The sequence below is a fragment of the Anaeromyxobacter soli genome, assembly GCF_022808855.1.
Lineage (GTDB): Bacteria > Myxococcota > Myxococcia > Myxococcales > Anaeromyxobacteraceae > Anaeromyxobacter > Anaeromyxobacter soli.
The window spans coordinates 1-54,922 of record NZ_JAKZLF010000012.1; the positions used below are offsets into that span (position 1 = coordinate 1).

The following is a 54,922-nucleotide window of genomic DNA, read 5'->3' on the forward strand; positions in this document are numbered from 1 at the left end:
TCCCGATTATGCCGACTCCGAACCGCACGAATCGCACGCCGACGCGGGGTTCCGGTGGGCGCTCCGCATAATGCGAAGGTCCGCATAACGCCGCTCGGGTGATTGTGCACGAACACGATCCCGTGAGCGCCCTCCCGCACCGCCGGCCGGAGCGCGTCGCGCGGGGACACCGGGCACTGCGCGAGCGAGCCCTCCGCGACCTGGACCGCGCGCAGGAGCCGGCCGCGCACGTCGAGCAGGACCACGTGGAACCCCTCCCGCTCGGCGTGCGCCGCGTGGCGAAGGAGCTCCGCGACGCGGCGGGGATCGAGGCAGCGCTCCCCGCGCCGGGGCGGCGCCCACGCGGCGCGTCGGCCGAGCTCGAACGCGGCGGCGAGGGCGGCGGCGCGGGCGAGGCCGACGCCCGGCGCGCTGGCGATCGCGTCCGGGGGCGCCCAGGCGAGCTCGGCGAGCGGCACCGCCTCTACGAGCGCGAGCGCCGCGGCGCGGGCGGAGTGCCGCGAGGTGCCGCCGCCGAGGAGGAGCGCGACGAGGTCGGCGTCGGAGAGCGCGCGCGGACCGTCGGCGAGTAGCCGGTCGCGAGGGCGATCTTGGCTCGGAACGAGCGCGTCGGAGGCGAGGGACGGCATGCGCGCGCCCGGAGCAACCGACGTGCCGGCAGGTATCGCGCTCTGGAGTGACCGGACGTTCAGGGGGAGGGGCGCGGCGCGGACGGAGCGTGCGGGAGGCGGCCTACCCTCCCGGACACGAGCGCTCGGGCTCGTGGACGCGAGGACCGGGGCGCCGTCACGTGCGGTCCGGAGGGGTGCCTCGCCCGTCGAGCCGCGTCCGGCGGCCGGCGGCGGGCAGCGCGATCAGTCCACCTTCGCCGGCGCAGGCTGCCGGGTCGCCTCCGCCGCCTTCGCGCCCTCCGCCGGCTGCTTCACCAGCTCCGCGTCGATCTCGATCCGGATCTCGTCGCCGACGACGGGCGTCGCCTCGACCATCTTGTTCCACTCGAGGCCGAAGGCCTTGCGGCTCAGCTTCGTCGTCGCGCGGACGCCCCGGCGGTCCATCCCCATGGGATCCTTCATCGCGGGCGTGAGGTCGCTCACCTCGAGCACCACCGGCCTCGTCACGCCGTGCATCGTGAGGTCGCCCGTGACCTCGTAGACCTTGCCGGCCTTCCGGACCTTCGTGGACCTGAAGGTGATGCTCGGGTACTTCGCGACGTCGAGGAAGTCCGGCGAGCGCAGGTGGGCGTCCCGCTTGTCCTCCCGGGTGTTGATGGTGTTCGCGTCGATGGTGGCCTCGACGGAGGACCTCGCCGGATCCTTCTCGTCGAGCTTCACGACGCCCGTCGTGCTCTGGAACTCGCCGCGCACGTTCGAGATCGCCAGGTGGCGCACGGTGAAGTTCGTCTGGGTGTGGGCGGGATCGACGTTCCAGGTCGTCGGCGCCGCGAAGGCGAGGGCCGGGACGAGCCCGAGGGCGAGGAGGACGTGCTTCATCGGCGCTGCTCCTTTGCGTTCATCGGCGAGATCGACCTCGCGTCGATGTAACGCCCCTCCCCTCCGGTTCAACCGCCATCGGCGGCCCGGTCGGGGACGACCGACTAGAGCTTCACGCCGAGGCCGCCGGAGAGGCGCAGGAGCTGGTCCTGCTCGAATGACAGCTCGCCCGCGAGGAACATGGGCCCGAGGTCGAGGCGCAGCCCGAGCGCCACCTGAAACCAGACGCGCCAGTCGGACGGCCGTCCCGCTCCGGCACCGAACGTGAACGCCGCCTCGAGCCCGCGCCGCGTCTGGAAGCGATTCGTGAACCGCAGGAGCGCGACGGGTGCCCAGTCCTGGCCGCCGTTCCGGATCTTGTAGGCGGAGCCCCACAGCCCGAGGTCGCCGAAGCCGAACGCGTAGGAGACCTCGCCGCCGAACGCCGAGCCGGAGTGCTTGTCGCCGCTGCCGAGATCGAACGCCTCGCCGCCCCAGGCGGTGAGGAACAGGCGCGGCCCGCCCTCGTCGTCCTCGGCCCCGCCTTCCCACCCGTACTCGTCCTGGGCGCTCGTCCGCGCGAGGCCGAGGCGGCCGGGGGAGAGCGCCGAGGCGGCGCGGGAGGAGAGCGAGGACACGGCCGGGGCGAACGCGATCCCGGTGGAGGCCGGAGCCGGCGCCGGAACGGCCCCTTCACTGGCGGCGTCGGCAGCGGCGAGCGCGAGCGCGAGGGTCAGGGGAGCGAGCACGCGAGGGCGATCATAGCCCCGCGCGGCGCCGGGGTTGCGTCCCGGGTGAGCCGTTCACCCTGCGGTGAGGAACCGCTCGTAGAGCTCGTACCCGCGCGCGAGGGCCTCGAGCTCCACCCACTCCCCGCGCTGGTGCGCCTGGCTCGTGGCCCCCGGCCCGAGGTTCGCCGCGGGGATGCCGTGGACCGCGAGGCGCGCCACGTCGGTCCAGGCCTGCTTGGGCTCCACGCCGATCCCGGTCCGCTCGAGGAGGCGACGCACGATCGGGTGCTCCGCGTAGGCGGGGCAGGCCGGCGACAGATCGGTCAGCTCGACCTCGGCGCCGTGGCGCCCGGCGAGCGCAGTGAGCTCTGCGGCGGCGGCGTCGAGCGTCTTGTCGGGGGCGAAGCGGAAGTTGAGGTTCAGCGTGCAGCGTTCGGGGACCACGTTGCGCGCGTGGCCGCCCTCGATGCGCGTCGCGGAGAGCACCTCCCGGAACACGAGGCCGCCGCTCGTGGCCTCGCGCGGCGCGCGCCCGTGGAGCTCGGCGAGGAGCGCCCCCGCGCGGTGGACGGCGTTCTCGCCGTGCCAGGGGCGGGCCGAGTGCGCGGCGCGGCCGCGGAACGTGACGGTCGCGTGGATGGAGCCGACGCAGCCGAGCTGGAGCACGTTGTCGGTCGGCTCGAGGCAGAGCGCGAGGTCCACCCCGCCGAGGAGGCCGGGCGCGCGCAGCACGTCCTCGAGCTCGTTCTCGAGGTACGGCCCCTCCTCGCGCGCGTAGAGCACGAGGACGAGGTCGCAGAAGCGCGCCAGGCGCGGGAGCCGCTCGGCGAGCTCCATCGTCACCGCGACGCCGCCCTTCATGTCGGAGGCGCCCGGCGCGACGAGGCGGCCGCCCTCCCGGCGCGGCGGGTGCCGGTCCTCGTCGTGCACCGGGACGGTGTCGAGGTGGCCGCAGAGCGCGACCGTGGGCCGCCCGGGGACGGCGTCGCCGTCCACCCGCACGACGAGCGAGTCCTTCACCCGCTCGACGCGCGGGAAGCGCACCCGCGCCCAGGCCTCGATCGCGTCGCAGAGGGCGCGCTCGTGGCCGATGGGCGAGAACATCCCGCACAGCGCGGCGGTGCGCTGGGCGAGCGACTCGACGGGAGCACCGCCGGGTGCGCCTTGGAGCGTCACACCTGGACCTCGAAGTCGCGGAGCGCCTGGTTGAGCGAGACCTTCCGATCGGTGGACGGGCTGCGCCGGCCCACGATGAGCGCGCAGGGGATCTGGTAGGTGCCGGCGGGGTACTGCTTCGGGCGCGTGCCCGGGATGACCACCGAGCGCGCCGGCACGCGGCCCTTGTAGACCACCTCCTGCGCGCCGGTCACGTCGATGATCGGCGTGGACGCGGTGATGACGACGTTCGCGCCGAGCACCGCCTCCTCCTCGACCAGCACGCCCTCCACGAGGATGCAGCGGCTGCCGATGAAGGCGTTGTCCTCGATGATGTTCGGCCGCGCTCCGGGCGGCTCGAGCACGCCGCCGATGCCGACGCCGCCGGCGAGGTGCACGTTCTGGCCGACCTGCGCGCACGAGCCGACGGTGGCCCAGGTGTCCACCATCGAGTTCGCGCCGACGCGCGCGCCGATGTTCACGAAGCCGGGCATGAGCACCGCGCCCGGCTCGAGGAACGAGCCGAAGCGCGCGACGCCGCCCGGCACGAGCCGGACGCCCGCCTCCTCCAGGCCGTGCTTCAGCGGGATCTTGTCGCGCGTCTGGAACGGCCCGAACTCCTGGGTCTCCATCCCGGTGATGCCGAAGTACAGGTTCACCGCCTGCATGAGCCAGGCGTTCACCTTCCACTCACCGTCCACCTTCTGGGCGACGCGCAGCTCGCCGCGATCCAGGCCCTGCAGCGCCGCGAGGACCGCCGCGCGGTGCTGCGGATCGGCGAGCTTCTGCCGATCGCCGAACGCGGCCGTGACGCGCCGCTCGATCTCGTTCCAGTCGTTCATGCCCTCACCTTCCGCCAGGCCAAGATGGCCTCCTCGCACTCCTCGAGCGTCGGCACCAGCGCCACCCGCACGTACCCTTCCCCCGCGCCGAACGCCGGCCCGGGCGCCACCACGATCCCCTCGTCCAGGAGCCGCAGCGCGTACGACGCGGCGGTCTCCGCGCCGGGCACGCGCACCCACAGGTAGAGCGTGGCCTCCGACGCGTCGGCCAGGAGGCCGTGCTCCGCGAAGAACGCCAGGAACCGGTCCCGCTTCCTGCGGAAGATCTCGCGCCGCTCCGCCGGGTGCGCGTCGTCGGACCACGCCGCCGTCGCCGCCGCGGCGACGAACTCGGGCGAGGCGACGCCAGGGTGGCTCCGGAGCGCGCGCAGCACCGCGATGAGGTCCGCGTCGCCCGCGAGGAAGCCGGAGCGGTAGCCGGTCATCCCGCTCCGCTTCGAGCAGGAGTGGATCGCGACCACGTTCTCCACCTGCTCCTCGAGCATCGAGGGCGGCGGCGCGCCGAAGTAGACGTCGGCGTAGCACTCGTCCGAGGCCACCACGAAGCCGAAACGGCGAGCGGCCTCCCCCACCCGGCGCAGGTAGTCGCGCGGGGCGACCGCGCCGGTGGGGTTGTGCGGGTAGGAGATCCAGAAGACGAGCGTCTCGCGCAGCACCGCCTCGCCGACGTCCTCGGGCTCGAGGAGGAAGCGGCGCGCCGCGGTGAGCGGGACCTTCACCGGATCGAGCCCGGCGAAGCGCGCCCCGACCTCGTAGGTGGGGTAGCCCGGGTCGGGCATCACCACCTTGCGGCGCGCCGGATCGCCGGCGAACGCGAGGGGCAGGTGGAAGATCGCCTCCTTCGCCCCGGCGCAGGCGAGCACCTGCGCCTCGGGGTCCACCGTGACGCCGAAGCGGCGGGCGAGGTACCCGGCCGCGGCGCGGCGGAGGGCGGGCGTGCCGAACGCGCTCGGGTACTGCGACACCAGGGGGACCGCGGCGCGGAGCGCCTCGCGCAGGAAGGGCGGGGTCGGCTCCTTCGGATCGCCGAGCCCGAAGTCGAACAGGCGCTTCCCGGCCCGGGTGAGGGCGCGTCGCCGCTCGTCCAGCTCGACCATCAGGTTCTTGCGGACGGCGCCGAGGGCGGGGTTCTTCGGGGCGTTCTGCACGGGAGCCGCTAACAATATCGAACTCCCGGGGAGGCTGCATTATAAGCGGGCCGCATGCTGCGCTACGACGTGGTGGTCATCGGCTCGGGTCCCGCAGGCGAGAACGGCGCCATCCAGGCCTCGTTCAGCGGCAAGAAGGTCGCCCTCATCGAGAAGGAGGCCGTCCCCGGCGGCGCCTCCGCCAACACCGGCACCATCCCCTCCAAGGCGCTGCGCGAGACGGCGCTCGCCATCCAGCAGGCGCGCAGCCGCGACGCCCACGGCATCGAGCTCCGCGTCTCGGGCACGGTCACCATCCCCGAGCTCATGGGCCGGCGCGGCCTCGTCACCGGCCGCGAGCACTCCCGCATCCGCAACGCCCTGAACCACGCGGGCGTGGAGCAGTTCCGCGGCGTGGCGAGCTTCGTCGACCCGCACACGATCCGGGTCTCGGTCCCGGACGGCGGCACGCAGGAGCTCCGGGCGGACGTCATCCTGCTCGCCCCCGGCACGCGCCCGTTCCACCCGCCGCAGTACCCGATCGACAACGCGCACGTCTACGACTCCGACTCGATCCTGCTCCTCGATCGCGTGCCGCGCTCCCTCGCGGTGCTGGGCGGCGGCGTCGCCGGCTGCGAGTACGCGTCGCTGTTCGCCGCGCTCGGCGTGAACGTGAAGCTCGTGGACTCGAAGGACCGGCTGCTCTCCTGGCTCGACGCGGAGATGTCGCACGCGCTCGAGGAGGTGTTCCGGTCGAGCGGCATCGACCTCCACCAGCAGACGCGGGCCGCGAAGATCGAGCCGGGCCAGAAGGACGTGCTCGTCACCCTCGAGGACGGGGGCCGCATCGTCGCGCAGAAGGTGCTCGTCGCCTCGGGCCGCGTCGGCAACGTCGAGGCGCTGAACCTCCCGGCGGCGGGGCTCCAGGCGACCGAGCGCGGGCTCCTCAAGGTGAACGCCCAGTTCCAGACCTCCGTGCCGCACATCTACGCGGCGGGCGACGTGATCGGGTTCCCCGGCCTCGCCTCGGTCTCGATGGAACAGGGGCGCGTCGCCATGAGCCACGCCTGCGGCGGCATCCTCAAGCAGCGCGTGTCCAACATCCTGCCGATGGGCATCTACACCATCCCCGAGCTCTCGTCGGTGGGCGAGACCGAGGAGACGCTGAAGGAGCAGGGGCGCGCCTACGTCGTCGGCCGCGCCAGCCTCGCCGAGAACGCGCGCGCGAACCTCGTGGGCGAGGCGGTCGGGTTCGTGAAGCTCATCGCCGACGCCGAGAACGGCCGCATCCTGGGCGTCCACTGCATCGGGCCGCACGCCTCCGAGCTCGTCCACACCGGCGCGGCGGTGATGTCCCACAAGGGCGACCTGCAGTACTTCATCGAGGCGGTGTTCAACTACCCGACGCTCGGCGAGGCCTACAAGTACGCCGCCTACGACGCGCTCGACCGGATGCGCGAGCGGCGCGAGGGGAACGTCTGGCCGTTCGAGCGGCCGACGTCGTCGCGGTCGCAGGTGCCGTAGCGGCTCGAGCCGGCGCGGCCCCTTCGCCGGGAGTCAGTCCTCGATCTGGTCGATCGGGATGTCGAGCAGCCTTCCGTTGGGGAGCATGTTCGGCGGCACGGGCTCACCGGCCGTCGAGCGGCGGAGCCGCTCGCAGCGCTTGAAGTCGCCGTCGCAGTAGTACGACTGCCAGACGCGGAGCGACGACTTCATCGCGAAGGCCTTGTAGAGCGGACATCCCGACACGCGAGCGCAGGCCATCTCTTCCTTCCCCCGGCCGCGGGCGGGCGCCGACGCTGCGCGCCCGTCCTCGATGCCGGGCGGATTCTAGCGCTCGATCGCGCCGGCGCCGCGACCCGCGAGGCGCGGCATGGCGTCGCGATCCGCGACGAAGTGGACGCACATATCGTGAAGCGAGCGCAGAGACTCCGCGCGGGATGCGGGTGGATCTCGGCGCGCGGGACACACGGGCGCCTGGGGGCCCACCTCACCGGAGGCGAAGGAGCTACCCGAGCCGCGCCCGCGCCTGCGCGAGCGCCGCGTGCACCTGCTCGAGCGCGCGCTTCGCTGCGGAGAGCTCGTCCCGCTCGCGGCGCAGCCGATCGAGCTCGCCGGCGAGCTGATCCCGCTCGCGCGCGAGCTCACCGACTGCGCTGCGGAGGCGCGCGCTCTCGGTGGAGCCGGCGCGGAGCTCCTCGGAGAGCCGCTCGACCTCCTCCTCGCGCTCGGCGCGGAGCCGGGCCTCCTCGTCCGCCTTGCGCGTGACCTCCTCGAGCAGACGCGCGCGCTCCTCGTCGAGGGCGGCCATCGCCTGCGCCCGGCGGAGGGCCTCGTCGCGCTCCTCCTCGAGCGCGGTCATCTCGCCGAGGAGGTCGGTGAGCACGCCGCGCTTCTCGGCGAGCTCCGCCTCCGCGGAGACGAGGCGCTCGGTGGAGACGCGGGCCTCGCCCGCCGCGCGGCCGAGCTCGGTGCGCGCCTCTCCGAGGTCCGCCCGCAGCGCGTCCTCGCGCTCCCGGGCCCGCACGAGCTCGACCTCGAGGTCGCGGACGAGCGCGAGCACGCTCTCGGCGGCGCGGGCCGGATCGGCCGGGACGGGATCGACGCGGGGCGTGGGCCGGGCGGCCTCGGCGACGCGGCGCTTGATCTTCTCGAGGCGGTCGCGGCGGGAGAGGACGTCGTTCGCGGGATCGGGCGACGCGGGGCTCGCGACGGCTCCCTCCCGTGCTTCGACGGCGGAAGCGCCACGCTCCGGAGGAGCGACCGCGGGCGCCGGCACCGGCGCCGGAGTGGGGGCCGGCGCGGACCGGGTCGCGGCTCGCGCCGGGATCGCGGCGGGCAGCTCCGCCTGGACCGACTCCTCCATCGTCATCGCGGGGCTCGCGGTCTCCTCGGCGGTCTCCTCCGCCACGGTCGCCGCCATCGACGCGCTCACCTGCGCGGCCTCCTCGGCCGCCGCGGCGATGCCGGCGTTCGCGTCGGGCGCGACGGCGGAGACGGCGCCGTTCTTGAGGCGGGGCCGCAGCTTCGGGACGTTGGCGTCGAAGGCCTTGCGCATGGCTACGCTCCTGCCGCGCCCGCCTCGGCGAGGCCCGCGCGGATGCGCCCGAGGATCTCGTTCTGGACCGCCTCGATGTCGGTCGCGCCCTTCGAGTCCGGGTCGTACCCGAAGATCGGGCAGCCCTCGGAGGACGCCTGGGCGAACTTGGTGCACTGGCGGACGACGGAGTCGAGCAGGTAGTCCGAGTAGTGCTGGCGGAGGGCGCCGAGCGCCTCGCGCGCGATCTTGAACGTCTGGTTGTAGGCGTTCACGACGATGAAGATGTTCTCGAGCTGGTGCGAGAGGTCCTGCTCGAGCCCCTGGATGGTCTCGAACAGGAGCCGGAGCCCGTCGTAGGAGAGGAAGTCGGCGAGGACCGGGATGACGAGGTCCGAGGCCGCCATGAGCGCGTTCAGGTTGAGGAGCCCGAAGGACGGCGGCGCGTCGAGCACCACGAAGTCGTACTTGCCCGCGACGCCCTGCAGCGCGTTCCGCAGCCGGAACTCGCGGCCGGCGAGCGGCATGAGCGCGAGGTCGATGGTGCTCATGGTGAGGTTCGCCGGGACGAGCGAGAGGTTCGGCATCCCCGTCGAGACGGTGACCTCGTCGAGCGGCCGCCTGCGGATGATCACGTCCTGCAGCGTGTGGGCGAAGCTCCCGCCCTCCTTGCCGAGGCACTTCGTCGCGTGCCCCTGACTGTCGAGGTCGATCATGAGCACGCGGTAGCCGCGCTCCGCGAGCCGGTAGGCGTAAGACGACGAGAGGCTGGTCTTGCCCGTCCCGCCCTTGAAGTTGAGGAAGAGCTGGATGCGCGGCGGGAACGGCTCGGCCGGGCGGCGCAGCTTCTCGCGCAGCACGGGGAGGTCATCGGGGGCGAACCCGTCCCTCTTCCCGAGCGCGCCTTCGACCTGCTTCGCGGTCACGCCGACGATCTCGGCGAGGCGCTTCGCGGTGTAGCGGACGTTCTCCATTCCGTTCCCCTAGCACATGAACCAGCGCGCACCGCGCTGGACGAGGGTTCCGCGAGCCGCGAGGGCGGCGAGGGCGGTGTCGATGCGGGCCGGCTCGGCCTCGAGCACGCGCGCCAGATCGGCGGCGGTGCAGCCGCGGAGCGAGGCGCGGACCTCCGAGACGATCGCGGCGCCGAGGTCGCCGCTCGCCGCGGGCGCGGCCTCGCCGTCCTCGAGGGTGGCGACGGCGACTGCGGCGCGCGCGAGGAGCGCCGCCGGCGAGGCCACCTGCACCGCGGCCGCAGGGCGAGCGGGGCCCATGATGGAGGGCCGGGCGGTCGGGGTGCCCGGCCGGGTCGCGGTCTGGGCCGTGGGCCGAGCTGCGGTCGCGGTCGCGGTTGGGGCCGCGGGCCGGGTCGCGGTCGGGCTCACTGCTCGTGCCGGGGTCGTGAGCCGGGACTCGGTCACGACGCTCGGCGCCGTGGAGGGCAGCGACGCGAGGACGGCCGCGCGGAGCTCCTCCCCTCCCATCGCCGCGAGCTTCTCCGCGATCCTGCGCGAGGTGGCGCGCCGCGCCGAGGCGGGCGCATCGGCATCCACCTTCTCCCCGGCGAGCCGGCCGAGCGCGGTCGCGGCGGCGCGGCGCACGGACGCGTCGGGGTGCTCGAGCCCCCGCGCGAGCGCGCCCTGCGCGCGGGCGGTGGGGCGGCCGGAGAGCGCTGCCGCAGCGGCGCGCGCGACGCCGCGATCCGGGTCGGAGAGCGCGGCGGCGAGGGCCTCCTCGGCGCGGCCGCCCGGGGCGAACCCGAGGAGGATCGCCGCGCGGCGGCGCACGATGGGGCTCGGATCGCCGAGCGCCGCGGAGAGCCGCTCCTCGGCGCCGTCCGCCGCGACGGCCGCGAGGGCCTCGAGCGCCGCGACGCGCACCGCCGGACGCGCGTCCTCGAGCGCGCGCGCCGCGAGGTCGGCCGCGAAGGGCTCCTTGAAGCGTGCGAGCGCGGCGAGCAGCGCGGCCTTCACCTCGGCCTCCGGCTCGCGCCCGAGCGCGGCGGCGAGCAGCGGCGCGGCCGCCTTCGAGCCGAGCGCCTCCAGCGCGCGGACGGCGCGCAGGCGGCGGCCCGCCTCGGGGGCGGAGAGATCGTCCAGGGAGCGCTCGTAGAGCGCGCGATCGGCGCGCGTGCCGAGGAGCGCCTTCATCTGGTCGCTGTCGCGCGCGGTGAGGCCCATGCGGCCGCCGGAGGCGAAGCGGTCGGCGACCATGGAGACGGACTCCGGCCCCGTCCGGCCGTCGAGGGCCTGCCGCGGCGAGGCCCTGCGCTCGGGCACGGCCTCGTGCGCCGCCGGGGCGGAGAGGTCGACTCCGGCCGTGCGGCCGAGACCGGCCACCTCGGCGGCCGCCTTCCAGGCGCGGAGCGTCTCGATCTCGGCGCGCAGCTCGGCGATGAAGCCGGCGAGGTCCGCGCCGCCCTCCTCGGGGCCGGGCGCGCCGTCGGCGCCGGTGGCCCCGGTCAGGCGCGCGCGCTCGACGAGCCCGCCGAGGAGCCGTTCGCGCTCCTCCTGGAGCAGCCGCACGCGCTCCTCGAGCTCGTCCACCCGGGCCTGCGCGTCGCCGCGCTGGCCGCGCTCGGCCGCGAGGGCCTGCTCGAGATCGACCTCGCGCCGCCGCGCCTGGGCGGCGTCGCCGCGCGCGCGCTCCGCGGTGGTGCGCGCCGCGGCGAGCTCGCTCTCGAGCTGGGAGACGCGGCACTCGAAGAACACGATCTTCTCGAGCGCGCTGCGGAGGAACTCCTCCGGCTCGACGATGGTCTTCGCCCCTTCCACCCCGTCCATTCGCCCGCCCTGCCCCATCGCCGTCGAAGATCCCGTCCTGATCCCAGGATCTTGCGGAGATATCGCAGCTTACGAGATCGGGATCCGGGTGGCAAATTGTTGACGGCCGCGCGTTCCCGGTGATCTGGGTCGGTTCACGCTGCGTGGCCGCCGGCCGCCGTCTCGAGGCCGTGCGCGCTCGGTCCCCGCTCCTCGCGCCAGAGGAGGAACGAGAAGACGAAGCCGGCGGTGGCGAGCGCGGCGAGCATCCACATCGCCGGGAGCCAGCCCGCGGGGTGCTGCGGGGACGCGCCCGCGGCGTCGTTCGCGGCGCCGATGCCCCAGCTCATCCCTGCCCAGCCGATCTGCTGGCAGAACGTCATGAGCGCGTACGCCGAGCCGAGCCGCGCGTCGGGCACGAGGTAGGTGACCGCCGGCCACAGCACCGCCGGCACGAGCGCGAAGGAGAGGCCGAGCATCCCCATCGAGAGCTCGAGCGGCGCCCGCGTGTACGCCATGAGCAGGAACGGCGGAACGAGCAGCGCCGAGCCGATGGTCATGAGCAGCGCGCGCTTGCCGATGCGATCCGCGAGGAGCCCGAAGAGCGGCATGCCGACCATCGACACCGCGGGCAGCCAGCTCTTGAGCGTGCCGGCCTGGTCGGGCGCGACGCCGTGCGCCTGGATGAAGAACAGGTTCGCGAAGGTGCGGAACGGGAAGATGGTCGCGTAGAACGCGACGCAGAGCCCGACCACCCACCAGTAGCCGCGGCTGAAGCGGACGAGGTCCTTCCAGACGAGCTTGTCGGTGTGGCCCGCGGTCGCGACGCCGTAGCGGCGCGCCGCGCTCGTCTCGAGCGTGGCGTACACGATCGCGAAGACGAACCAGAGGAGGCCGAGCGCGGCGGCGAGGAGGAGCGGCGGCTGCCAGTCGTGGAAGAGCCCCTTCGCGAAGCTCGGTGACTTGTCGGCGGTCCACGAGCCGAGCCGGGCGATGAGGAGCTGCACCGCGAGCGCGAAGGAGATCTCCTTCCCCTTGAACCAGCGCCCGACCACGGTCGTCGCCGCGACGATGAAGAGCTCCGAGCCGACGCCGAGCACGAAGCGGCCCGCCGCCATGGCGATGGCCGGCGAGCCGGGCACGAGCGCGGGCAGGAAGGCGATGAGCGCGCTCCCCGCCGCGCCGACGGCGCCGAAGAGCACCGCGGAGCGCGCGGTGCCGAGCCGGTCGATGAGCATCCCGCCGCCGATGAGCGTGAGCAGCGCCGCGACGTTGTAGGCGGTGTCGAGGAGCCCGATCTGCTGGTCGGTGAAGTGGAGCTGCTCCTGCAGGAAGGGGGTGACCGGGTACAGCGCGTCGAAGACGTAGTAGTTCCCGAACATCGCGACGCTGCACGCGAGGAGCACGAGCCAGCGGAACGCCCCGGACGGCTTCACCGGGGCGAGGGTCTTGGCGTCGGTCATGGGCGCGCAAGATAGCGCGGACACCGGCTGCGGACCACGCCGGCGGCGAGGCCCGAGATCGGTCAGACCGTCACGTCACGGTTGGACCGGCGGAGCGGCGTCGCTCCCCTGGCCCCGGCGCTCGGCGTAGCGCCGCTCCTCGCCCGCGCCGAGCTCGCCGTCCTCCGCGCGCCAGAGGGTCGACTCGACGGGAGCCGCGGTGGATGGGGCGGGCTCGAGCGGCTGCGCGCGCGCGGCCGTCCCCGCCGCCCGCGCCGCCGCGAGCCCGGCGAAGACCGCGTGCGCCTCCGGCGGCGTCGCCACCCCCGGGAAGCCGGGCGGCGCCGGGATGCGCCAGGACGCTGGCATCTCGCCCTCCGCCAGCTCGATGAGGTCGCGATCCGTGCGCGCGATCACGAGCGCGCCGTCCCGCATGCCGCGCACCTCGTCGTAGCGGAACACGTAGTCGCTGCGGAAGAGGATCGGGAACCCCTTCGACGCGTCGAAGCCCCAGTCGTACACGTGCTTCACCCGCCCGAGGGATTTCCCCTCGAGGTCCCGCACGCGCTGCCCGACGCGGACGCCGTTCCGTTCCTTCATGAGTCACGAGGTAGGGACGGCGCACACGCCCGGCCACTCGCACGCGGGTCGCGTCGCGACGGGCGTCTCGCCGCCGCAGCGTGGATCGAGCGCCGGGCAGCCCGCCCGCTCACGCGCGCTTGATGCGCGCCGCGCGGATCTTCGTCACCTTGCGGGGGTCGCCCTCCGCGACGGTGAAGACCCAGCCTCGCCAGAAGAACCGGTCGCCCTTCGCGGGGATGGCGCCCGCGAGCGAGTTGAGGAAGCCGGCGACGGTCTCGAAGCCCTGGTCCTCCGGGACGGCGGCGGCGGCGGCGGCGTTGAACTCGGAGATGGGCGTCGCACCGAGCACCGTGAACGTGCCGTCGCCGTGCACCTCGACGCTCCGCCCCTCCTCCTGCTCGAACTCGTCGCCGATCTCGCCGACGATCTGCTCGAGCACGTCCTCGAGCGTGCAGACGCCCATGATGCCGCCGTACTCGTCCACCACGAGCGCCATGTGGAGCCGGCGGCGCTGCATCTCGCGGAGGAGCTGATCCACCGGCTTCGACCAGGGGACGAAGTGGGCCGGGCGGAGGATGTCGCGGAGCACGATGAGCTCCGGGTGGGCGAGCATCGGGACGAGGTCGCGGGCGTGGAGGACGCCGAGCACGTGATCGAGGGTCCCGCGGTAGATCGGCATCCGCGAGTGCCCCTCCTCCGCCATCATGCGGAGGATCTCGGAGACCGGCGTGTCCACGTCGAGCGCGACCAGGTCGGTGCGCGGCACCATCACGTCGCGCGCGATCTTGTCGCGGAACTCGAACACCGCGTGGATGAGCTCCGTCGTCGTCGCCGCTCCGCCGCCCGCGCCGTGGGCGCGTGCGTACTCGGAGAGCGCGCGCTCCATCTCGTCGAGCGGCGGCGGCGGGTTCGAGAAGCGGGCGTTCTTGCCGGCGGCGAGGCCTACGAGCACCGCCGCCGGTCGGGCCAGGGCGCGCAGGAGGACGAACGGCGGCGCGAACGCGAGCGCGAGGATCTCGCCGTGCGCCGCGCCGAGGCCGCGCGCGCCGGCGGCGAGCGGGAGGGAGAGGAGCACCACCCCGCCGGCCACCGCCGCGGCGGCGAGCCAGGGCGCGCCCGGCGCGAGGGCGGCGCCCGCCGCCGCGGCGAGCACGCCCGCGAAGACGGTCGCGAGGGTCACCAGCGCACGCAAGGTGAACGCGGTCGTCTCCGGCTCGGCGAGCAGCGCGGCGAGCGCTCGCGCGCGCCGGCCGGCCGAGGGGGCGTCGGCGAGCTCCCGGGCGCGCGGCGTGCCGACCGCGACGAGCGCCGCCTCGAGCGCCGCCACCACGGCGCGAACCGCGAGGAGCGCGGCGGCCGCGGCGGCGAGGAGGAGGAACTGGCGGAGGTCGGGGGCGGGGGGCATTTGGCCCCGGAACCCTAGCAAAAGGGCGGGAACGCGGCGGGGGTGGATCTGTTATAAAGCCGCGCATGGCGAAGAAGGCGCGGGTGTACGTCACGCTCAAGCGGGGAGTGCTCGACCCCCAGGGCTCGGCGGTGAACCGGGCGCTCCACGCGATGGGCTACGGCGAGGTCTCCGACGTCCGCCTCGGGAAGTACATCGAGGTGACGATCGACGAGAAGGCGCCGGAGGCGGAGGAGCGCAGGCGGCTCGAGGAGATGTGCAAGAAGCTCCTCGCGAACACGGTCATCGAGGACTTCCGGATCGAGCTGTGAGGCCGACGCTCGTGCCTCGTCAGTCCCAGCACGAGCGGCCCACGGCGCTCGACCCGAGCGAGAGACCATGAAGATCGGGATCGTCACCTTCCCCGGCTCGAACTGCGACCACGACGTCTACCACGTGGTGAAGCACGCCTGCGGCGCGCCGGCCGAGTACGTCTGGCACAAGGACCGGCTCCCCGCCGGGCTCGACGCCGTGATCCTCCCCGGCGGCTTCAGCTACGGCGACTACCTCCGCTGCGGGGCGCTCGCGCGCTTCTCGCCGGTGATGGAGGACGTGGTCGAGTTCGCGAAGCAGGGCCGGCCGGTCCTCGGCATCTGCAACGGCTTCCAGATCCTCTGCGAGTCGGGGCTCCTGCCCGGCGTGCTCATGCGGAACGCCTCGCTCAAGTTCATCTGCCGCGACGTCACGCTCCGCGTCGAGGGCGGCGAGACGCCGCTCACCCGCGGCCTCGCCGGCCAGACGCTCACGATGCCGGTCGCGCACGCGGAGGGGAACTACTTCGCCGACGCGGAGACGCTCGACCGCCTCGAGGGCGAGGGCAGCGTCTTGTTCCGCTACGTGGGCGGCGCGCCGAACGGCGCGGCGCGCGACATCGCCGGCATCTGCGGGGGGCCGCGCCGAAACGTCGTCGGCCTCATGCCGCACCCGGAGCGCGCGGCCGAGGCGATCCTCGGACGCGACGACGGGCGGCGGCTGTTCGAGTCGCTGCTCTCCTGATCGACGGCGGGCCGGCGCTCGGGCCGGCCTCGCGCCGCGCTCCTCGGAGGCGCCTCCAGTGCAGGTGGACATCCCAGGACCCGCCGGCCGGCTGGAGGCGCTCGTCGAGGAGCCCCTCGGCCTCCCCGCGGGCGGCGCGCCGCGCTTCGCGGCGATGGTGTGCCACCCTCACCCGCGCTTCGGCGGCACGCTGCACACGCACGCCGCCCACCGGCTCGCGAAGGCGGTCCGCGCCGCGGGCGGCGTCGCGCTCCGCTTCAACTTCCGCGGCGTGGGCCGCAGCGCCGGCGCCTACGACCGCGGTCGGGGCGAGGCCGACGACGCGCGCGCGGCCCTCGCCTGGCTCGCGCGCGAGCGGCCGGAGCTCCCCCGCCTCGCGGGCGGCTTCTCGTTCGGCGCGTGGATGGCGGTGCTCGCGGGCGGCGCCGACGCGAGCGTGCGCGGCCTGCTCCTCGCCGGGCTCGCCCTGCGCTCCGCCGATGTCGACCTCGTCCGCGACACGGCGCTCGTGACCTCGGTGGAGAAGCCGGTCGCGATCGTGCAGGCGTCGAACGACGAGTTCGGCACGCCGGACGAGGTGCGGCTCGCGCTCGCGGGATCGCGCGGGCCGCGCCGGATCGCGGCGGTCCCGAACGCCACTCACCTCTTCACGGAGGATCTGGCCGCGCTGCAGCGCGAGGCCGAGGCGGCGATCGCCTGGTTGATGGAGGACGCGCGGCGCTGAGGGCGCGGCTACATCGGCGCGTGGGGCGAGTCGATCCGCCCGCCGCTGCCGCCCGCGTGACCGTCGGCGTACTCGCGGACCGCGTCGAGCAGCTCGTCGAGATCGAACGGCTTCTGGATGAAGCCCGCCGCGTCCATGCCGGCCACGCGGCCGAGCGCGGAGAGCACGACCACCGGGATGTCCGACAGCTCCGGATCGCCCTTCTGCGCGGCGCGGAACTCCCAGCCGTTCATGCCGGGCATCATGAGATCGAGCAGGACGATGTTCGGATGGACGGCGCGCGCCTTGCGAAGCGCCTCGGCGCCGTCCCCGGCGCCGTGGACCACGTAGCCCTCGTCCGCCAGGACCTCCGCCACGGCTTCGCGGATGTCGCTCTCATCGTCCACCACAAGTACGGAGACCATTCTGGATAAGAATTACGGATGGTTGGACCGGGAGGCAAATCGGCGCCGCGCGGAGGCGCGGGTATGCCCCAAACGGCTCATGGAAGTCCGGCGCCTGTCCTCGACAGGGACCGATCGAGCGCGCGCCTTGCGCGGGCTCCCCTGCGGCACGTCCGGCCGAACGCGAGGCGAGGACGTGCACGCGCCGCCGGCGGGCCAGTCCCTTGACTCCGGGTCCGGGCGAGCGACCTCGGACTCCCCGTCCGTGTTCACGTACCGGCGAACTGAACCGCTTCGAAGACGAGCGTCGGCGTCCGCATCGCCGAGTAGGGGTACGGGTCGTCACCCACCGCGGCGAGCCGCTTCCACAGCTCGAGGTGGTTGCCCGAGACGTTCATCTCACCCACGGGCTCCGCGAGCCGGCCACCGCGCACGCGGAAACCGCGCACGCCCAGCGAGAAGTCCCCGGTCGTTCCGTTCGAGTTGCCGCCCAGGAAGCCGGTGACGAGCACGCCCTCGCCGAGGTCGGTGAGAAGCTGTGCCTGCGACCTTCCGCCCAGCGCCCACGCGAGGTTCGAGCTGCGCGAGGTGGTGGGCGGGAGGCCGAGCTTCCGCCCGTAATACGTGTCGACGTAGTAGCTGCGCAGCACGCCTTCCTCGAACACCGGGAACGGCCGCGCTGCGATCCCTTCCCCGTCGTAGAGGCGCGAGCCGAGGCCGCGCGGCACGAGCGGATCGTCCTTCACGGTGAGCAGCGGGCTGCCGAGCTGCACGCCGATCTTGCCCTCGAGGAACGAGCGCTTCTGCTGGATGGCCGCTGCGGCGAGCGGGCCGAACAGCATGCCGACCATCCTGCCGGACGCGCGGTTGTCGAGCGCCATGGTGAGCACCGCCGACTCGCCCTTGCGGGTTCCGATGCGGGCGATGGCCCGCTCGGCGGCCCGGCGGCCGATCGCCTCGGGCGCCTCCATCGCGCTCCGGAACCGTCCACCCGAGGCCGCGTACTCCTCCGGCCGGCGACCGTCGGGATCCAGAACCGTCACCTCGGCGCCGATCCAGAAGTCGGTCCCCCGCCGCTCGCCCTCGAAGCCGTTCGTCTGCACGAGGGCGCTCTCGGAGCGCGTGTCGGAGACGCTCGTGGTGACGGAGAGGATCGCGCTCGCGCCGGGCACGCCGCGGGCGGCGGCCTCGATCGCCTCCGCCTCGGCGCGCCGCCGCGTGGCGTCGACCTTCCCGTAGTCGGGATCCTCGAGCTGGAGGTCGACGTTCGCCTGGCCGCGGTAGAGCTCCGGCTCGGGCAGCCGCCGGTGCGGATCCGGCGCGAGCGTGCGGGCGAGCGCGACGGCGTCCTCCACGAACCGGTCGAGCGCGTCGGGGCGCAGGTCGCTCGTCGAGACGGCGGCGTAGCGGCCGTCGACGTAGAGGTCGAGGCCCAGGCCGCGGGTCGTGGCCTCGGAGACCTTCTCCACCTTCCCGTCGCGCCAGGCGACCTCGACGTGGCGGGCGCGGTAGGAGCCTGCGGACGCGTCGGTCGCGCCCTTCTCGCGCGCGAGCGCGGCGGCGCGGCGGGTGATGTCGAGGAGGTCGGACATGGAGGACCGTTCTTCCGTTCTTCCGCTCGCCCTTGGGAAGGTTCAGGGCGAGCGGAGCAGAGGAGTCGCGTGGGTCCGCTCGTGGCGAGCAGGTCGAGCCACGGGCGTGAAGAGGATCACGTGCCGCGGCCGCCGACCGTCATCGACGAGACGCGCACGGTGGGGAGGCCCTGCGAGACGGGCACGCTCTGCCCGTCCTTGCCGCAGGTCCAGCCTCCCTCGTCGATGGCCAGGTCGTCCGAGACCATGTCCACGCGCTCGAGCGCCTGCGGGCCATTGCCGATGATGTTCACGTCCTTCACCGGCCGCGTGAGCTTGCCGTCCTCGATGAGGTAGCCGTTCTTCACGTAGAACGTGAAGTCGCCCGCGCCGATGTTCACCTGGCCGTTCGAGAAGTTCATGCAGTAGATGCCCTTCTTCACCGAGCGGATGATCTCCTCGGTGCGGTGCGGCCCGGGCAGCATGTAGGTGGAGCGCATGCGCGGCAGCGGCGCGTGGCGGTAGCTCTCGCGCCGGCCGTTGCCGGTGGGCCGCACGCCGAAGTGGCGCGCCGAGATGGCGTCGTGCAGGTAGGTCGTGAGCACGCCGTCCTGCACGAGGTGCGTCGTGCCGGCGTCGTTGCCCTCGTCGTCAACGTTGATCGCGCCGCGCGCGCCCGCGTTGGCGGCGTCGTCCACGATCTGCACGAAGGGCTGGGCGATCCGCTTGCCGATCTTGTCGGCGTAGATCGAGACGCCCTTGCGGTTGAAGTCCGCCTCCATGCCGTGGCCGATCGCCTCGTGGAGCAGGATGCCGGAGGAGCCGGCGGCGAGGACCACCGGCATCTCGCCGGCGGGCGGCGTCACCGCGTCGAACAGGATGGTGGTGCGGGCGACCGCCTCGCGCACCACGCGGTCGAGCCTCTCCGGCGAGTAGAAGTCGAAGCCTGCGCGGCCGGCGACGTTGTAGCCGTTCTGCTCGCGGCGGCCGTTCGCCTCGGCGAGCACCGACAGGTAGAGGAGCGTCATCGGCTGACGGTCCTCGACGATGCGGCCGGAGGAGTCGGCGATGAGGATCGCGCCCGACTCGTCGCGCAGGAAGAGGTTCACCTTCTTGATGCGCTCGTCCGCGGCGAACGCGCGCTCGTTGAGGCCCGCGAGGAGCGGCAGCTTCTCCTGCGGCCGGATCTCCTCCCACGGGCGGATGAGGGGGTACCGATCGGGCAAGCCGGCCCGGACGTGGAGCCGCTCCGGGATGGGCCGCGAGGCGCCATCCGCGATCGCCGCCGCGGTGCGGGCGCACTCGAGGAGCGCCGGCAGGGAGAGGTCCTCCGTGTAGCCGTAGCCCGTCTGGTCGCCCTTCACGACCCGCACGCCGACGCCCAGCTCCACCGTCGCGTAGGCGCGGTTCACCGCGCCGTCCTCGAGGCCGAGGTCGGACCCGACGCGGTGCTGGAAGAAGACGTCCGCGTGCTCGCCGCCCCGCGCGAGCGCGGTCGCGAGCGTCTGCGCGATCATCCGCTCGGTAACGCCGAAGCGCGCGAAGTAGCCGATGCCCTCGCTCGTCCCCGCCTGGGTGGCCGGACGAGCAGCCGTATCCTGGTTCACCATCCCGTTCCTTGCTCCGTCGCCGGTCGCGACGGCGGCCTCATTCATAACCGCCCCGGACGAACTTGGCCGCTCGGTATCGCCGGCGAGGGCTGGCGCCCCCTGCCCGCCCGGGCCGAGCCTGCCGAAGCCCGAGGTAGGGGCCAAGGCGGCCCGGCCCCGCAGGGACGTCCGGCAACCGGGCCGAAAAGGGATAAACGTTGAGTCATGCCCATCGCAAACGTGAACGGCACGGAGCTCAACTACCGCGACGCGGGGACCGGCAACAAGGACGTGCTACTCCTCCTGCACGCCTTCCCGCTCAACTCCGGCATGTGGCAGCGCCAGATCGCGGCGCTCGAGGGGCGCTGGCGGATCGTCGCGCCGGACTACCGCGGGCTCGGCCAGTCCACTCCGCGCGGCGAGGCGTCCACGATGCAGGTGCTCGCCGAGGACGTGCGGGCGCTGCTCGCGCACCTTCGCGTGGAGCGCGCGGCCGTCGCAGGGCTCTCGATGGGCGGCTACCTTTCGTTCGAGCTGTACCGGCAGATCCCGGGGTTCTTCCGCGGGCTCGCGCTCTGCGACACGAAGGCGGCGGCTGACACGGACGAGGGGAAGGCCGGGCGCGAGAAGTTCGCGAAGACCGCGCTCGAGAAGGGGCTCGGGTGGGTGGCAGACGAGATGGTCCCGAAGCTCCTCCGGCCCGACCCCGATCCGGCGGTCGTAAAGGAGGTGCGGGATCTCATCCGCCGCGGCACGCCCGCCGGCGTGGCCGCGGCGCAGCGCGGGATGGCGCAGCGCCCCGACTCGACGCCCACGCTCGCGAAGATCACCTGCCCGACCCTCGTCATCGTGGGCGAGGAGGATTCCCTCACGCCGCCGGCCGAGTCCGAGAAGATGGCGAAGGCGGTGAAGGGCGCGAAGCTCGTGAAGCTGAAGAAGGCGGGGCACCTCGCGAACCTGGAGGCGACGGAGGGGTTCAACGCGGCGCTGCAGAAGTTCCTGGAGGCGGTGCCGACGTAGGACGCGCGCCCTCACCTCGTGCGCGCCAGCTCGGTGCGCCGGTAGAGCGCTCCCGCTGCGGAGGTCGCCGTGGCGGTCCAGCGACCGTCGCGCTCGAGGTAGCCTTGGAGGCGTGAGCCGTTCTGAACGAGCGCGAGGCTCACGCCGGAGCGGGCCACCCACTCGTCGAGCCACGCGGCGTCCGCGCGGACGTAGCCGAGCATGAACTCGTCTCCGTAGAGCTCCCAGCGGTCGTCCACGAAGACCCGGAGCCCGGGCGCCTCGTACGCGATGAACGCGCCGAACGGCATGTCGTTCAGGATGGGCGCGCCGGCCGGCGCTTCCCGCTCCGCCTCGACGAGCGCCGGGACGAGCTCGACTGGCCAGCGCCCCGGGTCGAGGCGGGCGAGGACCGGCGAGCGACCCGCCGCGGTCCCGGTGATCGCGACCGCCGCGACCGCCGCCGCGATGGCGCCCACGCTGCCGAATGCCAACCGCGTCCCCGGCGGTGCACGCGGAGCGCTGCGCACCCGGAAGCCGCGGCGCGCGAGCGCCTCCACCCATCGGGCGTTCGGGAGGAGCTCGGCGAGCGCGATGGCCGCTGCGATCGCGAAGAAGGGCGCGTGGCGGATGCGATCGAACGCGAGCACGAGCCAGGCGAGCGGCACGAGCGTCGAGGCCCGCAGCGTGGTCCGGGACGCGCCCGCGAGCGCCGCAGCGTACAGGGCCACGAGCGCGAGCACCTGCCACGATCCCGTCCGCGCGAGCGACGCGTGCTCCACGATGAAGCGGGGCAGCCCGGGCGAGGCGAGGATCGCGAACCAGGCGCGCGCCGTGTCGAGGCCGTAGGGAGTGACGGGGATCGTGGCGACGCTCGCCACGGCGAGCGCGCAGACCCCGACCGCCTCGCGCCGGCTCCGGATCGGAGACCGCGCTCCCGCCGCCCACGTGCCGAGCCACGCCAGCGCGAACAGCGCGAGCGTCGCGAGCCCACCCACGACCGCGCCGTGCGCGTTCACCCACGCGAGGAACACGATCGGAACGGGCCAGAGCGAGCCGAGCCCTCGGCGTCCGGCGTCCACGTCGGCGAGCCGCGCGTACAGCCACGCGAACGCGAACATCGACAGCATGTGCGGCCGGACGTGGAAGTGGTGCGCGCTCGCCACCACCGTGAGCGCCACGACGAGCAGCGCCCAGAGGGCGCTGACGCCGGACGCGACGAGCCGGGCGAAAAGCGCGGCGAGGAGCAGCGCGATCCCGCCCGCGGTGGCGACGACGAGCGCGTCGAGCCCGCCGAGCCGGTGGAGCGCGGCCATCAGACATTCCCCGAGCCACTGGTGCGCGATCCAGGGCCGACCGCCGAACGTGAAGCTGAGCCAGTCCTCCCGCGGAAAGCCGTGCGCGAAGATCCGCTCTCCCGCGAGAGTGTGCCAGAGCGTCCCCGGGTCCTGCAGGAGCCTCCCGCCGCCGGCGAGAGTGACGGCCGCGAAGGTCAGAGCGAACACGAGGACGACGCTCGCCGCCCGCCGCTCCGGCTCCCGCCGCTCGGTTCTCCCGCCTGCGACTCCCAGCAACAGCGCGCCTCTCGACTCGCAGGCGAGGGCGGCCACGCGGGATCGGATGCGGCGGAGGTTCGGTCGCAGAGTCGCCAGGCTCGTCACGGCGGCCACTTCGCGACGACGTTCGCGAACAGGCCGTTCACCGCCTCACCGAAAGACGCGACGGTCGCGAAGATCGCCACGGCGATACCCGCGAGCATGATCGCGTACTCGGCCGCCGTGGGGGCCGTCTCGTCGTTCCACAGCGCACGCAAGGAACAGCGGCAATCTGCGGGGATCATCGAGCGCCTCCTGGTCACTTGACCAGCTTCGGCGGCGGGAGCAGCCCGAAGAACTCGCAGCCCGCCGTCGCCTTCGTCGGCACGTCACAGTGCAGCGTGAGCACGAGCACCTTCGAGTTCTTACCCCAGCACTCGGAGCCCGGCGGCAGGGGCTTGTCCGTGGGGAAGTCCTTCACGAGGCCCGCGTAGGCGACCGTGACGCTCGCGAACCCGACGAGCGGCGCCGCCTTCACGAACTTCGAGTCCGTGCCGCCCGTCGTCGAGCACGTGCCCGTGGGGGGCGGTGCGTCGCACGGGAGATCCATGATCGGGACCGGGTAAGGCCCCCTCCCCATGAGGAATGCGAAGTCGTCGATGGTCGGGTTCAGGTTCGAGCCGTTCGCCACCTCGACGAGGACGCTGGGGTCCGCGAACACCGGCGACCCGCACGTCGGCGGATCGGTCTTGAAGCCATCCAGCATCATCCGGATGTAGCTCGTGCTGACGTCCGGATACTGGTTCATCACCGTGAACCCGATGTTGTCGGCCGAGTCGCTGTGGAAATAGAGCGGTAGACCTTCCTCGCAGGTCTTGAGGCCGCCGGTCTGGTTCAGGATCTGGCATTTCGCGAACGCGAGCGGGAGGCCGCACTTCTCGACGCACGGGCCTCCGCGCACGGCGATCGCGTCCGCCCCCACGTCCGCCGTGTTTTTGTCGCCGAGGAACACGGGGAAGAACACGGGAGCCGGGTTGTTCCCGGCTCGCGTCGCCGTGACGTGTACGGCGTTCGTCGCGTTGAGGAGCTCCGGCGTCGAGGTCGGATCGGAGATCGGGAAGAACTTCTTGGAGTTCACGCTCCAGTAGCCGAACTCGACGATCGTGTCCGAGTTCTTCAACGGCTCGAAATCGGTCGCGTGCCTCGCCGCGTAGTCGAGCGCAGCGACGCGCGCCTTCGCGATGCCGTCGGCGGTGCCGTCCAGGTCCCACGCGCCCGCGAGCGCGCCGGAGTCGCTCGCGTTCTGCAGCTCGCCTCGAACCGACATCAGGTGCCCGACGTTGAGCGACAGCGCCATGAACCCGCCGAGCACGAGCAGCATGATCGCGACGATGACCGCGACCGCCCCTCGCTCACGTCTCCCGCCGTGCGCGCGCATACCGTCCTCCTACCTCGCGGGCGGCACCGACGGCGCAAGTGGCCGCTGGCGATCCCGGTTCGCCTGCGGCGAGAGGAGCAGGACCGGCGGCTCCTCGACCCGCTCGCCCTTCGGAGCGAGGCTCTTCCGGTACGTCTCGGCGATGATGGTCGCCTCCTGGGAGTCGAGCCCGTCGAGCGCGGCAGGTGCGGGCCCGCGCGGGGCGGCGGGGTTCGCGCGCTGCGCCGTCATGATCTCGCGCATGGCGCGGCCATGCGTTTCGGTCAGGTGTTCTCTCGCGCATCCGGCGGCGAGCGCGACGAGCGTCCCCACGACGACGGTCTTCATTGCAGCCTCCCCGAGGGCACCTTCTCAGGCCGCGCCGGCTCCGACGGAACCGCGCGGTTGAGCTTGCGGGCGACCTCTTCCAGATTTGCGCGCGCGCGCGCGAGCCCGGGCGCGAGCCGCACCGCGTCCGAGTACGCCTCGAACGCCTGCGGCAGATTGCCGGCGAGCTCGTATGCGTAGCCGAGATTGTTCTTCGCCTCGGCGGGCGGGCTGGCGACGCCGAACTGCTGCGCCGCGCGCGTGAAGTCTCCGGCGCGCGCGTACGCGAAGCCGAGGTTGTTGTGATAGCGCGCCGGCATCGGATCGAGCCGCACCGCCTGCTGCAGGCGGGTGAGCGCGTCCTGGGTGCGGCCCTGCCGGTAGAGGGCCCAGCCCCAGTCGTTCAGGTACGACGCGTTCAGCGGGTCGAGCTCCGTCGAGCGCCGGTGGTGCTTCTCGCCGTCCGGCCAGCGCTTCGCCTCGTCGTGCACGATCGCGAGCGCGGCGTGCGCCGGGGCGTAGTTGCGGTCGAGTCGCAGCGCCTCCCGGAGGTCGTTCTCGGCGTCGTCCGTGAGGCCCTGGCCGCGGTAGGCGCGGGACCGGAGCGTCAGGGTGGCCGCGGAGCGCCCGTCGCTGTCGTGGATGGCCTGGATCGCGGCGAGCGCATCGCCGTACTGGTGGCGGTCGACGAGGTCGCGCGCGACGGCGAGCCGGACGCCGGAGACGCCGCCGGTCTTGGCGTGCCGCGCCGTCGCGCACCCCGCCAAGAGGACGGTCGCGGAGAGCATCGCCAGGGAGCTCATCCGGCTCATCGCGTCCCCCCGAGCATGGGCAGCAGGGTCTTCGAGATGTTCACTGCGGCGGGGCCGATGATGATGGCGAACAGCGCGGGCAGGATGCACAGCACGAGCGGGAGCGTCATCTTGACCGCGACGTAGGCCGCCCGCTCCTCCGCGCGCTGCATGCGGCGGATGCGGATGCTCTCCGCCTGCACGCGCAGCGCCGCGGCGATGCTCGTGCCGAAGAGCTCGGTCTGCGTGAGCGTCGCCGCCAGCGCTCGCAGCTCGGGGGAGCCGGTGCGCGCCGCGAGCCGGCGGAAGCCGTCCATGCGCGGGATACCCGCCTTCACCTCGAGGAACGTGAGCCGCAGCTCGCTCGAGAGGAGCCGCCACGCGAGCGCGATCTCGGCAGAGACTCGCTGCAGCGCCGCGTCGAGGCCCAGCCCCGCCTCGACGCACGTGACGAGGAGGTCGAGCGCATCGGGCAAAGCGCGATCGATCTGACGCAGGCGGTTCGCGACGCGCGAGGACAGCCAGAGGTTCGGCAGGAAGAAGCCGGCGCCGCCGAGCCAGATGGCGATCCCGAGCGCGAACGGGAAGGGCTCGGCGCGCGTCGCGTTCACGAACAGGAATCCGAGCAACAGCCCGAAGGACAGGATCGCCTTCGTCGCGACGAAGATCGTGGGCGCACGCATCGAGCGGAACCCCGCCCAGACGAGCTGTCGCCGCAGGCGCGACTCGGCGTCGTCGCCGTTCGTCGCGGAGCTCCGGCGTGCTGCGGCGCTGGCGGCGGCGTCGAGACGCTCGCCCGAGACGACCGCCGCGACCGGCGTGGCGTGAGGATCCGGCGCCGCGGCGCGCAGGCGCCGCACGGCGGGATCCCGGTCCGAGCTGAAGGACCGCGCCGCGGCGGCGAGCGAGCCGATGGCGACGGTGACGAGGCCTCCCATCGCGAGGGTGATCGGATCGAGCAGCATGCGCTAGACCTCCAGCTGCGTGAGGCTCCGGAGCCACACGATCCCCGCGGCCCAGCTCGCGATCGCGTAGCCGACGATCCAGTGTCCGGACGGGTTCTCGGCGAGCGTGCGCAGGTATCCCGGGTTCATCACCGACACCGCGAGCGCGACGATGATCGGCAGGACGCCGAGGACCCATGCCGAGGCGCGGCCCTCCCCGGTGAGCGCGCGCAGCTTGCCGTAGAAGCGGTACCGCTGCCGGATGGTGTCCGCGATCTTCTCGAGGATCTCGGCGAGGTTTCCGCCGGTCTCCCGCTGGATCACCGCCGAGACCGCGAAGATCTTCACGTCCGAGTTGCCAGGGCAGCGCTCCGCCATGTGGAGGACTGCCTGCTCGAGCGAGAGCCCCAGCCGCTGCTCGTCGTACGAGCGCGCGAACTCGATGCAGACCGGCTCCGGCATCTCGCCGGCGACGACCTGGAACGCAGAGGTGAGCGCGTGCCCGGCCCGCAGCGAGCGGGCCATCATCTCGAGCGCCTCGGGCAGCTGCTCGGACACCTTGCGGCTTCGCCGGCTGCGCGCGGAGAGCACGGACAGGAGCGGCGCACCGGCGCCCACGACGCCCAGCAGCAGCGCGACCGGCACCCCGAGCCGCAGGACGAGGCCGAGGAGCACGCCGGTCCCCGCCGCCCCCGCGGAGATCGCGAAGAGCTGCGCGACCGTCCAGCGCGAGTCGGCCTGCTCGAGGAACTGCTCGATCGACCGCGCGCCCGGGATCGGCGAGATGAGTCCCTCCGCCCAGGCCTGCCGCGCGATGCGGCCGCGGCGCAGCAGCTCGGCGTCGAGCGCGCCCTCCTTGCCGATGGCCCGGAGGCGGCGGCGGAGCTCGGCCCGGCGGCGGTCGCCGACGAACTGAAGCCCGTAATAGATCGCCTCGACGGCCGCGAAGATGCCGAACGCGATGGCCGCGAACAGGAGCTCGCGCATCAGCGCTCCTCCAGGACGTGCGCGGCGATGGCCGCGGGGTCGACGCCGAACTGCGCGATCCGCGTCATGGCGCGGGCCCGGATCCCGGTGGGGATGAACTCGCCGATGACCTTGCCGGTCGCATCCACGCCGCGCTGCTCGAACCGGTAGATCTCCTGCATCGTGATCGCGGCGCCCTCCGTGCCGGTGATCTCGGCGATCGACATGATGCGGCGGCGGCCGTCGGTGCCGCGGTTCAGCTGGGCGATGATGTTGAGCGCGCGGGAGATCGTGGCGCGGGTCGCGCCCTCGCTGAGCGGCACGCCGCTCATGCCGATCATCGCCTCGATGCGGGAGAGCGCGTCGCGCGGCGTGTTCGCGTGGACGGTGGTCATCGAGCCCTCGTGGCCCGTGTTCATCGCCTGCAGCATGTCGAGCACCTCGCCGCCGCGGACCTCGCCGACGACGATGCGGTCCGGGCGCATGCGGAGCGCGTTCTTCACGAGGTCGCGCGCGAGGATCTCGCCCTTCCCCTCGATGTTGGCCGGGCGCGTCTCGAGCCGCACCACGTGCCGCTGCTGGAGCTGGAGCTCGGCGGAGTCCTCGATGGTGACGATGCGCTCGGAGTCGGGGATGAACGACGAGAGCGCGTTGAGGAGCGTCGTCTTTCCGGCGCCCGTGCCGCCGCTGATGAGCACGTTCAGCTTCGCCTTGACGCAGGCGCCCAGGAAGCCGACGGCCTCCGGGGTGAGCGCGCCGTTCGAGACGAGGTCGCGGACCTTGAGGGGCGAGACGCCGAAGCGGCGGATCGAGAGGATGGGGCCGTCGATCGCGAGCGGCGGGATGATCGCGTTCACGCGCGAGCCGTCGGCGAGGCGAGCGTCCACCATCGGCGAGGTCTCGTCCACGCGCCGGCCGACCTGGGCGACGATCCGGTTGATGATCTGCTGCAGGTGGCCGTTCGAGCCGAAGCGGACCTGCGTGAGCTCGAGCTTGCCGCGCCGCTCGACATAGACGGTCGAGTAGGTGTTGACGAGGATGTCGGAAATGGTCGAGTCGGCGAGGAGCGGCTCGAGGGGCCCGAGGCCGGTGAGCTCGTCGAGGAGCTCCCCCACCATGCGCTCCCGCTCGAGCTGGTTGAGCGGCAGCTCCGACCGGCCGATCTCGCCTGAGAGCACAGCCCGCAGCTCGTCCCTGCGGCGCTCCGGCGGAAGCCGCTCGAACGCCTGGAGGTCGAGCTTGTCGATGATGCGACGATGAAGCTCGGTCTTCAGGTCGTGGAACACCTCGGGAGCGGACTCCGGCGCGAGCGCCGTCGCCGCGGCGGGGCTCGCCGAGCTCGCGCGCTGGCGCAGCCGCTCACCGAGTCCCATGTGCGCCTCCCGTCAGCCGCCGCCACCACGGCGCGCGAGCGGCGGACTTCGGACCGTCGGGACGGAGCAGCGCGGCGATCGCCGCGACGTCACGCGTGATCGGCGCGCGGGGGCCCACCTCGGCGAGCGTGGCGCCGCGGCCGACGGCCTTCGCGAGCAGGGCGAAGTCGTTCGCGACGGTCGCGGTGACCGGTAGCCCGACCGTGTCGGCGATCACCTCGCGCGTGACGTTCGAGCGTGCCTGGTAGCGGTTGACGACGAGGAGCAGCTTCGCGTCGTCGTACCCGAGCTTCCGGAAGATCTCGACCGTGCGCTGGGCGTTCCGGACCGCCGGGACCTCCTGCGTCACGATCACGACGACGCGGTCGGACGCGTCGAGCGCGGCGAGCGAGCGCTCGTCGAAGCCGTGCAGCCCGTCGAGGAGCACGCTCCCGTAGTGCTGGCGCAGGAACCCGACGAGCTGCGTGACCGCGGGCGCGTCGATCTTGTCCGCCTCGTCGAGCCGCTCGCCCTGCGCGAGCACGCTCATCCCTGCGCGGTGCTTCGCGACCGAGCTGTCGAGCAGGTCCCGATCGAGCCGGCGCAGGTTCGCGAGCACGTCGGAGACGGTGTAGGTGCTCTGCAGGTCGAGCAGCGACATGGCGTTCCCGAGCTGCAGCTCGAGGTCCACGAGGCACGCGCGCGCGCCGCTCGCTGCGACGGCCGCGGCCGCGTTCACGGCGACCGTCGTCGCCCCCATGCCGCCCTTCGCCGGGAAGAATGCCGTCACCGAGCTCGTCGCCCCCGTCTGCGTGGGACGCACGAGCGCGCGGACGGCCACCTCGAGCCGCTCGGCCTCGCCCGCGACGACGTATTCGCGCGCGCCGGAGCGCATGGCGCGGAGGATGAGGTCCGGGTCCTTCGACTCGCCGACGACCGCGACGCGCACGCCGCTCGCCGCGAGTCCGGAGATGGAGCGGAACGCCGTCTCGGGGTCGCCGTTCAGGCCCACCACCGCGATCGCCGGCTTGCCGGGCTCGGCGACCGCGCGCGCGACGTCGCTGACGTTCCGCAGGGGGAGATCGTCCAGCGACGAGAGCAGCGCGCTCTGTGCGCTCGCCTCGAGACCAGTGACGTAGAACGGGATCGGATCCATGGTCGCTCCCTTCACTGGCTGAAGCCGCTCTGCCCGGAGGGCCCGCGCCCGGCGCTCGCCGGCTGCTTGCGATCGGCGAGCTCGGCCCGCGTTCCCTGGCTTCCGAGCAGGTAGAACTGCAGGTCGCCTGGGTCGTTCATCTCGTACTCGGTGGGGAGCGGCGGCAGCTCGTGAGGCGCGACGGGCTTCACGAGGTGCGCCGTCACCACGACGATGAGCTCGCTCTCGTCGCGCTGGAACGCCTGCGACCGGAACAGCGCCCCCACGATCGGGACGGACCCGAGCAACGGGAACTTTGCCACCTGCGAGCGGATCCGGTCCGCGACGAGCCCCGCGATCGCGAAGCTCTGGCCGTCCGCGAGGCGGATGCTGGTCTCGCTCTGGCGCGACGTCAGGCCGGGGACGCTCGTCCCCGCGATCGTGACGGCGAGGCTCGGATCGATGTCGCTCACCTCCGTCTTCATGGAGAGGTGGATCGCGTCGCCGATCACAGTGGGCGTGAACTGGAGCTGGATGCCGAACCGCTTCCACTCGACCGAGGTCTGTCCGAACGAGGACGAGAGGGGGATCGGGAGCTCGCCGCCCGCCAGGAACCGCGCGTCCTGGCCCGAGAGCGCGACCAGCGTCGGCTCGGCGAGCGACTTCGCGAGATTGTTCTGCTCGAGCAGGTTCAGCATGACGCTGAACGGGAAGTCGCCCATGTGCGACAGGAACACCGAGAACGCGTTCTGGAAGCTCCCCGCCGGCACGTCCGGCGGAAAGCCGTTTCCGGCGAGCCCACGCGGGCCCGTGCCCGGGATCGACGGGTTCTGGTTCGTGTTGAGGAAGTCGCCCGGCAAGGTGCGGTTGCTGAAGAACCCGGCGACGTTCTTGAAGTCGTCCGACTTGTGGAAGAAGTTGACGCCGAGCTCGCGCAGGCCCGAGCGCGCGACCTCCGCGAACCTGACCTGGAGCTGGACCTGCTGCACGCCCGAGACCTGGATGAGGTTCGCGACCTTCTCCGCCTGCAGCCGCGCGACCTCGGCCACGCGCTCGGGCAGGCGAACGTCCGTGACCTGTCCCGACAGCACGACGAGATCCCCGCTCGCGCTGATGTTCACGTTCTCGCCGGGGAAGAGCTGCTTCACCTGACTCCGCAGCGCCTCGAGGTTGCGGCCCACCTGGAGCGCGATCACGAGCGGCTGGTTGTCGCGGTTCCAGAGCGTGAGATCGGTCGTCCCGACACCCTTCGCGGTGAGCAGCACCTGGGTCGGCGTCACGACCTTGAGGTCCGCGACGTCGGGGTTCGCGACCGCGATGCGGCCGATCTGCTCGGAGAGGATGAGGAGCCGGTTCTGCCCGGCCTCGAGCGTCATCTCGCGGGCGGCGCCCATCTCGCGATCGATGCGGAGCGCAGGCGTCGCATGCGCCTGATCCTGCGCTGCCGCGGGCCCGGCGGCGACGAGGAGCGTGACGAGGAGAGCGCGGGCGCGATGCAGGATCATTGGCGCGATTCCTTATCGAAGTCGCGGCGCTCGAAGACGTCGCCGCGGAGGATCTCGACGGTCTGCTTCTCGGCAGGCGCGGGCTTCACCTCGACGACCGATGCGCGCGCGCGGTGGCGCGAGGACACAGGCGTAACCTTGGTGCCCGGCGCGGGCGGCGTCGCCGCTGGCGCAGCCGGACGCTCCGGCTCGCGTCCGCCCGCGAGGAGGATCGGGGGAGTGATCCCCGGGGTCGAGAGCATGTCATCGTCCGCGCCGCTCCGGAGGCTGAGCAGGATCTGGCCCTTCGTGGCTGCGAGCGCGAGCTTCTCGGACTGCTCGCCGTCGACCATGAGCGTCGCGACGGTCGCGGGCATCGCCTTGTCGAAGTTGCGGTCCGCGCGCTCGACCTCCTTGCCGACGGCGAGCACGCGCACGTTCTGGAGGACGATCTTGGACATCGGCGGCTGGGTCGAGGCGTCCGACGGCTTCATCGTCACGATCACGTCCACCGCATCCCCGGGATGCAGGAACCCGGCGACCCCGACGACGTCGTCCACCCGGACCGCGACGGCGCGCATGCCCGCGGGCAGGATCGCCGCGAGGCCGGCGGCGGTGCCCGGCGGGGCGAGCCGACTCTCCAGGATCGGCTCGCCCTTCGTGACCGCCGACGTGACGACCCGGCCGACGAGAGCGGCGGCGTCGGACGAGGTGCCCTCGGGCGTCGATCCCGCCGGCCAGTCGATGACGGCGAGCGACTCCGCCCTGAGCGCCGTCGCCGAGGGCATGTCCACCGCCGCGACGACGACCTTCGCGGTCGGGAGCCGCGCCGCCGAGGCCTTCGCCTCCAGGTAGCGCGTGAACAAGAAGGCCGTTCCGATCGCAGCGATCGCCGCGAGCCCCAGGAAGAGCGCCGCGCGCAGGCCGGTGCGGCGCGATCCTCGCTCCGCCGCCCGCCTCAGGGTGTTGCTCGCCCGATCCCCAGCGCCCGAGCTCGTCATCGTCGATTCCCCCTGCTGCGACCGCTCAGCGGCGCATCTCGGCCGTCGCGACGATCCGCGCCGGCATGAGGTCGTTGAACAAAAGCGTGAACGAGCCGCCCTGACAGTCGACCGTCACCCGAACGGACAGGACGGCTTCGGGAATGTCGACCGTACAGGTGGCGGCGTTGATGCCCGCGACCGACAGGTACTCGCGAGCCCGCGCCACCGCGACACCGGCCGCGTCGGTGTCGGCGATGCTGCCGGCGCGCGCCCCCTCGCGGGCGGCGTTGACGATGATCTCGCGCTGGAAGAAGTGGAAACCCCACTCGATGGCGCCCAGGCAGAGGAGCATCAGGACCGGCAGCACGAGCGCGAACTCGACCGCAGCGGCACCGCGCGCGCGCTCGCTGCGAGATCTCGAGGCGGTCACGGCGTCCCTCCGCTGACGAGCGCAAACAGCGCGCCCACCGCAAACGCTGCTCCTGCGGGGACGACGACGCGGCCCCGCTCCGCGGTGAGCGGCACGCCCGCGACGTTGGTGCCGAGCGCGAGCGCGACGACGTTGCCGCGCATCTCTGAGCGCGCGCGCAGCGAAGACGTCGCATAGGCGAGGCACGCGAGCATCCCCATCGCGACCCCCGCCGAGACGAGGTACGTCGGGAGGCGCCCCAGGCCGACCCACGCGGCCGCGGCGGCCGCGAGCTTCAGGTCGCCTCCGCCGATCATCCGGCGCGACCACGCCGGCCAGATCACGGCCGCAACGATGACCGACGCCGCGAGTCCCGTCCCCGCCGCGAGCATCCCGTGGACCACCGCCTGCGCCGAGAGACCGCCCACGGCGACCGCGACGGCCACCTCGTTCGAGATCCGGTGGCGCGCGATATCCGACGCGGCGGCGATCGCGAGCAGTGCGCTCAGGAGTGCGAACAGGGAGGCAGGGTAGGTCATGGTTCTCGCGCCGGCCGGGGTGTCCCTCGGCCGGCGCCCGAGAAGATTCGGCTACGCCGCCGGCGTCATCTTGGTGTTCACGGTCGTGAACGTGGTGTTCAGAGTTCCACCGAGCGTCTGCACGGCCACGATGATGACGACGGCGATGAGCGCCACCATGATCCCGTACTCGACGGCGGTCGGCGCTTCCTGGTCGTTCCACAGCTTCATCAGCATCTGCTTCATCGGATTGCCCCTTTCACGTCGCGCGAGCGGTCTCCGTCGCGCATGAACACCGCACCCGCTGGCTTCACCGTGCTCGCGCGCGCCCCCAGCCAGGCGCACGGAGCGATCCCGGAGCGCCCCCGGCGCCGGGAAATTCGCGTGGGCTCCACTCCCCTGCAGGCCGCGGTCACGGATCGGTGCGTGCTGCTTCGGTCCGCGTAGAAGGTCCTGCTCGGCAGCTTCCCCCTCGTGCCTTCGGTCGCTTTGCCGAGTTGCGGACGATTGCTTTCCACCGGAAGTCGGGCGTCCGCGGGACACTCGTGCGAGACGGATGTCTGAGGGGGTCGAAGCGAATGCTTATCGCTTCGATTGCAGGCCTAAACGCACTCGTTCTCTGCCGGACACCAGACGAGCGAACCCCAGCGGTGCGACGCGTTGCCCCCTCCCGGCGCCTCGGCGCACGGGCGCGTCGCACTCGCTCGGGGGCCTCGGACCGACAGTGCGAGCCTCCGTGCTAGCATCCGACCGCATGCGCGACCGGATCACCTCGTCGGGGCTCGCGACCGCCTTCACGAACCTCTCTCTCGCCGTCCTGTACGCCGCGTTTGCGCTTTCGCACCTGCAGGAGTTCCGGAGCCAGCCCCGCGCGAGCGTCCTGCTTTTCGTGCTGCTCGAGACGCTGTTCGCGCTCTTCTTCGTCGCTCGTCGCCAGGCTTCCGCGAGCTCGACCTCGCTCACGGCATGGGCGAGCACGCTCGCCGGTACGTTCCTGCCCCTGCTCCTGCGGCCCGCCCCGGGCGCCGAAGACGTGCTCGTGGGGCAGATCGTACAGGCGGCAGGGACTGCGCTCGGCGTCAGCGGCGTTCTCTCGCTCAATCGGAGCCTCGGGCTCCTTCCGGCGAATCGTGGCGTGCGCTCGGGCGGAGCGTACCGCCTCGTACGGCATCCGCTGTATGCCTCCTACGTCGTGACGCACGCCGGGTACCTCACGAGCAACTTCACGGCCTGGAACGTCGGCATCGCGCTCACGGCGCTCGCGGCACAGGTCGTCCGGATCGCCGGCGAGGAGGCCGTCCTGTCGCGCGACCCCGAGTACGTCGCCTACAAGGCGCGCACGCGCTGGCGGCTCCTGCCGTTCGTGTACTGAGCGGGCGCTGAGCGATGAAAGGGACCGCGGACACGCTCGACGGGGAAGCTCGGACACGGCGCGTTCGCCAGGGCGCGCGTCTCGTCGCCGCCTGGCTCGTGGGGCTCGCGCTGCTCTCCGCCCCCGTCGTGTGGCGCGCGATGGGGGGCGCCGTCGAGGTGCACGCGTTCGTGATCCCCTCGCCCTCGCGCGTGCCGGTGCTCGAGGTGACGCGCGGCGTCCCCGATCGCGCGCGGCCCGTCGCGCTCCTCGTGCACGGGTTCCACTGCAACAAGTCGATGATGGTGCCGCTGGCGAGGCGGCTCGCCGCGAGCGGGGTCGACGCCTACGCGATCGACCTGCCTGGCCACGGGGCCTCGCGCGAGCCCTACTCGGACGCGCGCGCGGTCGCTGCCGCGCGGGAGGCGCTCGACGCCATCGCGGCGATGCGCGGGGTGGCGCGAGCGCGCGTCGGGCTCGTGGGCCACTCGTACGGTGCGAGCGTCCTCGCCCGCGTCGCGGGCCAGGACCCGGGGCGCCCCACGCTCGTGATGATCGGGCCGGGCTACGAGGGCGGGCTCTCGCCCGCCACCGGCAACCTGCTCGTCGTCACCGCCGAGCACGATTACGGGTTCATCGCGGGATTCGCCGAGGACATGCTGCGCGACGCCTCCGCTGGCACGCTCGAGCGGGCAGGCGAGCGCAGCGGTGAGCTCGCGCGGCGCGACGCGCGCGCCTGGCAGGTGGTCCCCGGAGCGGACCACCTCTCGCTCCTCGTCAGCCCGGCGGTGATGCGCGACACGCTCGCCTGGCTCGAGCCCGCGCTCCGCCCGACCGCCGACCCTGCCGCGGCCGTGGTGACGCCGCGCCTCGCCGGAGCCCTCGCGCTCCTCGCGCTCGCGGGGGCGGTCCTCCTCTCGGTGCTCGTCGCACGGGCGGGCGCGTGCGCCTCGGCGGCCGAGCCGAGCAGTCCGCCCGTGGCGAGCCGCGCGTGGCTCGTCGCGATCGGCGTGCTCGCGATCGGGATCGGGCTCCTCACGGCGCACGCCGTGACGCCGCTCGCGCTCGTGCGGCTGGGGGAGGGAGAGCGCGTGGCGTCGCTGCTCGCGGTGGCCGGCGTCGCCGCGAACGCGCTCGCGCTCGCGCGGTGGAGGCGGGCGCCGGGACCGGGAGCGCAGCAACTCGTCCGGGCGTTGCCGCCGGCGCTCCTGGCGGCGGCGCTGGTGTACGTCGCGGCGCTCGCCGGCGTGGACCGCGAGCTGTACCACGTGTCGCTTCTCGACTCCGCCCCCGAGCGGCGCGCAGCGGTGGTCGTGCTCGCCGCGGCGCTCTTCCCCTTCTTCGCGTTCGTGCAGGGTGTGGTCGGTCACGCGGGGGCGGACGAGGTCGGCGTCCGGCCCCGTGCGCGCACCGCAGCCGCTGTGGCGGTACTGTATGGCGCCGCCGCCGCCGTGCTCCCGCTCGCGGGCCCGCGGCTCGGCCGCTTCACGCTCTTCGTCGTCGCGATCGGCGCGTTCTGCGCCGTGGTCAGCGCGCTGCTCGACCGCGCCGCTCGCAACCCCGCCGTCGGCGCGATCTTCTCCGCGACGGTCACCGCGTGGGTGCTCGCGGTCGGCTTCCTCCGGTACTGACCATGTCGACCTTCGTCGGACACTCGCTCGCCGCCGCCGTCGTCGCCGCCTCTGCCGGCGATCGCCTCCGCGCGGAGCGTCCGCGCGCGGTCGTGGCGCTCGCGATCGCCGCTGCGCTCCTCCCCGACCTCGACGTGCTCTTCCTGCTGTGCGGGCCGGGGGCGGCGTCGCACCGCGGCCTCTCGCACAGCCTGCTGTTCGCGACGGCGTCGGCGGGCCTGCTGGCGCTCGCGGCGCGTCCGCTCGTGCGCGCTCCGCTGGGGCGGCTCTTCGCCGTGCTGCTCGTCGCAGCCCTGTCGCACCTGCTCCTCGACTTCCTCATGGGCGCCGGACCGCCCATCCGGCCGTTCGCGCCCTTCGACGAGCGCGGGTTCCTCGCGCCGGTCCGCCTCCTCCCGATCGCGTACTACGCGCGGTCGGCAGAGGGATACCGGTCGGCCGGGTTCCTGCTCCGGAACGGGCTCGCCGCCGCGCTCGAGCTCGCGATCCTCGCTCCCCCGCTCCTCCTGCTGAAGCCGGCGTGGGGTGCGAGGACGCGCGCGCTCGCCGCGACGCTCAGCGTCGCCGCGGTCCTGGCCACGCTCGCGCTCTACAACTGACGGCGCTGCCCCGGAGCAGCAACGTTCAGCGGCTCCGCGGCGGCGCTTATGCCGTCACGACAGCTCGCTCACCGCCCCCTCCAGCGCCCCGGCGACCGTGGCTAGCGTCCGCTCCACCTGGGCCCGCGCCTCGGGCGTGAACGTCTCGTCGTCCTCCGCGAGCAGATCGAGCTGCTCGGAGACGTACGAGGCGAGGGCCGGCTGGGACGACTCGAGCGCGGCGGGCTCCTGCTCCAGCGTGCGCAGCGCGCCGAAGTCCACCGCGGCGAGGCGATCGCCGAAGGCCTGGTCGAACATCACCCAGGTCTCGAACGCCAGCTCCTGCGCGGCGCCCGCGCCGGACTCGGGCAGCGGCGCGGCCTCGAGCCAGGCGACGAGGTCGGGCTGCACGTTCATGAAGCGATCGCGCCGGCGCTGCACCTCGCGCGGCGCCTGGGCGGCGAGATGGCGCCAGACGGCCTCCACGAGCTCGGGCGCGAGCTCGGTGCCGCTCTGCGAGCCGCGGTCGGGCAGCTCCGGCAGGGGCTCCTGCGCGGCGACCACGTTCGCCGGCGGCGGTGACTCCTCCTCGGGGCCGCCGCCCGCGGCGACGCGCGCCCACAGGCCGAAGAGGTTCGCGTAGAGCCGGCGCGCCTCGTCGGGCGAGGCGAAGTGCGGCTCGCCGGAGAAGACACCCGGGATCACCGCGGAGCGCGGCTCGCCCGCCGCCTGCGCGCGCCGGAACGCCTCGGCGACCTCGGCGGCGTCGTGGCGCGAGCCCGCGCGGGCGAGCAGCGCGGTCAGCACCTCGGCGCCCTCGTACGCGGGCGGAATGCCCTGCGCGGCGTCGCGGTCGCGATCGCGGTCCTTCGGGGAACGGCGGCTCATTTCTCCTCCCGGTGCGCGAGCGCGGCGAGACGGCGGACGACCGCGCGCGGCATGAAGCGGACGGCGGTCGAGGTGAGGCGGTAGACGGCGGTGGGGACGTGGACGACGGCGCGCCGCTCGATCTGCGCGAGCGCCTCGCGCGCCGCCTCGTCGGCGGTGAGCAGCCCCGGCACGCGCGCGAAGCGGCTCCCGACCCCGGCGACCTCACCGAACTCGGTCGAGACGGGCCCCGGGCAGTAGGCGCCGACGTACACGCCCGTGCCGCGAAGCTCCTCGGCGAGCCCCTCCGAGAACGACAGCACGAACGCCTTCGTCGCGCCGTAGACGCTCATGTAGGGCGTCGCCTGGAAGGCCGCGGCCGACGCGACGTTGAGGAGGACGCCGTCGCCTGCGGCGCGCAGGTCGGGCAGGAGCGCGTGCGAGAGGAGGACGAGCGTCTCGCAGTTCAGCCGGATCATCTCGCGCACCCGGGCCGGGTCGAGCCGCTCGAACTGGCCGTAGGCGCCGAAGCCGGCGTTGTTCACGAGCCAGGCGGCGCCGCCGTGCTCGCGCGCGGCCTCGGCGACCTTCTCGGGCGCACCCTCCCGGGCGAGATCGACCGTGAAGGGGATGATCTCGGCCTGGCCGAGCGCGCGCGCCTCGGCGGCGAGGGTCTGGAGCCGCTCGATGCGGCGAGCGATCGCGAGCACGGGGCGGCCGCGGCGGGAGATGTCGCGGGCCAGGGCGGCGCCGATGCCGGCAGATGCGCCGGTGACGACGGCCAGCGTGGGACGAGGGTCGGTCGGGGACATGCGCGCCGCAAGGATAATGGCGATCGGGCGCGGTGGCGCGTGGGGCGACCGGCCGGGGCGTCGATTCGTCGCTCTCCGCCGGATTCGACTCGTCCCGGCCGCCAAAGGCGAGAGCCCCGCCTTACGGACGGGGCTCCCCCAAAGACGGCGCCGTGGCGCCTACTGGCAGGCGTTCCCGCCCTGATTCTCGACCGGCTTGCAGGCGGGGCCGCGGATGCCGCTGTTCGAGCGGGAGATGCACACCGGGGTGCCGCTCGTCGTGTCCCAGAAGTTGGCGGGCACCCACTGCTCGCTGCTGGCGCCCTCGACAGGCTGCAGCGTCACGCCCACCACGCTGCACACGAGCTGGCCCTCGTAGGAGGACGAGGTGCAGGCGGAGTTGCCCGGCTTGTTCGTGGCGGTGAGCACGAGCGTGACGTTCTTCGGCGCACACGCCGCGGAGCCGCCGCTGCAGGTGTCGAACGAGCGGCCGCAGCCGTCGCAGTGGTGCGTCCGGACGTTGCCCGTCGTGCAGTTGCAGCCGGACAGGTCCGCGTTGACGTTCCAGAGCCAGCCGCCGACGGGCTTGCCCTGCGCGTTCCTCGCGACGGGCGTCACGTCGGCCGCGTTCTGGATCGAGAACGTCTGCGTGCTGCAGCCGTCCACGACGACCGCGAGCTGCGCGTCGGCGAGCGGGTTCGGGACGAGGACCTGATCATAGAAGCCCTTCGAGAGCTGGACGGTCACCTGGAGCGAGCCTTCGGTGAGGTCCCCGGCGCTCGGGCTCAGGATGATGGCGGGGTCGGCGGCGAGAGAGAGGGAGGGGACGGCGAGGACGACGAGTGCGGCGAGGCGCATGCGAGGGAGTGCTCCGAACTGCGGGGATGCTTGGCACTCTCCAATGGAGGCGGAGGTGGGCGATATCGCGTGGGTGTGTGACACTCTGCCGCACTACACGACGCCGCCTCACCTTCCGCTGCCGCGTCTTTCGCGTTCGTCGCCAAGCTGCCCAGACACGAGCGCCCTCTCCCCGCTGCTCGCGGGAAGAGGGCGCGGAGACTCCGGACCGCAAGCTAGTTGTCGTCGTCTCCGTCCGGCCCGCTCATCGGACAGTTCGGGTTCGGGCAGTCACCGCCCATCATCCCCATCCCCATCCCGCCGCCCATCCCTCCGGCGCCCATGCCCATGCCGGGCATCCCCATGCCGCCACCGCGCATCATCATGCCGCGGCCGCCCATGCCCATCCCCATGCCAGGGCCGGGGCCGTGCCCGAATCGCCGCTGGAAGCGCTCGAGGAAGAGCACCGCGCGGGCGCGCTTGTCGGGGGTGAGGTCCTTCACGAGCGCCTGCGTCGCGTCGCGATCGATCGACTCGAGCTGGCCCCGGGTGGCGTAGAGCCGCTGGATGGCCTGATCGACCTCGGCGGCGGTGACCTTCTCGCCCGACGCCGCGCGGCGCAGGGTCTGGTTTGCCTCCATGAGCTGCTTGTGCGCGGCGAGGCGCTTCTCGTCGGACCTGGCGAGCTGGTCGGAGAGCTTCACCGCCTCGGCCGGCTCGAGGTCGAGCGCCTCGGCGAGCCCGAGGGTGCGCGCGACGCGCATGCGCCGCTCCATCCGCTCCGGATCGGGCTGGCCCATGCCCATGCCCCGCCCCTGCCCGCGCATCGGGCCGGCACCAGGGCCCGGGCCCGGCGGCTGCGCCTGCTGCGCGCCGCCCGGCTTCGGCGGCGGTTGCTGCTGCTTCTGCGGCTGCCCCGCCTGCGCGAAGGCGGCGAGCGGGAACACGAGTGCCGCGATGAGGAGCTTCCTCATACGTCTCTCCCTTCCTTGTCGAACGGGCCGCGGCCGGGGTGGCCGTGCCTCACTGCACCGCGGCTTCCGCCGCGAACGTCGTCTCCTCGCCCTCGGCGAGGGACTGGAGGACCGAGCTGTCCTCCCAGAGCTCATCGGGATCCGGCTCCTGCCACGACGCCGCCTGGACCTGGGCCGTCGCCTGCCCCGCCCCCGCGACGGACGCGGAGGCGAGCTCGGGGTGGTCGCGGTCGCCGGCGGCCCCGCCCAGCGCGAGCGCCGGGCCGCGCAGCTCGACCGCCGTGCCGGAGTGGCCGGCGACGTCGCTCACCCGCGGCAGCTCGCCGAGCTGCGGCCGCCGCTCCCCGGTCACGAACGGCAGGAGCGGCACGAGCGAGAGCGCCGCCACCGCGCCCATCGCGAACGCGATGCGCCGGAGGACGCCGCGCCGCCGCTCGCCCTGGCGCACGGCCTCGACGGCGCGCTCCGGCAGGTCGGCGAGGACGCGCCGCTCGGCCGGGGTGGGCTCCGGCAGCCGCGCGAGCCGGAGCACCTCGGCGCTCGCCTCGACGTCGTCGCGGCAGGCCGGGCAGCTCGCGAGGTGCGCCTCGAGGCGGGCGCGCTCCTCGCCGCGCAGCGCGTTCGCCGCGTGGAGCGAGAGGAGCACGTCGTACTCGCTGCAGGCGGGCGCGGAGCTCATGGCTGGCCCTCCGGGGCGAGCGCGGCGCGCAGCTTTCGCGTGGCGTGGTGGAAGCTCACGCGCGCGGCGTTCTCGCTGATGCCGAGCGTGTCGGCGATCTCGGCGAACGGCAGCTCCGCGTCCACGCGCAGCGTGAGGACCTCGCGCATGCGGCGCGGCAGGCGGACGACGGCGGCCCGGACCGCGGCGGCGCGCTCCGCCTCCTCGAGCGCCTCGACCGCGACGGCCGGGTGGGCCTCGCTCGGCCCGAGCGCCTCGAGCGAGGTGCGCCCGAGGCGCAGCTCGTCGCGCAGGTGGTTCTTCGCGAGGTTCACGGCGATGCGCACGAGCCAGCGGCGGAAGGCGAAGCCCTCGCGCTCGCCGCGGCGGAGCGTGCGGCGCGCCGCCTCGAGGGCGCGCAGGAAGGTGCGCTGCGCGAGGTCGCGGGCGTCCTCCGGCGTGCGCGCGTAGCGACGCACGATGGAGAGGACGAGCCGCTCATGGCGGCGGACCAGGTCGCCGAACGCGTCGTCGTCGCCGACGAGGAACGCAGCGAGGAGCGCGTCGTCGGGAGCGCCCTCGCCCGGGGACGCTCGCGCCGCGCCGCCGGGGAGCACCCGGAACGCCGGTCGTCGCGTCCTGTCTCCGTCGTCAGGCATGCCGTTCGCGCGGGCCACGGCTCATGAGACCCCTTGCCCGCACAGAAGTTAAAAGCTACTCCTACCGGCCGATTTCACGCTCCTTTTCGGGGCGAGACAGGATCACCATGCTCGACCTCAGGGCCGTCGCCCAGGACTTCGAGAGCTTCGAGAGGAAGCTCGCCCGACGCGGGGAGGCGGCCGTCCAGGCGATCGCCCCCGTGAAGCCGCTCGCCGCGCGCCGCCGCGAGCTGAACGTGCTGCTCGAGAAGCAGAAGAAGGAGCAGAGCGACGCGAACGGCCGGATCCGCGAGCTCATGCGGACCGACAAGGCGGCCGGCGAGAAGGCGCGCGGCGAGCTGCGCGCGCTCGGCGACACCGTGAAGGCGACCGAGCAGGAGCTCGGGCAGGTCGAGGCGGAGATCGAGCGGCTCCTCCTGCTCGTGCCGAACCCGCCGCACGAGTCGGTGCCGGACGGCAAGGACGAGCACGACAACCGCGTCGTCTCGACCTGGGGCGAGAAGGCGAAGCTCGACTTCACGCCGAGGCCGCACTGGGAGCTCGGCGAGGCGCTCGGGATCCTCGAGTGGCAGCAGGCCGCGAAGCTCTCCGGCTCGCGCTTCACGATCTACAAGGGCGCCGCCGCCCGGCTCGAGCGCGCGCTCGCCGCGTTCTTCATCGACGTGCACGCGAGCCGCGGGTACACGGAGATCCTGCCGCCGTACCTCGTGACCGCCGAGACGATGACCGGCACCGGGCAGCTCCCCAAGTTCGAGGAGGACCTCTTCAAGACGCAGGGCGAGTCGCCGCTGTACCTCATCCCGACCGCCGAGGTCCCGGTGACGAACATGCACCGGGGCGAGATCTTCGAGGCGAACCAGCTGCCGATCTCGTACTGCGCGTGGACGCCGTGCTTCCGCGCCGAGGCGGGCGCCGCCGGCCGCGACACCCGCGGCCTCATCCGCCAGCACCAGTTCCACAAGGTGGAGCTCGTGAAGTTCGCGAACGCGGAGGAGAGCTACGCCGAGCACGAGAAGATGGTGGACGACGCCTGCGAGGTGCTGCGCCGCCTCGGCCTCCACCACCGCGTCTCGCTCCTGTGCGCGGGGGACATGGGCTTCTCGTCCGCGAAGACCTACGACATCGAGGTGTGGTGCCCGGGCCAGGACGCGTACCGGGAGATCAGCTCGGTCTCGAACTGCGAGGACTTCCAGGCGCGCCGCATCCGCGTGCGTTACCGCGGCGAGGGCGGGAAGCCCCGGCTCGCGCACACGCTCAACGGCTCGGGGGTCGCGATCGGCCGGACGGTGGTGGCGATCCTGGAGCAGTACCAGCAGGCGGACGGGACGGTCCTGGTGCCCGAGGCGCTCCGGCCGTACATGGGGGGGCTCGAGCACATCGCGGCGCAGGCGTTTCCGAGGGGGGTGGAGAGGTAGCGGGCGCCTGCCCTCCCCTGCTCCGTTCGTCCCGAGCGTAGCGAGGCCGCAGGCCGAGCGAGGTCGAGGGACCCCTCCTCCGAACCGCCCGCCGTTACGCGAAATCGAGGGACCCGAGCCCCTCCCCTCGCCTCCCACCCGCCGCCGTGCTTCTCCCCTTGATCCCCGCTCGCCGGTGCCGTATATGGGCCGTCCGCTCGCGCGCGCCGGAAGGCGCCCGCTGGCAAGGTTTCGGAACGAGGACGGATTCGGAGGAGTGGCCGAGCGGTTTAAGGCGGCGGTCTTGAAAACCGCAGAGGGTTCACGCCCTCCGAAGGTTCGAATCCTTCCTCCTCCGCCAGGTGAAGGAGAACGAGGGTTCGGAAAGGTGGCCGAGAGGCCGAAGGCGCTGGTTTGCTAAACCAGTATACGGGGTGACCTGTATCGAGGGTTCGAATCCCTCCCTTTCCGCCAGTCAGTCGTGCGGCAACCCGGCCCAGCGCATCGCGGCCGGCACAGTCGAATAGGCTTCATGGGCCCTTAGCTCAGTTGGATAGAGCGTCGGACTACGAATCCGAAGGCCAGAGGTTCAAATCCTCTAGGGCCCGCCAAAACGTAAGGCCTCACGGTGACTTGACCGTGAGGCCTTTCGCTTTACCCGAACGGGTCACGTCGATTTTGACGGAATCTTGCCGCAACTTGGGCCGTGTCCTGGCGAGTTCTGTGGAGTCGCCTCGGCGCGGCCGTGACGCTCAGATGTCGAGCGGATCGCTCACGGAGAGGTCCGTTCCCGATCGGCCGATCGGAGGGGAGACCGCTCACGCGTGGGGTAGAGGCATGTTTACTCGCACGCGCTGTCGGACTAGACGATCGCCGTCTCCCGACATCCTCGAGAGGGCCTGCCCGTGGTGGACTTCAACAAGCTCGTAAAGAAGAAGCCGTTGCCGCAGTCGATCGATCCGCTCGAGATCTTCGGTGAGCTCGATCGGAAGGCGTCGCACGTCTCGCTACGGCTTCCCCAGCAGGAAGTCCTTCGAGCACTGCACGCGACTCGGAAGCAACACGATCACGTGCTGAAGATGCCGACGGGGACCGGGAAGTCGGCGGTCGGCCTGCTCTACTTGGTGTCGTACATGAGGGCGGTCTCCAAGCCCGTCGTGTACCTGTGCCCGACCGTCCAGCTCGTTCTTCAGGTGATCGCGGAGGCGTCGAAACTTGGGATCGAAGCGCACGCATACTCCGCGGGCGAGCGCCACCCGCACCCGCGGTGCCTCGCCGCGCAGGCCGTGATCGTCTGCACGTACGACAAGCTCTTCAACGCGTTGACGACGTTCGACCGTGAGGAGGTTGCGTTCACGCCTGCCGCGATCGCTCTCGACGACGTTCACTCCGGCGTCGAAGAGGTACGTGACGCGTTCACCGTTCGCGTGACGGATGGGAAGCCGTACGACGCGCTTATGGCCGTCCTCGACGGCCCCGGTCGGGCTGTTTCTCCTGGTCTGTGGGACGACATCCGAGCGGGCCGACCGGAATCCGTGATGGAGATCCCGTACTGGGGGTGGCGCAGCATCCTGGAGGACGTCCGCGGCGTCCTGCAGCAGCACTCAGAGGCGGCCGGAGTGAAGTTTCGCTGGCCCTTCCTCCGCGACGCACTTCGGTGGTGCCGCTGCGTCGTGAGCGATCGCGGCGTGGAGATCGCCCCTCTCGTGCCGCTCGTCGACGGAGTTCGTGCATTCACGGACGCAGAGCACCGGTTGTTCATGTCAGCCACGCTCGCGGATGACTCCGTTCTCGTCAGGGAGCTCGGTTGCGACGCGGCGGCAGCTCAGAAACCGGTGGTTCCCACTTCCGACACCGGGCTCGGCGAGCGGATGGTGCTCGCGCCGTCTCTGCTCGGAACCCAGCTGGAGCGTGCCTGGATCACGAAGTGGGCTGCCAAGAGTGCCAAGAAGCACAACGTGGTGGTCCTTTGCTCGTCGGAGAAGCAGGCGCGCGACTGGGAAGCCGCCGGAGCTCGTGTCGCGCTTACGAACGACATCCTCGCTGTGGTCGACGAGCTCAAGGCGGGGACCCTGAAGTTCGCCGCGTTTGCACAACGATACGACGGCATCGACCTGCCCGACGACGCGTGCCGCGTGTTGATCCTCGATGGTGTACCGTTCGGTAGCGGGATCATCGACCAGCACGACAGTGGCAACCCGGCGCTCCCCGGCGGCGTTCGAAATCGCACCCTGAACAGGATCGAGCAGGGAATGGGGCGTGCGGTGAGATCGAATGCGGACTACGCCGTCTGCGTCCTCGCCGGGCCCGAGCTCGCGAGCTTCATCACGAGGCGAGACGTTCAGGACCGAATGAGCCCCGACGTGAGAATCCAGCTGCAGCTCGCAAAGGAACTCGCGGAACTGGCAAGCGACGATCCGTCCAGCTCGCCAGAAGATGCGTTCCAGGACCTGGTCCGCAAAAGCCTGACTCGCGACGCTGGGTGGAAGACCTTCTACGATCAGCGCGTCCGGCAGGAGGTCGTTGCGCATGTTGGCGCAGGAACGGACGCATCGCTGATCCGGCTCGCAGAAGCGGAGCGCAAGGCGATCACCGCAGCGGTCGATGGCGATGCTCCCGGAGGTTTCACGACGCTCAACGACGCACAGCGGTTCGCTGATCTGGACGAACGTGTACGCGCTGGGTACCTCCAGGTTCTCGCGAATTTGACCTTCGAGTCGGACCCCGGCGAGGCGGCAAAGCTCCAGAAGGCAGCGTTCGACAAGCACAAGGGGCTGCTTCGCCCTCCACCGGGTACGGTGATTCGACCCCTCGATCCCGGGCGTTGGGAGGTCGCCGCGGTCGTCATCAAGACGTACGACACGTACGCGACTGGAAATGGTCTGCTCGCGGCGTTCCAGGCGCTCAAGCCGTCGCTCGCGTTCGGCGTGCCGGCCCATCGCTTCGAGGAGGCGTTCTGCCAGGCTCTGGGGCTCATCGGCGCGGATTCGACTCGCCCGGAGCACGACTTCGGGGAAGGACCGGACAACCTCGTCCTGTGGCCCTCGTTGAGCCTCGTAGTGGAGGCGAAGAACGAGGCAGCCTACAAGGTGATCCCGAAGAAGGACGCGGAGCAACTACTCCACAGCGCACAGTGGTTCAAGCGCGAGTACTCGATGCGCACCGGAACGCCCGTCTTCGTCGGCCCCTCCATCGAGCCCGACGAGGGGATCCATCCACCCGATGGGACGCGAGTGATCACGCCTAAGAAGCTCAGCGGCCTCACCGATGCACTCGAGGGGTTCCTGACGAAGCTGGCGGGTCGAACCGTCAAGGAATGGGACGTGAAGTCCGTGGACCGTCTCCTCATCGAGCACGGGCTCTCCTCGACCAATTTCGTCGAGCGACACACGGTTGCATGCAAGACGTAGCGGCGGCCTCGCTGCACGCTAACGACTCGCGGGTATCTACTCGCGAGGCGGCTTCGTGTCGGCGGACGTGGCTCCGCGGGTGCGGCGGCGTCGTGCCTCGTCCGGCCCCGCGTCGGCTAGTTCCAGTGCTGCACCGGCCTCAAGCCGCCGGATGACCTCCCGGGCGTCCGCCTCGTCGACGATGTTGTACCGGTCGAACGTGCTTCTGGTCGTGTGCCCGGTGACCTTCATCACCTCCGACTCGGACGAGCCGCGCCGGCGCGCGTTCGTGCTGAAGCTCCGGCGCGTGTCGTGGAGCCAGACGCCCTCGATTCCGAGCTGCTTGCACACCCGCTTGAAGACTCGGTACGGGTCATCCCAGGGCGCGCCCGTCTCGGGGTTCACGAACACGTACTCGCCTCCGAGCGGCATCGGGAGCGAGCGGATGGCGGCGACGACGCGATCGGTAAGCGGCACGACACGCGCCCTCCCCGTCTTGGTGTCCTCTGGGCGGAGGCGGATCGTTTTGCGCTCTAGATCGAGCGCCGCGGTGCGGAGGAGCCGGAGCTCCGTCTTCCGCATGCCCGTGTCGTAGTACGCGAGGAACATGGGCCCGAGGTGCGGCCCGGCAGCCGCCGCGATCTGTGCGATCTCCGCTTCCGTTATGGTGCGCTGCCGGACGTTGCTCTCCTCGAGCATCGGCACGTGGGCGATCGGGCTGTGCGGGATCCTCTCGCACTCGACCGCGTACGAATACATGCGCTTGAGGAGCGCGACCTCGCGGTTCAGCGTCGAATGGGACGGGGCCTTGCCCCGACGAGTCTCCTCGCCGAGTCGGGCCTCGCGGTACTCCTCGACGTCGACGCGGGTGAGCGTCATGACCTCGCGATTACCGAGGTGACGGAGGACGTGCTCGGCCCTACCGCGGTCGGAGTTGTAGGAGCTGTTGTCCCGGCGGGTGATGGGCTCGTACTGCTCCCAGAGGTCGCGCACGGTGAGCGACATCGTGCGGCGTCGCTCGAGATACGTGTTGTCGAAGATCTCCTGCAGCGTCTTCGCCTCGAGCGCCTTCGCCTGCTCCCTCGTCGGGATCTTCCGCTTCCTGAACCGGACCTCCTGCCCGTTCGGCAGCTTCGCGGTGAGGTCGACCATCCATGCGGTCTTGCCTCCTGGTGTCGTGTACTTCTCAACGCCCATGGCTCACGTCCTCTCGTGGAGGCGTGCGTCGTCTCCAAGCGTCTAGCGACCACGCGACCGCGACGCGATGAACTTCTCTAGGTCGACGCGACGGAAGAGCATGACGCGCGCGCCGCGACGCGCATGCGGAATCCCGTATCGATGGACAGCCTGGTAGAAGGCCTTCATCGACGTGAAGCGCAGGAACCAGGCCGCTTCAGCGGCGTCGAAGTTCGGCTGAGCGGGGTCGGTGGGGGCGTGCGGGGCGAGATGTTCACCCTTCGTGCGCTCCTCCTCACGCGAACCGGCGGAGCCGGCGTCCTGCTCGCGCGTTTCGGACGCAACAACCGACAGCGGGGCCGACGCCGGCACCTGGATCTGAGTCCCGACTTGGGCGCGAACCTCCTCCGCCACGATCTCCCGCATCTCCTTGACGAGTTTCCGGACAGCGCTGTCCATCCCCATAGCGATCCCCTCGAACGTCGATACCGATCGCGAACGACGGCATCATCGCTCCCTTCTGGGGCGATGTAGGCGTGTCGCCTACATCCACGGAGACTGGCATGCGCCGGTGTAGATGTCAACAGGATGCTACATAGCATCCGCCATGCACGCTTGGCCGTCCAGACGCGACGATGCGGACGCTGCCGCACAGGCATCCGCCGGTGAAGCGCTCGGGTCCTTCCACGCTCATCCCGCTTTGCGACGGAAGTGGAGCGCCTGCACGCCGGACTTGAACCGCTGCGTCGATAGGAGCTGGAGATGCCGCGCACTCGACAGGCCATGAAACAACGTCGGCCCGCGTCCACTGATGATGGGATGAACGACGATGCGGTACTCGTCGATGAGCCCCAACTCCTCGAGCGCAGCCGCGAGCTTGGGCGCTCCGACGAGGACACCCCGCTCGGTCTTCGCTTTCAGCGCCGAGATCGCCTCGCGAAGGTCACCCTCCACCTTGATCGTGTTCTGCCACGGAAAGTCGCTCCGCGAGCCCGACACGACGTACTTCGCCTTCGCCTCGAGCTTCTGTGCCCACTCGCGCATCGCGCGCGGCGCCTTTTCGTCGCGTGCCACCGCGGGCCAGGCCCCCTCCATCAGCTCGTAGGTGTTGCGCCCGAAGAGCATCGCCCCGCTCTGATCCATGAGCTGCGTCCAATAGTCGTGCAGCTCGTCGTCCACGATCCCCTGGGTGTGATCGGTGCACCCGTCCACAGTCACGTTGAGACCGAAGGTGAGGAGGCCCATGGCGTGGGATTCTATGCGGAAGCGCGAGCAGACAGGAGACCTACGTCAACACGACCATTCCCGGCCGGTTTACAGACATCTGGCACGAAGATCCGGCGACGTTCCGCGTGAGCGCGGGAGCCGGGGGGTGCCACGCGAGTACGCGCGCAGCGTGCGCGGGACAGCAAAGCGCGCGACTCCCCGACCGGTGACCCCACAGCAGCTTGCGGGCGCGCGCGAGCAGCGGACCGGAATCGCCCAGCCCGCGCGAGCGCATGGCGCGCTACGCGGGGTCGGTGCGACGGTTACGTCTCCTCCTCGCGTTCCGCCAGGCGCCCACTGCTGTGCCACTCGAACACTTCGTGCTCGGCAGGTTTCCAGGCGGTGCGCCAGCGCTCCAGCTGCGCTCCCGTCGCAAACTCACGCCAGCGCCGCGAGGGCCCCTTGTCGTTCCAGTGGAAGCCTGGACGGTCCTGGGCCCGGCCGTGGTCCTTGGGTAGGTAGCGCACCAGGAGGCTGAGGACGCGCTCCTCCTCGGTGGTGTCGAGTGGGCGCAGGCCCGCGCGATTGAGGAAGTGGTCGCGCCTCTCCATGCGGCCGAGCAGGAGAAACCCCTCCTTGCGGGACGCCTGCTTGTCGGCCACCTCCAGGACCTCCTCGCCCAAATCGATAAAGAGCCGCTTCTTGGCCGCGAGGAACGACGTCCGCGGGCGCCGCCACAACCAGTACGCGAAGCCGGCAGGCGGGGGCGGCAGCCCGCCCCATGGCGGCACATCGACTCGCTCGATGCGCGCCACGTCGTCGAGGCCGAACTCATTGAGGCCGAACACCATCCTGCGGCCATCCAGGAGCCAAATCATCCGGCCGTAGAACGCCTCGCGCTCGCGAATCTCCTCCGGGGCGATGGGCGAGTGCTGTAACTCGATGACGCCCTTGGGCGTGCGGATGTCCGCGCGGTGCTCGCCCATCACCACCTCGCGCTGATCCGGCTCCGCGCGCAGCTTCCACCAGTGGTGCCAGGGCGTCTCGCTCTCCGCCCACGTGTCGCATGAGGCGCCTCGTTCGTGCGCCCAGTACCAGTCGACAACTTCTCCACACCGGGCTCGCACCACCCGCCGGCACAAGGGGCACACCGCGCTCGCTTTCGGCCACGCCTCCACGCGCGCGCCGCTGCCGTCGTCCGCGAAGAACATCGGCCCGCCCTCCTGCGGGTGCCGCGCACGCTCCCTGTGAGCGCCCGGGCCGCTTCGTCGTGGTGATGATATCAGTCGCGACCAAGGCCCTCGAGCTACGCACGCCAGCCGAGGTTCGTCGGGCTGTTACTGCACGCTCGCGGTTGGCAGGTGGTACGAGCGGCGCCCGTCGTCTGGGAGCCATCCGCGCGATCGGTCCACGTCGCATGTGCCGTGGTCGGGCAGATCGTCCGCCGCGGACATGGCCTTCTCCTGCAGGTCCCACGTGCCCTTCTCGATGCTCCGCTTCATGCTTCGGGAGTACTCCAAGACCTCGCCTTGGCACCTATCGAACGACCAAGTGTCTCTCGGGAAGAACTCTTGCTTTTTGATGCACAGCGGCGGCACATCCCGGGCATCCAGGTTGTAGTAACGGTCGATCGGGACATCGACCTCTGCGCACTGCACAACAGCAGCCTGCTCGACTCGCCTTCCGCTCGAAGCACCCGCGTTCAAGCATTCGAGGGTGCTCCGGGAACGATCAACGAACACGTTGAAGTTCGTCCGCAGGTCCTCGATAACGCACTCGCACCACTGATCAAGCGCGGCCGCGAAGCTCTGCATATCGATCCTGCACGCCGCGAACTGGTCGTTGTACTTGAACCCACCATCGAAACTCGCCGACGTGAGGCATATCGGCTCCATCGGCATCATCGGAATCGGACAGGTGCTCGGGTAACTCTGCGTAGGCCATGGCCTGCTCACCATCGGCACGCACGCGTTGTTCGCCCAGCACGACGCACACAGAGGCGATCAGGAAGCGTCCGTATCGCCAGTCACACGTCTGCAACGGCCCTCCGCGCCTCGGTGAAAACACGGGTCAGGACGGCTCCGTAGCGGCGCTCCAGCTCCTCGGCGTCCCCCCGGCCACCGAAGGAGGGCATGAGATCATCGTACGCAGCCTGGAAGGGACGAGGTGCGTTGGCGCGAACCGCGGCCGTGAGTTCGGCGATGCACCTTTCGGCGGACGAGAACCGACTGTCGACGAGAGATCGCATCGGCTCGCGTTCGCTGGGAGTGGGCGGAATGTACGGAAGCGGCTTCTTTCCCTTCTCAACCATCATCGCGTTCATGAGCTGCGACATCCGCTGATGCCGTGCGAGCTGCTGTCTTGCCAGCAATTCCTTGAACCAATCTGCAAACGTAGCGAGGACTTTGACGCGACTGTCGTTTCGAACCGCGTACGCAGAGGCAGCCATCACGTAGCCCAGCCTGATAGCGCAATCCGATGGGTGGATCATGACGGCAAGCATCGCCTCGTGTTCCGACACGATTCCTCGCTCAAGCGCATCCAATAGGAACGCTTTGCCGACAGTCTTAGCGCACGCGTAGAGTTGCCGCGCTTTCACTCGCTCACGACCGCCCAAGGAACTCATTCCGTGCGACCCTCCACCGCGCCCGCGCGCTTGCGGCCGGACCTCAGCCTGGCGCGCGCTTCTGCGGACAGCTGCGCGTCTCGTTCGGTTGCCTGCTTCCGGACGGATTCCAGCGTGCCCCGCGTGTACTGGAAGCTCCCGCAGCGGCTGTTGTAGTCCTCGACGAAGCGATTGAAGGCGGCGACCTGCGCGTTGTTGAGGACCAGGGGCTCCATCTTCGAGATGCGAGTGTCCTCGAAGACGCAGTACCTCACCTCAGCCGTCGAGAGCCTCAGATTGCGTCCGACCTGCGGACGGTTTTCAGAGTAGTCCTCCACTGGAGGGGTGTACGGAACCGCTGAGGTGCTACGCACAGCAGGAGATGGGGCAGCACCTGTCGACGAGGAGTAGCTGCTGGCGTAGCTCGTCGGGCTGCTCGATTTCCGTGAGCCAGACTCACACATGCTGAACAGGCTGATGGCTCCGCCGACGAGGATCACCCACCCGTACGGCATCCGCAGAATGAAGACGAAGAACCCCACGATACCCTGGAGCACCGCAGCCGCGGGCGCTTTCCTTGGCGCGCGGCCATGCAGGAAGTTCGTCGCCCACCGCTCGTCGTCGATGTCGTCAGGCCATTCGTCCGCCATCCCCTCGCCGGCTGCAACGACCGCAGCTCGCAGGTCGATCCCGATATCCGAGACAAGCTCTGCGAGCCCCGCGAAACCTTGCGGTGGCTCGAGCTCACTGCGGACCATCCCCTCGGCCGTCATGAATGCCCCCTATTCACGCCTTTGCCGCTCGCGCGAGCCTTTCGAGCGCTTCCATGTCCTTGCTAATCAGCTCGACGATACGCGGGACTTCTGCGAAGACATCTCGCACGAGCTTCGTGAGCTCCTCGGCTGCCCACCGCATCCCGTGCTCGTTGTTGAGCTGCAGCGCCACGTTCCGGACGCTCGTCGCAACGTCGAAGCTCAGCGCGTGGTCCATGCCGCGACTCATCGCGCTCAACTGAATCGGCTGCGCGACTGAGTCCCAGTTTCTGAGTACTCGCTTCACGCCGCGCAACAGCTTGGTCACGTTCTCTCTCGAGGCACCTGCTTCCGCTGCCTTCCGTATCGCCTCGAACAGTCGCTCGAGGTTCTCCGCTTCCCGCTCTAGGAAGGCCTTGGCCTCGCCCTCGAATGTATCGACGAGGTTGTCAACCAGCAGCGGCGCGTGCGATCGCCCCTTCTGCGAAGACTGCTCCACGACTCGCGTCACAACAGCGACGATGTCCCGGCTCGTCATGCGGTCGAGAGCGGTCCTGATCGCGGCGCGGTAATACTCCCGGCGCTCGGAAAGGGCGTGGTCCAGAAGCGCGTCATCGGTGATCGGCGGAAACCCTGCTGCTGCGCGATCCTCATTCAGAAGGGCTCGAATGTGACCGCGATCCGCGCGCTCGTCAGCCAGCGCTAGGGCTCGAATGCGTTCGACGGCCTCGTCGACGGATAGCGACGTCTTGCAGCGACCGAGCATCGAAGCGATGAAGTTCGCCGCTCCGAGCGGAGTAAGTTCCCCACGCCGGGCACTCTCCCTGGCTGGTCCGCTCGAGCCAGCCTCGAGGGCCCGCAATAGCTCTCGGACCTTGTCGGCAGGCGTGCCGGGAAGCCACGCAATCTCCGCGGCCACTCGATTCCGAGGGTTCGTCAGGTCCGCGCGCGCCTTGGAACACACGCCAGGATCGCCAGACAAGGCTCGTTCTTCGGCGAGTTCCAGCACTCGCCGCCGATCGTCCCTGGTCGTGGCTCCGAGGAGATGGAACGGGTTCTCGAGCAAGTTCATTCGCGTCTGAATCCGATTGGGTTCGCAGCGGCACTGATGTCTGATCGCGGAGGTAGCGACCGCAGCGCGTCCTCCAAGCTCCTCTGATCCAGGGACGTCCTGCCACTCCTTGCCGCCAGGCGAGCAGCCTCCCGGACGGCGAAGGAGACGTCGGACAAAGGGCGTCCCAGAAGCGCTGGCACGAGCGCGGTGGTGTTCACCGCCGCTCCACCCGGACGCCCTTCCAAGAGCGAGGCGAGAAGGGATCGGACCTCCTCCTCACTGGGCATTCCAACCTGAATGACGTGATCGAAGCGGCCCCGTCTCAAAATCGCCGGGTCGATCATCTCGATCCGGTTCGTCATACCGATGAGCAGCACGTGGTTCTTGATCGCGTCCGGGATCCGCCGCAGGAATTCGGCCACTTCTTCGACGTGGTGAAGTCCCTGGCTGCCCCCGAGCTGCCGATCCGACAGGAACGACTCCATCTCGTCGATGACGACTACGGCGGGCGAAGCCTTGAGCGCATCCTCGAACGCCTTCGCGATCTTCTTTCCAGTTTCGTGAATGTAGGGACTGCCGATCGTGCTCGAGTCGATGGAGAAGCTCGGCCATCCGAGGTACTCGACCACCCGCTCGACGGCAAAGGTCTTGCCGCACCCTGGTGGTCCGTGGAGCACGACAGGCGACGGGAAGTCGATCCCGAGCGCCCGATAGGTTTCCGCGTTCTCGACGATGTCGACGACGTGCTCTCGAAAGAACCGCTCGAGGTCGGCGCGCCCGGGTAGGCGAAACGGCACCTTCGTCTCGCGCTCCTGCGCATGCGGGTCTCGGACAGCAGCTGGACGGATTGACTCCGCCGCGACGGGGCCGACCGAAATTGCCACTCCCGCGTCGGTCCCGGGAACAGCGTATCCCCCAGCCTCCAGCAGCGCGCGCAGGTCCATCGGGGTGAGCCAACTCAGGAGGGACACCAACCGCCTGAATGACCTCGCAGACACTCGCACGCCGCCGGACAACCACCTGCCAAGGACGAGATCGTCCGGCGCCGCCTCGGAGAGCGACCAAGTCGGAAGCAGGCGCGACAAGCGCTCGACGTAGATGCTGTCGTGGAGAGGGGCGGACGGAAGGACGCGGCGCGTCTCGCGCAGCGAGACGGCAAAAGCGATTGCCTCAGCTTGGCTCGACGGCGACGTAGCCGACTCGAGCGGCACCAGCGTGTGACGCGGCTCGCTCAGAAGGACCTGAAATACGTCGTTTCCAAAGCGAATAGGAGACAGCGTTCCTTCACTGAGCACGCCCTCAGAGACCCACCTCGTCGCGAGCGCGTCCTTCGCGATCAGCGCCCTGCCCCCGGATGTCGTCTCGAACACCTGCCAGTCCTGACCCTCGTACAAGGCCGCCCGGCACGCTGCCCCCCCGGGGAGGTTCAGGCCGACAGGGAACCAGGGATCAGAGACCACGCTCACCCTCGAAGAACGTTTGCGACGTCGAACATCTCGTCGTCCGCGACCGCAGAGATCCGGATCTGGTTCAGCTCGCGAACGACACCGCGCAACCGATCGATGTCGTCCTCGTTCAGAGCGGCCAGGCCTCGCTGGACGAGCTCCCGGTGCCGTCCGCGGTCCGAGAACGCGCCGGGCTCCTGTGCCATCGACTTGAACCGATCCACCACGAACCAGTCCTGGCGCCAAAGGATCTCGAACCCCCTGCCGCGGATCTCGTCGAGAACGTTTTCGAAGTCGCGATCCGTTCGGTCGATCGCGCGCTGCGCCGTCTTGAAAAGGTTCTCGATCGCGGAGAGCTCCGTGGGCCTCGCGAACTTCTGGATGAACTTGCCGAACGAATCCTTCAGGCCGTCTAGCTCGAGTTGCCGGATCTCCTTCAGGTGGCTCTTGCGAACCTCCGAGATCAGGCGCTTTGCCTCGAGGACATCATCCATCGCCTGCTTCGCTGCCTCGGCGTCCACACGGTCAGGTTTGACCTCAGCGGCGGACGACAGCCGGTTCTTTGCGGCATCCAGCTTGGGATCGTCGATTCGCTCCGCCAGCTCCTCGACGCGACCCTTCGTCACCTCGCTCTCGCGGACGATCTGCGCGGTGTCCGCGGTGAAGTCGAACTGGCCCTCCTGTCTCGAATAGAAGTTGCGTCCTGAGTGGAACGCGGCGCCGATGCTGGGGACCGATACCTCGAGAGTCACCGCACCCGAGTCGGAGAGCTCATACTCGCACACAAGTTCCGCCTCCGCCGCGATGACTCCCTCCTCGAAATCGGCCCCCGTCAGCTTCA

56 protein-coding genes and 3 tRNA genes (1 of these 59 cut by a window edge) are annotated in these 54,922 nt (G+C 71.4%); 13 read left to right on the forward strand and 46 right to left on the reverse strand.

Features of this window, described 5'->3' with window-relative positions; all coding sequences use genetic code 11:
* The 6 genes from MLV88_RS10635 to dapC form a co-directional block, all read right to left on the reverse strand.
* A partial coding sequence (locus tag MLV88_RS10635) for a JAB domain-containing protein (RefSeq protein ID WP_243337434.1) occupies positions 1-629 on the reverse strand: 629 nt, incomplete at its 3' end.
* Between the two features lie 225 nt (positions 630-854).
* On the reverse strand, positions 855-1,490 hold the full coding sequence (locus tag MLV88_RS10640) for a YceI family protein (protein WP_243337435.1): 636 nt from the start codon (positions 1,488-1,490) through the stop codon (positions 855-857).
* Between the two features lie 104 nt (positions 1,491-1,594).
* Positions 1,595-2,218 carry a hypothetical protein gene (locus tag MLV88_RS10645; RefSeq protein WP_243337436.1) on the reverse strand — a complete coding sequence of 208 codons (624 nt, stop codon included), beginning with the start codon at positions 2,216-2,218 and terminating at the stop codon, positions 1,595-1,597.
* A 54-nt stretch (positions 2,219-2,272) separates the two neighbouring features.
* On the reverse strand, positions 2,273-3,376 hold the full coding sequence (gene dapE / locus MLV88_RS10650; RefSeq protein WP_243337439.1) for a succinyl-diaminopimelate desuccinylase: 1,104 nt from the start codon (positions 3,374-3,376) through the stop codon (positions 2,273-2,275).
* On the reverse strand, positions 3,373-4,197 hold the full coding sequence (locus MLV88_RS10655; protein ID WP_242340729.1) for a 2,3,4,5-tetrahydropyridine-2,6-dicarboxylate N-succinyltransferase: 825 nt from the start codon (positions 4,195-4,197) through the stop codon (positions 3,373-3,375). The genes dapE and MLV88_RS10655 overlap by 4 nt, the downstream gene beginning before the upstream one ends.
* Entirely contained in the window at positions 4,194-5,345 is a 1,152-nt protein-coding gene (gene dapC / locus MLV88_RS10660; RefSeq protein ID WP_242340728.1) for a succinyldiaminopimelate transaminase, read from the reverse strand. Before dapC ends, MLV88_RS10655 begins: the two co-directional genes overlap by 4 nt.
* Before the next feature lie 54 nt (positions 5,346-5,399).
* Between dapC and sthA the strand changes: the two genes are divergently transcribed.
* Entirely contained in the window at positions 5,400-6,848 is a 1,449-nt protein-coding gene (gene sthA / locus MLV88_RS10665) for a Si-specific NAD(P)(+) transhydrogenase (protein ID WP_243337441.1), read from the forward strand.
* Positions 6,849-6,881: 33 nt separating this feature from the next.
* Here the strand turns inward: sthA and MLV88_RS10670 are convergent, their stop codons facing one another.
* The 7 genes from MLV88_RS10670 to MLV88_RS10700 all read right to left on the reverse strand — a co-directional run bounded on the left by MLV88_RS10670 (position 6,882) and on the right by MLV88_RS10700 (position 14,552).
* On the reverse strand, positions 6,882-7,073 hold the full coding sequence (locus tag MLV88_RS10670) for a hypothetical protein (RefSeq protein WP_242356670.1): 192 nt from the start codon (positions 7,071-7,073) through the stop codon (positions 6,882-6,884).
* Positions 7,074-7,332: 259 nt separating this feature from the next.
* Positions 7,333-8,382 carry a coiled-coil domain-containing protein gene (locus MLV88_RS10675; protein WP_243337442.1) on the reverse strand — a complete coding sequence of 350 codons (1,050 nt, stop codon included), beginning with the start codon at positions 8,380-8,382 and terminating at the stop codon, positions 7,333-7,335.
* Positions 8,383-8,384: 2 nt separating this feature from the next.
* Positions 8,385-9,335, reverse strand: coding sequence for a ParA family protein (locus MLV88_RS10680; RefSeq protein ID WP_242340724.1), 951 nt, complete (start codon positions 9,333-9,335; stop codon positions 8,385-8,387).
* A gap of 9 nt (positions 9,336-9,344) precedes the next feature.
* The gene (locus MLV88_RS10685; protein WP_243337444.1) at positions 9,345-11,144 is read right to left on the reverse strand and encodes a HEAT repeat domain-containing protein; all 1,800 of its coding nucleotides are present in this window, start codon (positions 11,142-11,144) and stop codon (positions 9,345-9,347) included.
* Between the two features lie 134 nt (positions 11,145-11,278).
* Positions 11,279-12,586 (reverse strand): MFS transporter, encoded by a 1,308-nt coding sequence (locus MLV88_RS10690; protein WP_242340722.1) that lies wholly within the window; start codon positions 12,584-12,586, stop codon positions 11,279-11,281.
* Between the two features lie 75 nt (positions 12,587-12,661).
* Positions 12,662-13,165, reverse strand: a complete 504-nt coding sequence (locus MLV88_RS10695) for a hypothetical protein (RefSeq protein WP_242340721.1) — start codon at positions 13,163-13,165, stop codon at positions 12,662-12,664.
* 109 nt (positions 13,166-13,274) lie between these two features.
* The gene (locus MLV88_RS10700) at positions 13,275-14,552 is read right to left on the reverse strand and encodes a hemolysin family protein (protein ID WP_243337446.1); all 1,278 of its coding nucleotides are present in this window, start codon (positions 14,550-14,552) and stop codon (positions 13,275-13,277) included.
* 65 nt (positions 14,553-14,617) lie between these two features.
* Between MLV88_RS10700 and purS the strand changes: the two genes are divergently transcribed.
* From purS to MLV88_RS10715, 3 genes are all read left to right on the forward strand, one after another.
* Entirely contained in the window at positions 14,618-14,863 is a 246-nt protein-coding gene (gene purS, locus MLV88_RS10705) for a phosphoribosylformylglycinamidine synthase subunit PurS (RefSeq protein ID WP_242333452.1), read from the forward strand.
* A 67-nt stretch (positions 14,864-14,930) separates the two neighbouring features.
* Entirely contained in the window at positions 14,931-15,587 is a 657-nt protein-coding gene (purQ, locus tag MLV88_RS10710) for a phosphoribosylformylglycinamidine synthase subunit PurQ (RefSeq protein WP_243337450.1), read from the forward strand.
* 64 nt (positions 15,588-15,651) lie between these two features.
* Entirely contained in the window at positions 15,652-16,311 is a 660-nt protein-coding gene (locus MLV88_RS10715) for an alpha/beta hydrolase (RefSeq protein ID WP_243337452.1), read from the forward strand.
* Positions 16,312-16,319: 8 nt separating this feature from the next.
* Here MLV88_RS10715 and MLV88_RS10720 read toward each other — a convergent pair whose 3' ends face one another.
* From MLV88_RS10720 to MLV88_RS10730, 3 genes are all read right to left on the reverse strand, one after another.
* Complete coding sequence (locus MLV88_RS10720; protein WP_242333447.1) at positions 16,320-16,715, reverse strand: response regulator transcription factor; 396 nt, start codon at positions 16,713-16,715, stop codon at positions 16,320-16,322.
* A 248-nt stretch (positions 16,716-16,963) separates the two neighbouring features.
* Entirely contained in the window at positions 16,964-18,286 is a 1,323-nt protein-coding gene (locus MLV88_RS10725; RefSeq protein ID WP_243337454.1) for a TldD/PmbA family protein, read from the reverse strand.
* A gap of 116 nt (positions 18,287-18,402) precedes the next feature.
* Positions 18,403-19,875 (reverse strand): TldD/PmbA family protein, encoded by a 1,473-nt coding sequence (locus tag MLV88_RS10730; protein WP_243337456.1) that lies wholly within the window; start codon positions 19,873-19,875, stop codon positions 18,403-18,405.
* Between the two features lie 204 nt (positions 19,876-20,079).
* Between MLV88_RS10730 and MLV88_RS10735 the strand changes: the two genes are divergently transcribed.
* The gene (locus MLV88_RS10735) at positions 20,080-20,874 is read left to right on the forward strand and encodes an alpha/beta fold hydrolase (protein ID WP_243337458.1); all 795 of its coding nucleotides are present in this window, start codon (positions 20,080-20,082) and stop codon (positions 20,872-20,874) included.
* A gap of 11 nt (positions 20,875-20,885) precedes the next feature.
* Here MLV88_RS10735 and MLV88_RS10740 read toward each other — a convergent pair whose 3' ends face one another.
* From MLV88_RS10740 to MLV88_RS10805, 14 genes are all read right to left on the reverse strand, one after another.
* On the reverse strand, positions 20,886-22,358 hold the full coding sequence (locus MLV88_RS10740; RefSeq protein WP_243337460.1) for a hypothetical protein: 1,473 nt from the start codon (positions 22,356-22,358) through the stop codon (positions 20,886-20,888).
* Positions 22,359-22,510: 152 nt separating this feature from the next.
* Positions 22,511-22,693 carry a Flp family type IVb pilin gene (locus MLV88_RS10745; protein WP_243337463.1) on the reverse strand — a complete coding sequence of 61 codons (183 nt, stop codon included), beginning with the start codon at positions 22,691-22,693 and terminating at the stop codon, positions 22,511-22,513.
* Between the two features lie 14 nt (positions 22,694-22,707).
* Positions 22,708-23,826 (reverse strand): TadG family pilus assembly protein, encoded by a 1,119-nt coding sequence (locus MLV88_RS10750; RefSeq protein WP_243337464.1) that lies wholly within the window; start codon positions 23,824-23,826, stop codon positions 22,708-22,710.
* A gap of 9 nt (positions 23,827-23,835) precedes the next feature.
* Positions 23,836-24,153, reverse strand: coding sequence for a hypothetical protein (locus MLV88_RS10755; RefSeq protein WP_243337466.1), 318 nt, complete (start codon positions 24,151-24,153; stop codon positions 23,836-23,838).
* A complete protein-coding gene (locus tag MLV88_RS10760) occupies positions 24,150-24,935 on the reverse strand; it encodes a tetratricopeptide repeat protein (RefSeq protein WP_243337467.1) in 786 nt (261 codons plus the stop codon). Before MLV88_RS10760 ends, MLV88_RS10755 begins: the two co-directional genes overlap by 4 nt.
* Before the next feature lie 5 nt (positions 24,936-24,940).
* Positions 24,941-25,888 (reverse strand): type II secretion system F family protein, encoded by a 948-nt coding sequence (locus MLV88_RS10765; protein WP_243337468.1) that lies wholly within the window; start codon positions 25,886-25,888, stop codon positions 24,941-24,943.
* A 3-nt stretch (positions 25,889-25,891) separates the two neighbouring features.
* Positions 25,892-26,854, reverse strand: coding sequence for a type II secretion system F family protein (locus MLV88_RS10770; RefSeq protein WP_243337469.1), 963 nt, complete (start codon positions 26,852-26,854; stop codon positions 25,892-25,894).
* The gene (locus tag MLV88_RS10775; RefSeq protein ID WP_243337470.1) at positions 26,854-28,206 is read right to left on the reverse strand and encodes a CpaF family protein; all 1,353 of its coding nucleotides are present in this window, start codon (positions 28,204-28,206) and stop codon (positions 26,854-26,856) included. The genes MLV88_RS10770 and MLV88_RS10775 overlap by 1 nt, the downstream gene beginning before the upstream one ends.
* Positions 28,193-29,341 carry an AAA family ATPase gene (locus MLV88_RS10780; RefSeq protein ID WP_243337471.1) on the reverse strand — a complete coding sequence of 383 codons (1,149 nt, stop codon included), beginning with the start codon at positions 29,339-29,341 and terminating at the stop codon, positions 28,193-28,195. The genes MLV88_RS10775 and MLV88_RS10780 overlap by 14 nt, the downstream gene beginning before the upstream one ends.
* 11 nt (positions 29,342-29,352) lie before the next feature.
* Complete coding sequence (locus MLV88_RS10785) at positions 29,353-30,825, reverse strand: type II and III secretion system protein family protein (RefSeq protein WP_243337472.1); 1,473 nt, start codon at positions 30,823-30,825, stop codon at positions 29,353-29,355.
* Entirely contained in the window at positions 30,822-31,805 is a 984-nt protein-coding gene (gene cpaB, locus MLV88_RS10790; protein ID WP_243337473.1) for a Flp pilus assembly protein CpaB, read from the reverse strand. The genes MLV88_RS10785 and cpaB overlap by 4 nt, the downstream gene beginning before the upstream one ends.
* A gap of 25 nt (positions 31,806-31,830) precedes the next feature.
* Positions 31,831-32,217: a TadE/TadG family type IV pilus assembly protein gene (locus tag MLV88_RS10795; RefSeq protein ID WP_308197553.1), complete on the reverse strand. Its 387-nt coding sequence runs from the start codon at positions 32,215-32,217 to the stop codon at positions 31,831-31,833.
* Positions 32,214-32,735 (reverse strand): prepilin peptidase, encoded by a 522-nt coding sequence (locus MLV88_RS10800; protein WP_243337475.1) that lies wholly within the window; start codon positions 32,733-32,735, stop codon positions 32,214-32,216. Before MLV88_RS10800 ends, MLV88_RS10795 begins: the two co-directional genes overlap by 4 nt.
* Positions 32,736-32,786: 51 nt before the next feature.
* Positions 32,787-32,960, reverse strand: a complete 174-nt coding sequence (locus MLV88_RS10805; protein WP_242343579.1) for a Flp family type IVb pilin — start codon at positions 32,958-32,960, stop codon at positions 32,787-32,789.
* A gap of 508 nt (positions 32,961-33,468) precedes the next feature.
* Between MLV88_RS10805 and MLV88_RS10810 the strand changes: the two genes are divergently transcribed.
* The 3 genes from MLV88_RS10810 to MLV88_RS10820 are packed head-to-tail and all read left to right on the forward strand — an operon-like array spanning position 33,469 to position 36,295.
* Positions 33,469-34,086 carry a methyltransferase family protein gene (locus MLV88_RS10810; RefSeq protein ID WP_243337481.1) on the forward strand — a complete coding sequence of 206 codons (618 nt, stop codon included), beginning with the start codon at positions 33,469-33,471 and terminating at the stop codon, positions 34,084-34,086.
* A gap of 14 nt (positions 34,087-34,100) precedes the next feature.
* Positions 34,101-35,696, forward strand: a complete 1,596-nt coding sequence (locus tag MLV88_RS10815; protein WP_243337482.1) for an alpha/beta fold hydrolase — start codon at positions 34,101-34,103, stop codon at positions 35,694-35,696.
* A gap of 2 nt (positions 35,697-35,698) precedes the next feature.
* The gene (locus MLV88_RS10820) at positions 35,699-36,295 is read left to right on the forward strand and encodes a metal-dependent hydrolase (protein ID WP_242333406.1); all 597 of its coding nucleotides are present in this window, start codon (positions 35,699-35,701) and stop codon (positions 36,293-36,295) included.
* A gap of 54 nt (positions 36,296-36,349) precedes the next feature.
* On the opposite strand, the gene MLV88_RS10825 is transcribed toward MLV88_RS10820, so the two are convergent.
* From MLV88_RS10825 to MLV88_RS10850, 6 genes are all read right to left on the reverse strand, one after another.
* Complete coding sequence (locus MLV88_RS10825; protein ID WP_242371150.1) at positions 36,350-37,162, reverse strand: serine/threonine-protein kinase; 813 nt, start codon at positions 37,160-37,162, stop codon at positions 36,350-36,352.
* Entirely contained in the window at positions 37,159-37,953 is a 795-nt protein-coding gene (locus tag MLV88_RS10830) for an SDR family NAD(P)-dependent oxidoreductase (protein ID WP_242333402.1), read from the reverse strand. Before MLV88_RS10830 ends, MLV88_RS10825 begins: the two co-directional genes overlap by 4 nt.
* 159 nt (positions 37,954-38,112) lie before the next feature.
* On the reverse strand, positions 38,113-38,790 hold the full coding sequence (locus tag MLV88_RS10835; RefSeq protein WP_242333400.1) for a hypothetical protein: 678 nt from the start codon (positions 38,788-38,790) through the stop codon (positions 38,113-38,115).
* A 215-nt stretch (positions 38,791-39,005) separates the two neighbouring features.
* Positions 39,006-39,743, reverse strand: a complete 738-nt coding sequence (locus tag MLV88_RS10840; protein WP_242333399.1) for a hypothetical protein — start codon at positions 39,741-39,743, stop codon at positions 39,006-39,008.
* 49 nt (positions 39,744-39,792) lie between these two features.
* On the reverse strand, positions 39,793-40,422 hold the full coding sequence (locus MLV88_RS10845) for a zf-HC2 domain-containing protein (RefSeq protein ID WP_242333397.1): 630 nt from the start codon (positions 40,420-40,422) through the stop codon (positions 39,793-39,795).
* On the reverse strand, positions 40,419-41,060 hold the full coding sequence (locus MLV88_RS10850; protein ID WP_242333395.1) for an RNA polymerase sigma factor: 642 nt from the start codon (positions 41,058-41,060) through the stop codon (positions 40,419-40,421). Before MLV88_RS10850 ends, MLV88_RS10845 begins: the two co-directional genes overlap by 4 nt.
* Before the next feature lie 107 nt (positions 41,061-41,167).
* Here MLV88_RS10850 and serS point away from each other — a divergent pair, with 107 nt between their 5' ends.
* From serS to MLV88_RS10875, 5 genes are all read left to right on the forward strand, one after another.
* Complete coding sequence (gene serS, locus MLV88_RS10855; protein ID WP_243337483.1) at positions 41,168-42,475, forward strand: serine--tRNA ligase; 1,308 nt, start codon at positions 41,168-41,170, stop codon at positions 42,473-42,475.
* Between the two features lie 250 nt (positions 42,476-42,725).
* Positions 42,726-42,815: transfer RNA gene (locus MLV88_RS10860), tRNA-Ser, on the forward strand.
* A gap of 21 nt (positions 42,816-42,836) precedes the next feature.
* Positions 42,837-42,928 (forward strand) — tRNA-Ser (locus tag MLV88_RS10865).
* A gap of 60 nt (positions 42,929-42,988) precedes the next feature.
* Positions 42,989-43,065, forward strand: a tRNA-Arg gene (locus MLV88_RS10870).
* 297 nt (positions 43,066-43,362) lie between these two features.
* Positions 43,363-45,864, forward strand: a complete 2,502-nt coding sequence (locus MLV88_RS10875; protein WP_242343588.1) for a DEAD/DEAH box helicase — start codon at positions 43,363-43,365, stop codon at positions 45,862-45,864.
* Positions 45,865-45,900: 36 nt separating this feature from the next.
* Here the strand turns inward: MLV88_RS10875 and MLV88_RS10880 are convergent, their stop codons facing one another.
* The 10 genes from MLV88_RS10880 to MLV88_RS10925 form a co-directional block, all read right to left on the reverse strand.
* Entirely contained in the window at positions 45,901-47,040 is a 1,140-nt protein-coding gene (locus tag MLV88_RS10880) for a tyrosine-type recombinase/integrase (RefSeq protein WP_242343589.1), read from the reverse strand.
* Positions 47,041-47,082: 42 nt separating this feature from the next.
* Positions 47,083-47,478 (reverse strand): helix-turn-helix domain-containing protein, encoded by a 396-nt coding sequence (locus MLV88_RS10885; RefSeq protein ID WP_242343590.1) that lies wholly within the window; start codon positions 47,476-47,478, stop codon positions 47,083-47,085.
* A 231-nt stretch (positions 47,479-47,709) separates the two neighbouring features.
* On the reverse strand, positions 47,710-48,264 hold the full coding sequence (locus MLV88_RS10890; protein WP_242343591.1) for a dihydrofolate reductase family protein: 555 nt from the start codon (positions 48,262-48,264) through the stop codon (positions 47,710-47,712).
* A gap of 284 nt (positions 48,265-48,548) precedes the next feature.
* On the reverse strand, positions 48,549-49,436 hold the full coding sequence (locus MLV88_RS10895; protein WP_242343592.1) for a competence protein CoiA family protein: 888 nt from the start codon (positions 49,434-49,436) through the stop codon (positions 48,549-48,551).
* Between the two features lie 126 nt (positions 49,437-49,562).
* Positions 49,563-50,129 carry a hypothetical protein gene (locus tag MLV88_RS10900; RefSeq protein ID WP_243337487.1) on the reverse strand — a complete coding sequence of 189 codons (567 nt, stop codon included), beginning with the start codon at positions 50,127-50,129 and terminating at the stop codon, positions 49,563-49,565.
* Between the two features lie 122 nt (positions 50,130-50,251).
* The gene (locus tag MLV88_RS10905) at positions 50,252-50,746 is read right to left on the reverse strand and encodes a hypothetical protein (protein ID WP_243337488.1); all 495 of its coding nucleotides are present in this window, start codon (positions 50,744-50,746) and stop codon (positions 50,252-50,254) included.
* A gap of 101 nt (positions 50,747-50,847) precedes the next feature.
* Positions 50,848-51,603 carry a hypothetical protein gene (locus MLV88_RS10910; protein ID WP_242343595.1) on the reverse strand — a complete coding sequence of 252 codons (756 nt, stop codon included), beginning with the start codon at positions 51,601-51,603 and terminating at the stop codon, positions 50,848-50,850.
* Between the two features lie 13 nt (positions 51,604-51,616).
* Complete coding sequence (locus MLV88_RS10915; protein WP_242343596.1) at positions 51,617-52,654, reverse strand: hypothetical protein; 1,038 nt, start codon at positions 52,652-52,654, stop codon at positions 51,617-51,619.
* Positions 52,651-54,096 (reverse strand): ATP-binding protein, encoded by a 1,446-nt coding sequence (locus tag MLV88_RS24580; protein ID WP_242343597.1) that lies wholly within the window; start codon positions 54,094-54,096, stop codon positions 52,651-52,653. Before MLV88_RS24580 ends, MLV88_RS10915 begins: the two co-directional genes overlap by 4 nt.
* 2 nt (positions 54,097-54,098) lie before the next feature.
* Positions 54,099-54,922, reverse strand: partial view of an Hsp70 family protein gene (locus MLV88_RS10925; RefSeq protein WP_243337489.1) — the end only. Its footprint extends 1,672 nt past the window's final position; the window shows 824 of its 2,496 coding nt (coding positions 1,673-2,496); its start codon lies beyond the right edge, outside the window — the gene reads right to left on this strand; its stop codon occupies positions 54,099-54,101.

Bases quoted from the DNA above. Each gene is read 5' to 3' on its own strand.
- MLV88_RS10640 (WP_243337435.1), bottom strand. From the start codon at position 1,490: ATGAAGCACGTCCTCCTCGCCCTCGGGCTCGTCCCGGCCCTCGCCTTC.
- MLV88_RS10655 (WP_242340729.1), bottom strand. From the start codon at position 4,197: ATGAACGACTGGAACGAGATCGAGCGGCGCGTCACGGCCGCGTTCGGC.
- sthA (WP_243337441.1), top strand. From the start codon at position 5,400: ATGCTGCGCTACGACGTGGTGGTCATCGGCTCGGGTCCCGCAGGCGAG.
- MLV88_RS10675 (WP_243337442.1), bottom strand. From the start codon at position 8,382: ATGCGCAAGGCCTTCGACGCCAACGTCCCGAAGCTGCGGCCCCGCCTC.
- MLV88_RS10680 (WP_242340724.1), bottom strand. From the start codon at position 9,335: ATGGAGAACGTCCGCTACACCGCGAAGCGCCTCGCCGAGATCGTCGGC.
- MLV88_RS10685 (WP_243337444.1), bottom strand. From the start codon at position 11,144: ATGGACGGGGTGGAAGGGGCGAAGACCATCGTCGAGCCGGAGGAGTTC.
- MLV88_RS10690 (WP_242340722.1), bottom strand. From the start codon at position 12,586: ATGACCGACGCCAAGACCCTCGCCCCGGTGAAGCCGTCCGGGGCGTTC.
- MLV88_RS10695 (WP_242340721.1), bottom strand. From the start codon at position 13,165: ATGAAGGAACGGAACGGCGTCCGCGTCGGGCAGCGCGTGCGGGACCTC.
- MLV88_RS10700 (WP_243337446.1), bottom strand. From the start codon at position 14,552: ATGCCCCCCGCCCCCGACCTCCGCCAGTTCCTCCTCCTCGCCGCCGCG.
- purS (WP_242333452.1), top strand. From the start codon at position 14,618: ATGGCGAAGAAGGCGCGGGTGTACGTCACGCTCAAGCGGGGAGTGCTC.
- purQ (WP_243337450.1), top strand. From the start codon at position 14,931: ATGAAGATCGGGATCGTCACCTTCCCCGGCTCGAACTGCGACCACGAC.
- MLV88_RS10720 (WP_242333447.1), bottom strand. From the start codon at position 16,715: ATGGTCTCCGTACTTGTGGTGGACGATGAGAGCGACATCCGCGAAGCC.
- MLV88_RS10725 (WP_243337454.1), bottom strand. From the start codon at position 18,286: ATGTCCGACCTCCTCGACATCACCCGCCGCGCCGCCGCGCTCGCGCGC.
- MLV88_RS10730 (WP_243337456.1), bottom strand. From the start codon at position 19,875: ATGGTGAACCAGGATACGGCTGCTCGTCCGGCCACCCAGGCGGGGACG.
- MLV88_RS10735 (WP_243337458.1), top strand. From the start codon at position 20,080: ATGCCCATCGCAAACGTGAACGGCACGGAGCTCAACTACCGCGACGCG.
- MLV88_RS10745 (WP_243337463.1), bottom strand. From the start codon at position 22,693: ATGATCCCCGCAGATTGCCGCTGTTCCTTGCGTGCGCTGTGGAACGAC.
- MLV88_RS10750 (WP_243337464.1), bottom strand. From the start codon at position 23,826: ATGCGCGCGCACGGCGGGAGACGTGAGCGAGGGGCGGTCGCGGTCATC.
- MLV88_RS10755 (WP_243337466.1), bottom strand. From the start codon at position 24,153: ATGAAGACCGTCGTCGTGGGGACGCTCGTCGCGCTCGCCGCCGGATGC.
- MLV88_RS10760 (WP_243337467.1), bottom strand. From the start codon at position 24,935: ATGAGCTCCCTGGCGATGCTCTCCGCGACCGTCCTCTTGGCGGGGTGC.
- MLV88_RS10765 (WP_243337468.1), bottom strand. From the start codon at position 25,888: ATGCTGCTCGATCCGATCACCCTCGCGATGGGAGGCCTCGTCACCGTC.
- MLV88_RS10770 (WP_243337469.1), bottom strand. From the start codon at position 26,854: ATGCGCGAGCTCCTGTTCGCGGCCATCGCGTTCGGCATCTTCGCGGCC.
- MLV88_RS10775 (WP_243337470.1), bottom strand. From the start codon at position 28,206: ATGGGACTCGGTGAGCGGCTGCGCCAGCGCGCGAGCTCGGCGAGCCCC.
- MLV88_RS10780 (WP_243337471.1), bottom strand. From the start codon at position 29,341: ATGGATCCGATCCCGTTCTACGTCACTGGTCTCGAGGCGAGCGCACAG.
- MLV88_RS10785 (WP_243337472.1), bottom strand. From the start codon at position 30,825: ATGATCCTGCATCGCGCCCGCGCTCTCCTCGTCACGCTCCTCGTCGCC.
- cpaB (WP_243337473.1), bottom strand. From the start codon at position 31,805: ATGACGAGCTCGGGCGCTGGGGATCGGGCGAGCAACACCCTGAGGCGG.
- MLV88_RS10800 (WP_243337475.1), bottom strand. From the start codon at position 32,735: ATGACCTACCCTGCCTCCCTGTTCGCACTCCTGAGCGCACTGCTCGCG.
- MLV88_RS10805 (WP_242343579.1), bottom strand. From the start codon at position 32,960: ATGAAGCAGATGCTGATGAAGCTGTGGAACGACCAGGAAGCGCCGACC.
- MLV88_RS10810 (WP_243337481.1), top strand. From the start codon at position 33,469: ATGCGCGACCGGATCACCTCGTCGGGGCTCGCGACCGCCTTCACGAAC.
- MLV88_RS10815 (WP_243337482.1), top strand. From the start codon at position 34,101: ATGAAAGGGACCGCGGACACGCTCGACGGGGAAGCTCGGACACGGCGC.
- MLV88_RS10820 (WP_242333406.1), top strand. From the start codon at position 35,699: ATGTCGACCTTCGTCGGACACTCGCTCGCCGCCGCCGTCGTCGCCGCC.
- MLV88_RS10825 (WP_242371150.1), bottom strand. From the start codon at position 37,162: ATGAGCCGCCGTTCCCCGAAGGACCGCGATCGCGACCGCGACGCCGCG.
- MLV88_RS10830 (WP_242333402.1), bottom strand. From the start codon at position 37,953: ATGTCCCCGACCGACCCTCGTCCCACGCTGGCCGTCGTCACCGGCGCA.
- MLV88_RS10835 (WP_242333400.1), bottom strand. From the start codon at position 38,790: ATGCGCCTCGCCGCACTCGTCGTCCTCGCCGTCCCCTCCCTCTCTCTC.
- MLV88_RS10840 (WP_242333399.1), bottom strand. From the start codon at position 39,743: ATGAGGAAGCTCCTCATCGCGGCACTCGTGTTCCCGCTCGCCGCCTTC.
- MLV88_RS10845 (WP_242333397.1), bottom strand. From the start codon at position 40,422: ATGAGCTCCGCGCCCGCCTGCAGCGAGTACGACGTGCTCCTCTCGCTC.
- MLV88_RS10850 (WP_242333395.1), bottom strand. From the start codon at position 41,060: ATGCCTGACGACGGAGACAGGACGCGACGACCGGCGTTCCGGGTGCTC.
- serS (WP_243337483.1), top strand. From the start codon at position 41,168: ATGCTCGACCTCAGGGCCGTCGCCCAGGACTTCGAGAGCTTCGAGAGG.
- MLV88_RS10880 (WP_242343589.1), bottom strand. From the start codon at position 47,040: ATGGGCGTTGAGAAGTACACGACACCAGGAGGCAAGACCGCATGGATG.
- MLV88_RS10885 (WP_242343590.1), bottom strand. From the start codon at position 47,478: ATGGACAGCGCTGTCCGGAAACTCGTCAAGGAGATGCGGGAGATCGTG.
- MLV88_RS10890 (WP_242343591.1), bottom strand. From the start codon at position 48,264: ATGGGCCTCCTCACCTTCGGTCTCAACGTGACTGTGGACGGGTGCACC.
- MLV88_RS10895 (WP_242343592.1), bottom strand. From the start codon at position 49,436: ATGTTCTTCGCGGACGACGGCAGCGGCGCGCGCGTGGAGGCGTGGCCG.
- MLV88_RS10900 (WP_243337487.1), bottom strand. From the start codon at position 50,129: ATGATGCCGATGGAGCCGATATGCCTCACGTCGGCGAGTTTCGATGGT.
- MLV88_RS10910 (WP_242343595.1), bottom strand. From the start codon at position 51,603: ATGACGGCCGAGGGGATGGTCCGCAGTGAGCTCGAGCCACCGCAAGGT.
- MLV88_RS10915 (WP_242343596.1), bottom strand. From the start codon at position 52,654: ATGAACTTGCTCGAGAACCCGTTCCATCTCCTCGGAGCCACGACCAGG.